Genomic DNA, 57,671 nt, shown 5'->3' on the forward strand with positions numbered 1-57,671 from the left:
CTGACCCACCCGGGAGTGCCCCCTCCCGCCGGGCCGTGTCCTGTCCCCGGACACGGCCCGGCGGAGCCGGCACGTCCGCCCATCCGCGTCCCCAGTCGCACACCCGGCGCGCGCCCTCGCGCCATCCCCACGCACCCGGCAGCGGTGTCGTGGGTCCACTGACACAAGGAGTAGTCGTGAACGCCCAGCCGCGGTCGGATGCCTCGCCCGATGCCCGCGCCGGTGGCCCGGCCGCGGCCGAGGCCGGTCGTCTTCTGCCCGAGCTCATCGCGCTCCGGGCCGCCGCAACCCCCGACGCCACGGCCCTGATCGCCGGGGAGCGCCGGGTCTCCTACCGCGAGCTGGACGAGCGGGCCAACCGCGTCGCCCACCTCCTCGCCGGACGGGGCGCGGGCCCCGAGGCGCTGGTCGGCGTCTGCCTCCACCGCGGCGTCGATCTCGTGGTGGCCCTGCTGGGCGTGTGGAAGTCGGGCGCCGCCTATGTGCCGCTGGACCCCTCCCATCCCGCCGAGCGGCTCGCCTGGGTGCTCGGCGACACCGCCGGCCGCCTGGTTCTGACCGAGTCGTCGCTGACCGGCCTCTTCGCGGAGGCCGACGCCGAGGTCGTGGCCCTCGACACCGTCGAAGCCCTCCTCGAGACACTGCCCGGCACTGCCCCCGAGGTGACACTCACCCCCGACGGCGCCGCCTACGCGATCTACACCTCCGGTTCCACCGGGCGCCCCAAGGGCGTCGTCATCGGGCACGGTGGCATCGCCAACCGGGTGCTGTGGACCGTGCGGGAGCACCGCCTGTCCACCGCCGACCGGGTCCTCCAGAAGACCTCGCTGAGCTTCGACGCCGCCGGCTGGGAGATCTTCGCCCCACTGGTGAGCGGCGGCACCGTCGTCCTCGCGCCGGTGGGCGCCGAGCGCGACCCGGCGGCCCTCGTGCGGGCGGTGGCCGACCACGACGTCACCGTGCTCCAGGTGGTGCCCTCGGTGCTGCGGCTCCTGGTGGACGCGCCCGGTTGGGACCGCTGCTCGGCGCTGCGCCTGGTGTTCTCGGCGGGCGAGCCGCTGCACGCCGAGCTCTGCCACCGTCTGCTGGCCCTCACCGACGTCGAGGTGTGGAACACCTACGGTCCCACCGAGTGCTCCATCGACGTCACGGCGCTGCGCTTCGACCCGGCACAGGTGTCGGGCCCCGTTTCCATCGGTCGGCCGCTGGACAACATGCGTGTGCTGATCCTCGACGCGGAGGGCGAGCCCACCCCCTTCGGCGTCCCCGGTGAGCTGCACGTCGGCGGCGTGGGCGTGGCCCGCGGCTACCTGGGGCGGCCCGGCCTGACCGCCGGGACCTTCGTCCCCGACCCGTACGGTCCCGCCGGCTCCCGGCTGTACCGCACGGGCGACCGGGCCCGCTGGCGGTCGGACGGCACCCTCGAGTACCTGGGCCGGCTCGACCACCAGGTGAAGGTCAACGGCGTCCGCATCGAGCCCGGCGAGGTGGAGGCCGCGCTCGCGGCCCACCCGCGAGTCCGGGGCGCGGTGGCGGCGGCGTTCACGGACCGGGACGGCGCCGCCCGGCTCGCCGCGTACGTCCTCGGCCGCGACGGCGCGATCGACGCCGGGGAACTGCGCGGCTTCCTCCGCGACCGGCTGCCGGACCACCTCGTCCCGTCGGTCTTCGTCGCCGTCGACGCCTTCCCGCTGACCACGAGCGGCAAGGTGGACCGCAAGGCGCTTCCCGCTCCCGACCTGGCCGCACATGCCGGGCGCCCCCCGTACGTGGCCCCGCGCGACGAGGCGGAGCGGACCGTGGCCCGCGTCTGGAGCGAGCTGCTGGGCGAGGACGCCGTGGGCGCGCACGACGACTTCTTCCAGCTCGGTGGCCACTCCCTGCTGCTGGCCAGGCTGGCCGCCGAACTGGGCGCGGTGGCCGGTGCGGTGATCCCGCTGGCCGATCTCTTCGCGGCGTCGACCGTCGAGGCCCAGGCCCGGCTGCTGACGGCCGAGCGCGACGAGGTCCCGCCGGTGGTGCCTATCGAGCGGGCCGGCCGACTGCCGCTGTCGCACGGTCAGCACCGGCTGTGGTTCGTCGACCGGATGAACCCCGGCAGCTCCGAGTACGTGGTCCCGCTGCTGCTGCGGGTGGCACCGGACACCGACGCCGACGACGTGCGGCGGGCCCTCGACACCCTCGCCGCCCGCCACGAGATCCTGCGCACCCGCTATGTGACCGAGGACGGGGAGCCGTACCAGGTCGTCGACGCGCCCTCCTCCGTGGAACTGGCCTCGCTCGACGCCCCCTCGGAGGACCTGTCCGGCCTGGTCGGCGCGGAGATCGCCCGCGGCTTCGACCTGGAGCACGGCCCGGTCTGGCGCGCCGCCCTCGTCCGTACCCCCCCGGGCGGGCGCGCCGTGATCCTGACGATGCATCACATCGCCTGTGACGGCTGGTCGTCGGTGGTCATCGAGCGCGAGTTCCGCGAGCTGCTCGCCGCCCACGCCGCCGGCCGCACCGCCGAGCTGCCCGCGCCGGTGGTCCAGTACGCCGACTTCGCCGCGTGGCAGCGCGCGAGCCTGACCGACGAGAAGGCCGAGCGTCACCTGGCCCACTGGCGGACCGCCCTGGACGGGCTCGCCCCCCAGGAATTCCCGACCGACCGGCCGCGCGCGGCCGTCCGGGACCCGCGGGGCGCCGCGGTCACCTTCACCGTCGCGCCCGACGTGGCACGCACAGTGCTGGAGTTGGGCCGCCGCCATCGTGCCACCCCGTTCGTGACGATGCTGACCGCCCTCAGCACCCTGGCCGCGCGCCACAGCGGCCAGTGGGACGTCGCCATCGGCACCCCGGTGGCCGGACGCGACCGGCCCGAGGTCGCCGGCACGGTCGGCTTCTTCCTCAACTCCCTGGTGCTGCGCCCCCGGCTGACGGAAGACCTCTCCTTCGAGGACGCCCTCGACCGGGTACGGGAGACCTGCCGGTCCGCGTTCGCGCACCAGGACCTGCCCTTCCAGCGCGTCGTCGACGAGATGCAGCCCGAGCGGGACCTCTCGCGCACCCCGCTCTACCAGATCGCCCTGGACCTCCACGACGAGGGCCTGACCGGCGTCTCCGCCGACACCGACGAGCTCGGCACCTTCCTCGACGCCTGGTGGACCGCGCACACCGACCTGACCCTGTACATCCGCCAGGGCGCCGACGGCTCCCTGATCGGCGTCCTGGAGTACGCCACGGCGCTGTTCGACGCGGCGACCGCGGAGCGGCTGACCCAGCACCTGGTCCGGCTCCTGGAGTCCGCCGCCGGGGACCCGACGGCCCCGCTGGGCTCGCTCGACATCCTGACCCCCGCCGAACGCGCGCGGCTCCTCACCGAGTGGAACGACACGACGCCGGCGGAGTCCGCCGCCTGCGTCCACGAGCTCTTCGAGGCCCAGGTGCTCGCCACCCCCGACGCGGTGGCCGTCCACCACGCCGACGGCCGGCTGACCTACGCCGAGCTCGACGAGCGCGCCAACCGGTTCGCCCACCACCTGCGGGACCGGGGCGTCGGACCGGAGTCCGTCGTCGGTGTCCTCCTGGACCGCGGCCCGGACCTGCTGGCCTGCCTCCTGGGCGTGTGGAAGGCCGGCGGCGCCTACGTGCCGCTGGACCCGGCCCACCCCGCCGAGCGGCTCGGCTACATGCTCGAGAACGCCGGTGCCCGCCTGGTGGTCACCGAACGGCGCCACACCGCGGCCCTCGCCGACGCCGGCCAGGCCGCGCACCCGCTCGTCCTGGAGGACGAGGCCGAGGCCCTGGCCGCGCGGCCGCACACCGCGCCCGGCGTGATGGCCGATCCCGACCGGATCGCCTACGTCATCTACACCTCCGGTTCCACCGGCCGCCCCAAGGGCGTCGCGGTGCCGCACCGCGGTCTCGCCAACCACCTGGTCTGGGCCGCCGGCGAGTGCGCCCGGGGCGGCACGGGAGGCGCGCCCGTCTTCTCGTCCATCGCCTTCGACCTGCCGGTGCCCAACCTCTACGCGCCCCTGCTCATCGGGCAGCCGGTGCACCTGCTGCCGCGGGATTTCGCGCCCGAGGAGCTCGGCCGGCTGCTCGTCGCGTCCGGCCCCTACGGCCTGATCAAGCTGACGCCCGGCCACCTGGAGATGCTCCACCACCAGCTCGGTCACGAGCGCGCGCTCGGCCTCGCCGGGACGGTCATCGTGGCGGGCGAGGCGCTGACCGGCCGCACGGCCAACCACGGCCTGGAGCTGTTCGGCGACACACGTCTGATCAACGAGTACGGTCCGACGGAGGGCTCCGTCGGTAGTTCCGTCCACCTGGTCGACGGCCCCCAGCACCGGGAGATCGTGCCCATCGGCACCCCGCTGCCGGGCGTCACCCTCTATGTGCTCGACGAGCGGATGGAGCCGCTCCCGGTGGGCGTCGCCGGCGAGCTGTACGTCGGCGGCACCGGCGTGGCGCGCGGCTACGTCAACGCGCCCGACCGCACCGCCGAGCGCTTCCTGCCCGACCCCTTCGGCCCGCCCGGCTCCCGGCTGTACCGGACGGGAGACCTGGTGCGGCTGCTGCCCACCGGTGACATCGACTTCCTCGGCCGGATCGACACCCAGATCAAGGTGCGCGGCTACCGGATCGAGCCCGGCGAGATCCAGGCCGTGGTCACCGAGCACCCCGGCGTCCGGGAAGCGGTCGTGGTGGCCCACGAGGCGCGACCGGGCGAGAAGGAGCTCGTCGCCTACTGCGTGCCGTCCGGCGCGACCCTGCCCGGTGCGGAGGAGCTGGCCGACCACGCGAGGACGCGGCTGCCCGAGTACATGGTCCCGGTCGTCTGGGTCGAGCTGGAGAACATCCCGCTCAACCGCAACGGAAAGGTGGACCGGGCGGCGCTGCCCGCCCCCGACCGCTCCGAGCTGGTCTCGGCGGGAGGCTTCGTCGCCCCCCGCACCACGGCCGAGGAGATGGTCGCCGAGATCTGGACCGAACTGCTGGGAGTCGAGGTCGGTGTGCACAACGACTTCTTCCAGCTGGGCGGCCACTCGATCCTCGCCATCAAGCTGATCGCCCGCATCCAGCAGGAGTTCGACATCACCCTGCCCGCCAGGGCCGTCTTCGAAGGACCCACGGTCGCCCAGCTCGCGGCCGCCGTGGAAGCACAGATCCGGGCGGAACTCGCCCAACCGGACGACACCGCCCAGGCGGCGGAGCCGGCAACGCAGAACGGGCAGGGGGCCTGAGCATGGGACCGCACGACAACGCACGACCGGCCGCGGACGACCTGCGGGCCGAACTCCTGCGGCGCCGCGCCGCGGCCCGCCTGGCGCGCGGCGGCGACGGCATTCCCACGGCCGACCGCCACGAGCCGCTGCCCCTGTCCTCCGGGCAGCAGCAGATGTGGTTCCTCAGCCAGCTGGAACCGGACAGCCCCGAATATCTCGTGCCGCTGGTCCTGCGCATGCGCGGGACACTCGACGCCGACGCGCTCGGCCTGGCCTGGCAGCGACTCACCGACCGGCACGAGATCCTCCGTACCCGCTACGGGCTGCGGGACAACGAGCCGGTCCAGCTCGTCGACGCCGGACAACGGGCCGAGCTCGCCCGCACCGACCTCACCGGACTGCCCGCGGCCGAACGCGAGGGCAAGGCGTTCGAGCTGGCGGAGCAGGACGCGGTCACCCCCTTCGACCTGCTGCGCGAGAACCCGGTGCGGGCCCGGCTGGTGCGACTCGCCGACGACGACCACCTGCTGGTCGTGGTCCTGCACCACATCGCCTGCGACGCCTGGTCCCAGGACGTCATCGCCCGGGACCTGGGCGCTCTGTACCGCCGGGCCCTCGACCCGGCGGCGGCCGCGCCCGAGCCGCTGCCCGTCCAGTACGCCGACTACGCCGCCTGGGAGCGGGGCCGCCTCTCGGGCCCGGCTCCCGACGCCCACATCGAGTACTGGCGCGACCGCCTCGACGGCATCGCCCCCCTCGACCTGCCCACCGACCGGCCGCGGCCGGCCGTGCGCACCGGCGAGGGAGCGGCCGTCGGCTTCGCCCTGCCCGCCGGGGTGGCGCGGCGACTGCGCGCCATCGGGCGCGAGCACGGCGCCACGCCGTTCATGGTGCTGCTGGCGGGCTACCAGGCCCTGCTGTCACGCCACACGGGGAAGAACGACATCGCCGTGGGCACGGTGGTCTCCGGCCGCAACCGGCCCGAGCTCCAGCAGCTCATCGGCTACGCGATCAACAGCCTGGTCATGCGATCGCGGTGGAGCGGCGACCCCGCCTTCACGGAGCTGTTGGCGCAGGTGCGCGACACGGTCCTGGAGTCCTTCGACCACCAGGAACTCCCCTTCGCCCGCCTGGTGGACGAGCTTCAGCCCGAGCGCGACCTGTCGAGCACGCCGCTCTACCAGACGGCGTTCACCATGCACGACACGACGTCCACGTCCTACGAACTGCCCGGCGTGACCGTCGAGCGTGTCCAGCTGACCTGGCGGATCGCCAAGTTCGACCTCACGCTCCAGGCGTCCGAGCTCGCGGACGGCTCGCTGGGCTGCCAGCTCGAGTACGCGACCGCGCTCTTCGACCGTTCGACCGTGGAACGGTTCGCCGAGCAGTACGTCCGATTCCTGACCGCCGTCGCCGACGCGCCCGGCACCCCCGTCTCCCGTGTCGAGATCCTCTCGCCGGCCGAGCGAGAACTGCTGATCACCGGATGGCCGGACGGTGCGGCCGACGGCGAGCCTCCCGTCGTGCCCACCCGTTGTGTGCATGAGGTGTTCGAGGAGCGGGTCGCCGCTGATCCGGATGCGGTGGCGGTGGTTTTCGAGGGCGTTGAGCTTACGTATGGCGAGCTGAATGCCCGGGCGAACCGTATCGCGAATTATCTGCGGGGTATGGGGGTCGGTCCCGAGGATCTGGTGGGTGTGTGCCTGGAGCGTGGCATCGAGCTGATGCCGGCGCTGTTGGGTGTGCTGAAGTCGGGTGCTGGTTATCTGCCGCTGGATCCGTCGAATCCCGCTGACCGTCTTGGTTTTATGCTGGCGGACGCGGGTGCGGATGTCGTTCTGACGGAGTCGGGTCAGGTGGAGATGCTGGAAGGCATCTTCACGGGCACGGTGGTGGTTCTGGATCGTGATCGGGGTGTGCTGGCGGGTCAGCTGGCGGAGAATCCCGAGGTGCTGGCGGGCCCGGAGTCGCTGATCTATGTGATCTACACGTCGGGCTCGACTGGTCGGCCCAAGGGTGTGTGTTTGTCGCATGGGAATGTGCTGCGGCTGTTGACGTCGGCTGAGCGGCATTATGCGTTCGGTGCGGACGATGTGTGGCCGTTGTTCCACTCGTATGCGTTCGATGTCTCGGTGTGGGAGATGTGGGGGGCGCTGCTTTACGGCGGGCGTCTCGTGGTGGTGCCGTTCGGGGTGTCGCGTTCTCCCGAGGAGTTCCTTGACCTGCTGGTTCAGCACCGGGTGACGGTGCTGAACCAGACGCCGACCGCGTTCCGTCAGCTGGTCGCGGCCGCCGCCGATGGCGACGCTCGTGTCGACGAACTCGCGCTGCGTGCTGTGGTGTTCGCTGGTGAGCGCCTCGACGTTCCGGAGCTTGGGCCGTGGGTGGAGCGGCTTGGTTTGGACCGTCCGGTGCTGGTGAACATGTACGGGATCACCGAGACGACCGTGCACACCACCTTCTACCGGGTGACCGAGGCGGATCTTGAGGCCGGTGCCGGTAATCCGGTCGGTTATCCGCTGGCCGACCTGCGCGTCTACCTGCTCGACCAGGACGGGAACCTGGCTCCGGTGGGCGTTCCGGGCGAGATCCACGTGGGCGGCCCGGGTGTGGCCCGGGGATATCTCAACCGTCCCGATCTGACGGCCGAGCGTTTTGTGCCGGACCCGTTCGGTCCCGCCGGTTCGCGGATGTACCGCAGTGGTGACCTCGCGCGTCGGCTTCCGGACGGCAGCCTGGAGTTCCTGGGCCGTATCGACCACCAGGTCAAGATCCGTGGTTTCCGTGTCGAGTTGGGCGAGATCGAGGCCGCTCTGGCCGCGCACCCGCTGGTGCGCGACGCCGTGGTGATCGTCCGCGAGGACACCCCGGGTGACAAGCAGCTCGTCGCCTATGTGGTGCCGGTCGAGGGCGAGGGACCCGAGCCCGGCGAGCTGCGGGCGCTGCTGTCCGCGTCGCTTCCGGCGTACATGGTGCCGTCGGCGTTCGTGGGTCTGGAGCGGCTGCCGCTGACGACCAACGGCAAGCTCGACCGCCGCGCCCTGCCCGCACCCGACCGGGCCGCCCTCGGTTCGCAGGCGGCCTTCGTCGCCCCCCGCACCGAGGACGAGGAACGCGTCGCCGCCGTATGGCGCGACGTGCTCGGGCTGGACGAGGTCGGTGTCGAGGAGGGTTTCTTCACCGTCGGCGGCGACTCCATCCGTGCCGTCGCCGTCGTGGGTGCCCTGCGCGAAGCCGGCTACGACGTCGCCGTCCGCGACGTCTTCGAGCACCAGACGATCGCCCGCCTCTGCGAGGTGATCACCGGCAAGCCGGCCCCGGCCGTCGCCACCACCACGGTGGAGGCGTTCTCGATGCTCCCGTCCGAGGACGCGGGCCGTCTGCCCGAGGGCCTCGTCGACGCCTACCCGCTGTCGCAGATCCAGCTCGGCATGGTCGTCGAGATGCTCGCCGGGACGGGCGAGAACATCTACCACAACGTGACGTCCTTCAGCGTCCGTGACGACAAGCCCTTCGACGCGGCGGCCCTGGAGGCCGCGACGCGCGTCATCGTGGAGCGCCACGACGTCCTGCGGACCTCCATCCACCTGACCGCGTACTCGCGGCCCCTCCAGTTGGTCCACGCCACCGCCACCATGCCGGTCGGCGTCCGCGACCTCCGTCACCTGGGCGCGCGGGAGCAGCAGGAGGCCATGCACGCGTTCACGGCGCGGGAGCGCTCCGAGCTCTTCGATCTCGAACGCGCGCCGCTGCTCCGTGCCTTCGCGCATGTCACCGGTGAGACCACGTGGTGGCTGTCGCTCACCGAGTGCCACGCGATCCTGGAGGGCTGGAGCTATCACTCCCTGCTGATGGAGCTGCTCGCGGTCTACCGTCGGCTGCGCGACGGCGACGCCCCCGAGCCGGTGGAGCCCGCCGCCGTGCGCTACGCCGACTTCATCGCCGCCGAGCAGGCGTCGCTGGCGTCGGAGGAGGACCCCGCCTACTGGGCGGGCATCGTGGCGGGGCACTCCCGGTTCGAACTGCCGGCGGGCTGGGGCGACAAGCGCGCGGAGCGCGAGAACTTCCGGAGCCGGGTGCCGTTCCTGGACCTCGAGGAGCCGCTGCGCGCGCTGGCGCTCCGGGCGAACGCGCCGCTGAAGAGCGTGCTGCACGCCGCGCACCTGAAGGTGATGAGCATGCTGACCGGTGAGGAGGCGTTCTTCACCGGCCTGGTCTGCGACGCGCGACCGGAGGCGCTGGGCGCGGACCGGGTGTACGGCATGTTCCTGAACACCGTGCCGTTCGCGTTCGACCGGGATGCCCGCACCTGGCGTGAGCTGGTCGGAAAGGTCTTCGCGCGCGAGGTCGAGCTGTGGCCGCACCGGCGCCACCCGCTCCCGGCCATCCAGCGCGCCGCCGGTGGCGAGCGCCTGATCGACGTGTTCTTCAACTACCAGGACTTCCACGTCGTCGACACCGACCTCATCGACTTCCACGCGAGCATCGACGACAGCCCCAACGAGTTCGGCCTGCACATCGCCACGCTCGGCGGGCACATCACGCTCATCACCAACACCCATGTCCTGAGTCGCGAGAACGCCGATCGCATGGCGAGCCTCTACCGCTCCGTCCTTGAGGCGATGGCCGCCGACCCCGAAGGCGACGCCACCACCCACCCTCTGCCGGAGGAGGAGCTCCGCGTCCTGCTGGCCGACGTGGACAACGCCGCCGGTGACCCGGTCACGCGTTGTGTGCATGAGGTGTTCGAGGAGCGGGTTGCCGCTGATCCGGACGCGGTGGCGGTGGTTTTCGAGGGTGTCGAGCTTACGTACGGTGAGCTGAATGCCCGGGCGAACCGTATCGCGCACTATCTGCGGGGTATGGGGGTCGGTCCCGAGGACCTGGTGGGTGTGTGCCTGGAGCGTGGCATCGAGCTGATGCCGGCGTTGCTGGGTGTGCTGAAGTCGGGTGCGGGTTATCTGCCGCTGGATCCGTCGAATCCCGCTGACCGTCTTGGTTTCATGCTGGCGGACGCGGGTGCGGATGTCGTTCTGACGGAGTCGGGTCAGGTGGAGATGCTGGAAGGCATCTTCGATGGCACGGTGGTGGTTCTGGACCGCGACCGGGACGTTCTGGCCGGGCAGCCGGCGGAGAACCCGGAGGTTTTGGCGGGTCCCGAGTCGCTGATCTATGTGATCTACACGTCGGGTTCGACGGGCCGGCCGAAGGGCGTATGCCTGTCGCACGGGAACGTGCTGCGGCTTTTGACCTCTGCTGAGCGTCATTACGCGTTCGGTGCGTCGGATGTGTGGCCGTTGTTCCACTCGTACGCGTTCGATGTGTCGGTGTGGGAGATGTGGGGGGCGCTGCTTTACGGCGGGCGTCTCGTGGTGGTGCCGTTCGGGGTGTCGCGTTCTCCTGAGGAGTTCCTGGATCTGCTGGTCGAGCACCGGGTGACGGTGCTGAACCAGACGCCGACCGCTTTCCGTCAGCTGGTCGCGGCCGCCGCCGATGGCGACGCCCGTGTCGACGAACTGGCCCTTCGTGCTGTGGTGTTCGCTGGTGAGCGGCTGGACGTTCCGGAGCTTGGGCCGTGGGTGGAGCGGCTTGGTTTGGACCGTCCGGTGCTGGTGAACATGTACGGGATCACCGAGACGACCGTGCACACCACCTTCTACCGGGTGACCGAGGCGGACCTTGAGGTCGGTGCCGGTAACCCGGTCGGCTACCCGCTCGCCGACCTGCGGGTCTACCTGCTGGACCGGCGCGGCAACCTCGCGCCCGTCGGCGTGCCCGGCGAGATCCACGTCGGTGGTCCGGGCGTGGCCCGTGGCTACCTCAACCGTCCGGACCTCACCGCCGAGCGGTTCGTGCCCGATCCCTTCGGTCCCGCCGGTTCGCGGATGTACCGCAGTGGTGACCTCGCGCGTCGGCTTCCGGACGGGAGCCTGGAGTTCCTGGGCCGTATCGACCATCAGGTGAAGATCCGTGGTTTCCGTGTCGAGTTGGGTGAGATCGAGGCCGCTCTGGCCGCGCACCCGCTGGTGCGCGACGCCGTGGTGATCGTCCGCGAGGACACCCCGGGTGACAAGCAGCTCGTCGCCTACCTCGTGCCCATGGAGGACGAGGCCCCCGAGCCGGCGGAGCTGCGGGCACTGCTGTCCGCCTCCCTGCCGGCCTACATGGTCCCCTCCGCCTTCGTCGTCCTCGAGCGTCTTCCGCTGACGACCAACGGCAAGCTCGACCGCCGCGCCCTGCCCGCACCCGACCGGGCCGCCCTCGGCGCGGAGGCGGCCTACGTCGCCCCCCGCACGGACGACGAGGAGCGCATCGCCGCCGTGTGGTGCGACATCCTCGGGCTCGACCGCATCGGTGTGGAGGAGGCGTTCTTCACCGTCGGCGGAGACTCCATCCGCGCGGTCGCCCTCGTCGGCGCACTGCGCAACGCGGGGTACGACGTCACCGTCCGGGACGTCTTCGAGCACCACACCGTCGCCGGGCTCGCGGCCGCGGTCGCGGGATCCGGTGCGCCGGCCGCCCCCACACGCGCCGTGGCCCCGTTCGAGCTGCTCGACGCGGAGACGCGGGCCGCTCTGCCCGAGGGGCTCGCGGACGCCTACCCCCTGTCCCAGATCCAGCTCGGCATGCTGCTGGAGATGTTCGCCGACAGCGACGAGAACCGCTATCACAACGTCTCGCTGTTCCGGGTCCGTGACGACCGGCCCTTCTCGCCCCGTGCGCTTCAGGACGCCGTCCGGACCGTCGTCGAGCGGCACGAGGTGCTCCGTACCTCCATCGACCTCCAGAGCTTCGCCGTACCGGTCCAGCTGGTGCACGACGCCGCCAGGCTGCCCGTCCAGGTGCGCGATCTGCGCCACCTGGAGCCGGACGAGCAGGACGAGGACCTCCGCGACTTCCTGACGAAGGAGCGCGCCTCCCTGTTCGACCTGCGCAAGGCGCCGCTGCTGCGCGTCGGCGCCCAGGTCCTGGGCGACGAGGACTGGGCCCTGTCCTTCACCGTCTGCCACGCCATCATCGAGGGCTGGAGCTACCACTCCCTGCTGATGGAGCTCCTCGCGTGCTACCGGTCCCTGCGCGACGGCGCGGAGCCGGCGGCGGCGGAGCCGTCGGAGGTGCGATACGCGGACTTCGTCGCCGCCGAGCAGGCGGCCCTGGAGTCGGAGGAGGACCGGGCCTACTGGCAGGGCGTCGTGGACCGGCACGCCCGCTTCGAGCTCCCCGCCGGCTGGGGCGACCCGGCGGCTCCCCGGGAGACCGTGCGCGTCCGCGTGGCCTACCCCGACCTGGAGCAGCCGCTCCGCGACGTGGCGTCCCGCGCCAGGGTGTCGGTCAAGAGCGTCCTGCACGCCGCTCACCTGAAGGTGATGAGCATGCTGACCCGCGAGGAGGCGTTCTTCACCGGTCTGGTCTGCGACACCCGTCCCGAGGCGGCCGGTGCCGACCGTGTCTACGGAATGTTCCTGAACACGGTGCCCTTCGGCTACGACCGCACCGCGCGGACCTGGCGCGAGCTCGTCCAGGCGGTCTTCGCGCAGGAGACGGAGCTGTGGTCGCACCGGCGCTTCCCGCTGCCGGCCATCCAGCGGCTCGCCGGTTCCGGTGACCGGCTGATCGACGTCTACTTCAACTACCAGGACTTCCACGTCGTCGACACCGACCTGATCGACGTCGACGCGAGCATGGGGGACGGCACCAACGAGTTCGGTCTCACCGTGGCGGCCTCGCCCGGTGGGCTGACCCTGAACACCAACACCCGTTCGCTGGGCCGCGCCGCTGCCGAGCGTCTCGGGGCCCTCTACCGCTCCGTCCTGGAGGCCATGGCCGCAGGCCTCGACGGCGACGCCGTCGCCAACCCGCTGCCCGCGGCCGAGCTCGATCCGCTGCTGACCGCGTGGAACGACACCGCGACCGGCTGGCCGACGGACGCCACCCCGCTGGAGGCGTTCGAGGAGCTGGCGCGCACCGTGCCGGACGCCCCCGCCGTCATCGGCTCGTCCGGCGCCGACGCCGGAGCGTGGCTGAGCTACGCGGAGCTGGACGCCAGGGCCGAACGGCTCGCACGGCGCGTCCGCGCCCTGGGAGCCGACAACGGGTCGGTCGTGGGCGTGCTGCTCACCCGTGGGCCCGACGCGCTCGCCGCGCTGCTGGGCGTGTGGAAGGCCGGCGCGGCCTACCTGCCGCTGGACCCGTCGTTGCCCGACGAGCGCATCGGGTTCATGCTCGCCGACGCGGGCGTGGCGGCCGTGATCAGTGAGCCGGTCTTCGAGGCCCGGCTGGCGGGGCTGTACGGGCGGGCTGTCGTCCCGGTGGGCGACCACCCGGCGGACGACGCCGCTGCCGAGGCGTCCGGTGCCCCTGTCGGCGCCGGCCGGCGGACGGCCGATCCCATGGACCTGGCCTACGTGATCTACACCTCGGGTTCCACGGGGCGTCCCAAGGGCGTCCAGATCCCGCACCACGCGCTGGCCAACCTGCTGCACGCGATGCGCACGCGGCTGGAGAGCACGTCCGACCACGTGTGGCTTGCCCTGACCGCGCTCAGCTTCGACATCTCCGGCCTCGAGCTGTTCCTGCCGCTCACCACGGGCGGGCGGGTCGTCGTCGCCGCGGACGAGGAGGCGCGTGACGGCCGGGCGCTGCTGGACCTGGTCGACCGGCACGGTGTGACCCATGTCCAGGCGACGCCTTCCGGGTGGCGTCTGATGCTGGAATCCGGTTTCGCGGACCGGCCGGTCACGGCACTGGTCGGCGGCGAGGCCCTGCCCGTGGGCCTGGCCCGCGAACTGCGCGGCCGGGTACGGCGCCTGGTCAACGTGTACGGCCCGACGGAGACGACGATCTGGTCGCTGACCTGGGAGGTCCCGGAAGACACCGACGACGTCTCCATCGGTGGGCCCATCGCCAACACCCGGCTGTACGTGCTCGACGCGGCTTTCGAACCCGTGCCGGTCGGCGCGGTCGGCGAGCTCTGCGTCGGCGGCGACGGCGTCGCCCGCGGGTACCTGGGCCGTCCCGGCCTGACGGCCGAGCGGTTCGTCCCGGACGCGTTCGGGACGACGCCCGGGGCCAGGCTGTACCGCACGGGCGACCTCGTGCGGTACCGGGCGGACGGCCTGCTGGAGTTCCTGGGCCGCACCGATCACCAGGTGAAGGTCCGGGGCTACCGGATCGAGCTGGGGGAGATCGAGGCGGCGCTGGTGCGTCACCCGGACATCGCGGCGGCCGTCGTGACCGTTCGCGAGGAGGGACCGGCGGGCGCGTGGCTGGCCGGCTACCTGGTGCCCGCCGAGGGCCGCCGTCCCCACCACGCCGATGTACGCGCCTTCCTGGCGGGCCTTCTGCCGCCCTACATGGTGCCGTCGGTCTTCGTGATCCTGGACGAACTGCCGCTCTCCGTCGCGGGCAAGGTGGACCGCCGGGCGCTGCCCGAACCGCCCCGGACGGAGCTCCGGCCGGACACCGGGTTCCAGGAGCCCATCGGTCCGGCCGAGCGGCTGCTGGCCGAAATCTGGTGCCGGGTGCTCGGTGTCGAGAAGGTCGGCGGCGACGCGAACTTCTTCGACCTCGGCGGGAATTCGCTCCTGATCACCGATGTCATCTCGAGCGCCCGCGAGGCGGGCCTGCCGCTGACGCTGTGGATGCTCTACCAGCACCACACGCTGTCGGCGCTGGCAGCGGCGGCGGCCGAGGGCATGGACGAGGCCGCGCTGCGGCGGCTGGCCTCCGGGGCGCCCGCCACGGCCCGGGACGTCCGCCCCGCCGCGTCGGCGGCCGTGCTGCCCTCGCCGGAGCGGACGATGGCCGAGCACCATGTGCCCGGTGCCGCCGTCGCGGTCGTCGCCGACGGCGAGGTGCGGGCGCTGGAGGGCCACGGTGTGCTGGAGGCGGGCTCCGCCGAGCCCGTCACGCCGGACACCCTGTTCCAGGTCGCCTCGATCAGCAAGCACGTGACCGCGCTGGGCGTCCTGGCCCTCGTCGGCCAGGGCCGACTGGACCTGGACGAGGACATCCGCCACTACCTCACCGGCTGGCGGATGCCGGACGCGAGCCCGGCGCCCCGGCGCACCGTGCGCCAGTTGCTCGGCCACCTGGCGGGTCTCTCGGAGGGCCGGTACGAGGGCTACGAGCGCGGCGGCCCGGTGCCCACGTTCCGGGAGGTCCTGGACGGCGTCGCCCCAGCGGTCACGGCGCCGGTGCGCGGCGAGCTGCTGCCGGGGACCGTCTTCCGCAAGTCGGGCAGCCACTACGCGGTCCTGGAGCAGGTCCTCACCGACGTCACCGGAGAGTCGTTCCCGGAGCTGATCCGGGACCTGGTGCTGGAGCCGCTCGGCATGACGGGCAGCAGCTTCGACCAGGCGTTCCCGGAACGCTCGGGACGGCCCGTGGCCCGGGGCCACGACGAGCGGGGCGTGCCGGTCCCCGGTGGCTGGCGGGTCCACCCGGCGACGGCCGCGACGGGCCTGTGGACGACCGCGGCCGACCTGGCCAAGGTGCTCCTCGAGGTCCAGCGCGCCCACCGGGGCGAGCCCGCCGCGCTGCTGGACCGCACGCTGGCCGGCGAGCTGCTGGCGGCTCATCCCGGGAGCTTCTACGGGCTCGGCACCGTGGTCGACGACAGCACTCCCGACGTCATGGTGGGCCACGGCGGCGAGACCGTCGGCTACCGGGCCATGGCCTTCAGCCGCCTGCGGTCGGGAGCCGGGCTGGTCGTCCTCACCAACGGCGAGCAAGGCAAGGAGGTCGTGAAGTACCTCGGCCGGACCCTGGCCCGGGGCGACGACTCCCCCGGGGGCGGAACGCTGGCCGACGACTGGATGCGGGGCGAGCTCCCGGCCCACCTCGGCCTCCACCACGGCTGACCGCCGTCCGCCGCCCTCCCGGCCACCACGTACCAGAGAAGGAAGAACGAGCCATGCCCACCCGACACCTCATCACCCTCAACGACCTCACCGACGAGGACCTGCGACACATCGTCGCCAGAGGCGCCCACTTCGCCTCCGGCGCCGGCCGGGACGAGCGCCCGCTGGCCGGCCAGGTCGTGGGGATCTACTTCCGGAAGACCTCGACCCGCACCCGAACCGCCTTCTCCAGCGGCGCGCTGCGGCTGGGGGCGCAGATCGTCAGCTACGGCCCGGACGACCTCCAGACCAACACCGGCGAGACCATCGAGGACACGGGCCGTGTGATGTCCCGGATGCTCGACATGCTCGTCGCCCGTACGGCGGGGGACCCCGCCGAGATGCGCGCGCTGGCCGGTGACGGCCGGATGTCGGTGGTCAACGCCATGAGCGCCGACGAACACCCCACCCAGGCCCTGACGGACCTGACGACCCTCCAGCGGCACTTCGGCCGGATCGACGGCCTGCGCCTGCTCTACATAGGCGAGGGCAACAACACCGCTGTCGCGCTGGCGCTGGCCCTCAGCCGGTTCTCCGGGGTGGAGCTGGAGCTGCGTACGCCGCCGGGCTACGGGCTGGCCCCGGAGGTACTGGAGCGTGCCCGGGTCCAGGCGGCGCGCACGGGTTCGTCCGTCGTCGAGCACCACCACATGGACGGGCTGCCGCAGGGCGTGGACGTCGTCTACACCACGCGCTGGCAGACCACCGGCACGTCCAAGCCCGACGCGAACTGGCGGGAGATCTTCGCGCCTTTCCAGGTCACCGAGGCGCTGTGGGAGAACAGCCCGCAGGCGGTGTTCCTCCACGACCTGCCCGCGCACCGCGGTGAGGAGGTCACGGCCGAGGTGCTCGACGGCCATCGGAGCATCGCCTTCGACCAGGCCGAGAACAAGATGCACAGCGCCATGGCCGTCCTGGAGTGGTGCCGCGCCGCCGGGAACGGCTCCGGTCGGTGATGACCGACGTCGCAGCGGCACCCGTGGACGAGCGGGTGCCGCCCCTGCGGGGCAATCGTGACTTCCGGCTGCTCTGGGTGGGCGCCGGGCTCGCCTTCCTCGGCTCCCGGGTCGGCACCCTGGCCTACCCCTTGCTGGTGCTCTGGCAGACGGGCTCGGCACGGGCCGCCGGGCTGGTCGGCTTCGCCGCCACCCTTCCGTTCACCTTGGTGCAGCTGCCGGCCGGGGTGCTCGTCGACCGCTGGGACCGCCGGCGGCTGATGATCGCCTGTGACGCCGGCCGCTGCCTCGCCGTGGGCAGCGTGGCCGTGGCACTGGCGATGGGCAAGGTATGGCTGCCGCACCTGGCCGGCGTCGCCTTCGTGGAGACCAGCCTGACCATCCTCTACCGGCTGGCGGAACGAGCCGCCGTCCCCAATCTCGTGCGGTCCGGGGAGCTGGCCAAGGCGCTGTCCCGGAACGAGGCCCGCGAGCAGGCGGCGGGCCTGCTCGGGAGACCGGCCGGCACGCTGCTGTTCGCGGTCGGACGAAGCGCGCCCTTCGTCTTCACCGCGGTGGCGCATCTGCTGGCACTCGTCACCCTGCTGCTGATCAGGACCCCGTTCCAGAGCGCCGACCGGGACGAACGGGCGGCTCGGGCCCGGGAGCCACGGCAGTTGAGGCTGCTGTGGACCGAGCTGGTCGAGGGTGTCGTCTGGGTCTGGCGGCACCGGTTCATCAGGGTGGCGGCGGGCCTGATCGCCGTCAGCAACATGCTGTTCCAGGCCCTGAACCTCGCCCTCATCGACATTGTGCGCCAGGGGGGCGGATCGCCGACCCAGCTGGGGCTGGTCGTGGGGGTCACGGGGGTGGGCGGTGCCATCGGCGCGCTGACCGCGAACCGCTGGATGGAGTGGTTCCGGCTCCCCCACCTGGTCATCGGGGCCAATGTGCTGTGGGCACTGCTGATGCCCCTCGCCGCCTTCACCACCAACCCCTTCGCGCTCGGCGCGCTCTTCGCCTGCATGGCGCTGGCCGGGGCGGTGTGGAACGTGGCCGCCGGGGTCTACCAGCTCCGGGTGACCCCGGACGCGCTCCTGGGCAGGGTCGCCGCCGTGGTGTCCCTCGCCGCCTTCGGCACCCTGTCGCTGGGCAACCTGGCCGGCGGCTTCCTCCTGGAGTCGCTCGGCGCCCGCGACTCCGTCCTGGCGATCAGCGCGGTGATGGGGCTGCTGGCGCTCGTCGCCTGGGCCAGTCCGGCGGTGCGACGCTGCGCCACTCCCGACGAAGCGTCATGAGGCCGGACGGCGGCGGAGGACAGCCAGCACCTCCGCCTGCCGTTCGACGAGATAGAAGTGGTCGCCCGGCAGTTCGTGGGCCTGGAACCCGCCGGACGTGTACCTGCCCCAGCGCCGGGCGAGTCCGGGCGACACCAGCGGGTCCTCGGTGCCGACCAGGGAGACGATGTCGCAGGACAGCTCCGGGCCGGGCTGGAAGTCGTACGACCGCAGCAGCGCGAAGTCGCCGCGGAGCGGCGGGAGCAGCATCTCCATGAGCGCGGGGTCGTCCAGCAGCCGGGGGTCCATGCCGCCCAGTCGCCGGACCTCGGTACGGAGGCTCTCGTCGTCCGTGTCGATCAGGTCCGCCGGATCCCGGTCCCCGGGGGCGCGGCTGCAGGAGACGAAGAGCGCCTCGGGCTGTCGGCCGACGGCCGCGAGCCGGCGGGCCACCTCGAAGGCGACCAGCCCTCCCATGCTGTGGCCGAAGAACACCGTGGGGCGGTCGAGTTCCGGCAGCAGGGCGGCGGTGGCGCGCCGCACCATCTCGTCCATGGTGGTGGCGCATGGCTCGCCGATACGGTCCTGCCGCCCCGGGTACTGCACGGCGAGGAGGTCGTACTCGCCCTTCAGCGCCATGGCCCACGGGCGGTAGAAGCCCGCCGCTCCTCCGGCGTGCGGGAAGCACACCACCTGCTTGGCGCCGGAGGGGGCGGTGTACCTCCTGACCCAGGTCCCGTCCTCGTCCACGATCCGCTCCATGCCGTCCGTCCATTTCCACAGGGCCGGCGCCCCGAGCGCCCGGCCGTCAACGGGACATCCTGAGCGAACGGGCCATGAAAACGCATGAAACGGCTCTCAGGGGCGATGGCGGCCCCGGGCCGCCGGGCCCCGGCTCAGCGGCTCAGTGCCGTCTCCCGCCCCATGTGCGACAGCTTCTCGGGGTTGCGCACGGCGTAGAGCCCGGTGATCAGGCCGTTCTCGACGCGGACCGTCAGGACGCTGTCGAGCTCGCCGTCGAGCCGGAGGACCAGCGCCGGGTGGCCGTTGACGCGGGCCGGCCGCAGCGACACCGCGGCCGCGACCTTGCCCAGCCCGCCGACGAGCAGGCGGCCCACCTTGTCGGCGCCCACGATCGGCCGCAGGACGGCCTGTTTGACCCCGCCGCCGTCACCCAGGAGGACGACGTCGGGCGCGAGGATGTCGAGCAGGCCCTGGATGTCGCCCGTCTCGGCGGCCCGCTGGAACGCGTGGAGCGCGTCCCGGGTCTCGGCCGGGGAGACGGTCCCGCGCGGCCGCCGCGCCGCGACGTGCGCCCGTGCCCGGTGCGCGATCTGCCGGACCGCCGCCGGGGACTTGCCGACGGCCTCGGCGATCTCGTCGTACCCGAGGTCGAACACCTCGCGCAGCACGAACACCGCACGCTCGGTCGGCGCGAGCGTCTCCAGTACCAGCAGCATCGCCGTGGAGACGCTGTCGGCCAGCTCGACGTCCTCGGCCACGTCCGGGGTGGTGAGCAGGGGCTCAGGCAGCCAGGTGCCGACGTAGGACTCCTTGCGGCGGCCGAGCGCGCGCAGCCGGCCCAGCGCCTGGCGGGTGGTGATCCGGACCAGGTAGGCGCGCCGGTCCCGTACCGCGCCGAGGTCGACGCCCGACCAGCGCAGCCAGGTCTCCTGGAGGACGTCCTCCGCGTCGGCGGCCGAGCCGAGCATCTCGTAGGCGACGGTGAACAGCAGGTTGCGATGGGCGACGAACGCCTCGGTGGCGGGGTCGGTGGCGGAGTTCTCTATGTTCACGCGCACAAGACGCCGCTTCCCGCCGCTTTGTGACATCCACGAGCGGTGGCAGGCGTCACACGGCCGTCCCGTCACAGGGCGCGGCCCGCCGGCATCTCGTGTTCGTCAAAGCCACCGCACGAGTGAGGACGAAGCCATGGACGCCCGGTTCAACATGTTCGAGAACGAGATCGGCTCGAAGTTCGCCAAGCGGTTCGCCAACGCCGGCATGGCGCTTCACCAGTCGTCGCTGTCGCAGACCGTGCAGGAGCTGGTGGCGCTGCGCGTCAGCCAGATCAACGGCTGCGGCTGGTGCGTCGACATGCACGTCAAGGAGGCGGCGGCCGCCGGTGAGAGCGCGGTGCGGCTCGCCCTGGTCGCCGTCTGGCGCGAGTCCACCGTGTTCACCGAGGCCGAGCGGGCGGCGCTGGCGCTCGCCGAGGAGGCCACCCGGCTCGCCGACGCGCACGAGGGCGTGTCGGATGAGACCTGGGAGCGCGTGCGCGAGCACTTCGACGACGATCAGACGGCAGCGCTGGTCTGCCTGGTCGCCCTCGTCAACGCGGCCAACCGGCTCGCCGTGACCCTGCACCAGCGGGGCGGCTCCTACGAGCCCGGCATGTTCGCCGCCGCGCTCGGCTGAACTCGGCTGAACCCGTGACGGAACCCGGGCCCGTACGTACGGGCCCGGGCGTCCGACGTCAGCCTCCGGACGTCAGCCGCAGCAGGGACGCGACCAGCCGGTCGACGTCCTCCCGCGTGTTGTAGAGCGCCAGCGAGGCCCGCGCCGCGCTCTCCACGCCGTAGTGGCGCAGCGAGGGCTGGGCGCAGTGGTGTCCCGCGCGGACGGCGATGCCGTCCTGGTCGAGCGAGCGGGCGATGTCGACCGGGTCGTGCCCGGCCAGGGTGAACGTCAGCGTCGCGATCTTCTCCGGCGCCGACCCGAGGACGGCGATCCCCGGCACCTGGGTCATGGCCTGCTCGGCGTAGGCGAGCAGCCCCGTCTCGTAGGCGGCGACGGCCTCACGGTCGAAGCCGGTCAGCCAGTTGATCGCCGCGAGCAGTCCGGCGACCCCCGAGATGTGCCCGGTGCCGGCCTCGAAGCGGTGCGGCACCGGCGCGTAGGTGCTGGCCGGGAAGTCGACCTGGTCGATCATGTTGCCGCCGCCCTGCCAGGGCGGCATGGCGGCGAGCAGCTCCGGCTTGCCGTAGAGCGCGCCGATGCCCGTCGGGGCGAACAGCTTGTGCCCGGAGAAGACGTAGAAGTCCGCGTCCAGGTCCTGGACGTCGACGGGGAAGTGGGCCACCGCCTGGGCCCCGTCGACCAGCACCTTCGCGCCGTAGCGGTGCGCCAGCGCGGTCATCTCCTTCACGGGCGGCACGGTGCCCAGCACGTTCGACGCCTGGCTGACGGCGACGAGCTGGGTGCGGAAGGAGAGCAGGTCCGCGAAGGCGGCCTGGTCGATGCTGCCGTCGGGCAGGAGCGGGATGGGCGTGAGCCGGGCCCGCTTCTCCTTGGCGAGCATCTGCCAGGGCACGATGTTGGAGTGGTGCTCCAGCGTGGCGACGAGGATCTCGTCGCCGGGGCCGATGTTCGCCCGTCCCCACGTCTGGGCCACGAGGTTGATGGCCTCGGTGGTGCCCCGGGTGAAGACGATCTCGTCCGGGGACGCGGCGCCCAGCAGGTCCGCGACGGCCGTCCGGCCCGCCTCGTACGTCTCCGTGGCCTCACGGGCCATGGTGTGGGCGCCACGGTGGATGTTGGAGTTGGCGGCGCTGTAGTAGGCGGTGAGCGCCTCGATGACCTGACGCGGCTTCTGGGTCGTCGCGCCGTTGTCCAGCCAGACGAGCGGGTGGCCGTTGACGGTGCGGTGCAGCACGGGGACGTCCGCCCGGGCCGCCATCGGGTCGAAACCGCGGCCGCGCGGCGGGGTGGACTGCGGGGTGGACTGCGGCACGGACTGCGGTGCCGCGGAGGGCACTTGGGCCCACGACCGGTCGGTCGGCATCCCCCCGTACGTCCCGACGTCAGGAATAGTCATGGTACTTCGACACCTCGACGTTCTGGAGGACCGCGAGCGCGTCCTCCACCAGCACCGCGGCGTTGAAGTACGCCGTCAGCAGGTACGAGGTGATGGCCTTCTGGTCCGTGCCCATGTTCCGCATCGACAGGCCCGGCTCGACCTCGTCCGGCACCCCGGCCGGGCGCAGCCCGATGACGCCCTGCTCGGCCTCGCCCACCCGCATGAGCAGGATCTCGGTGGTCGCGGCGCCGCCGGCGCCCTGGAAGCGCACCTTGTCGGAGGGGAGCATCGGCACGCCGCGCCAGGTGATCAGCGGGCTGCCGAAGCGGGTGTCGATCACCGGGGGGACGCCCCGGCGGGTGCACTCGCGGCCGAAGGCGGCGATGGCCTTGGGGTGGGCGACGAAGTAGCCGGGCTGCTTCCACACCCGGGAGAGCAGCTCGTCGAGGTCGTCGGGGGTCGGCGCGCCGGTGCGCGGCTGGACGCGCATGCCCGGGGCGACGTTGTTGAACAGGCCGAACTCGGGGTGGTGGAGGATCATTGCCTCCTGGCGCTCGCGCAGCGCCTGGATGGTGAGGTCGGCCTGGACGCGGGTCTGGTCCATGGGCGCGTTGTAGAGGTCGGAGACCCGGGTGTGGACGCGCAGCACGGTCTGGGCGAGGCTCATGTGGTACTCGCGGGGCGTGTCCTCGTACTCCACGTACGTGCCCGGCAGTTCGGGCTCGCCGGTGTGGCCGGAGGCGAGGTCGATGGGCGCCTCGGCACCGGGCCGGGGGCCCTCGCCCGCGATGTGGGCGTCGAGCGCGGCCCGCAGGGACGCGTCGCGGTCGGCCAGCGCGTTGAGCGCGTCGAGCCCGACGGTCAGGGCGACACCGGAGGTGACCGCCTTGACCCGGAACGGCAAGGGCTGACATCGGGTCCAGGAGTCCACGCAGAAGAACTGGCCGTCGCCTATGACCTCCAGCAGCGCGTCCTCGCCGTAGCGGCCGGTGACCCGCTTCTCGGCGCGGCCGCTGACGATCACGGTCAGTTTGTCGCACGTCTCGCCCTCGGCGCCGATGATCTGGCCGGGCTCGAAGGCCGTCTGCTCGAAGGAGCCCGCGAGTTCGGCGAGCAGCGCCGCGTTGGCCTCGCGCAGGAAGGGCAGTTCGCGCAGGTCCTCGGGGACGACGCGGTGGGCGCCGCCCTCGGAGTAGCAGCTGATGCGGTCGTCGCCGAGGATGAACGTCCGGCGGCGGTTGACGCGGTAGACGCCGGACTCGACGTCGACCCAGGGCAGCGCGCGCAGCAGGTAGCGCGGCGTGATGCCGCGCATCTGCGGGGTGGTCTTGGTGGTCGTGGCCAACTGCCGTGCGGTATCGGGCGCGAGACTGAGTCGATCGTTCATGCGGTCCTCCTCGAAGAGCCCGCGCGAATGTTCGCGCGGGAGCGCAGACCGATCGTCCGGTCGAGGGGTTCGCGCTACAAGACGGGGGATTCCGACACGGTCCGGAAATATGCGCCTGACGGAGCGTGACGTCGTGACCATCGAACCGGGGCATGGCATCCACCGCCGGGCCCCCGCTTGGTCCGTACTGCGAGATGACCGGATTCCATCTACTGAGACCCTCCCCCCGGGCGTGTCGCGCCGACGGCGCAGCGCAAAACCGCCGTCGCGGCGGCCTCAGGCGCTCGGGGCGCCGGGCCGCCGGCCGGGGCGGGAACAAAGAGAACCGCCCCGGTCCGGTGATCCGGATCGGGGCGGTTCATCAAGCGGTAGCGGTGGGATTTGAACCCACGGTGGAGTTGCCCCCACACACGCTTTCGAGGCGTGCTCCTTAGGCCGCTCGGACACGCTACCGAGAGAGAGCTTAGCGGACGGTGGGCCGTGCTCTGAAATCCGTTCCGGGCCGTGGCGGTGTGGTCCTGGTCACCGGCCGCGTCACCGGTCGCGGAAGAAGCGGGTGAGCAGCTCGGCGCACTCGTCGCCGAGGACCCCGGAAATCACCTCGGGGCGGTGGTTGAGGCGGCGGTCGCGGACGACGTCCCAGAGGGACCCGGCCGCGCCGGCCTTCTCGTCGGCGGCGCCGTAGACGACGCGGTCCACCCGGGAGAGGACGATCGCGCCCGCGCACATCGTGCAGGGCTCGAGGGTGACGACGAGCGTGCAGCCCGACAGCCGCCATTCGCCGACGGCCCGCGCGGCCTCGCGGATCGCGAGGACCTCCGCGTGCCCGGTGGGGTCGCCGGTGGCCTCGCGCTCGTTGCGGCCGCGGCCGATGACGGAGCCGTCCCGGTCCAGCACGACGGCGCCCACCGGCACGTCGCCCGTGGCGGGGGCCGCCGCGGCCTCCGCCAGGGCGGCCCGCATGGCGGCGAGCCAGGGCTCGCGCACCGGGTCGTGGACGGGGACGGCGCAGGCGTGGACGGCTTCGTTCATGGCACCAGTGTGAGCGCACCCGTCCGGGCGGACGTCAGCGGACGGCCTCCAGGATGTCGGTGCAGCCGAGGGCCTCGGCGATCGTGCCGAGGGCGTCCCCGTCCAGGGCCAGGAGCTCCTTCTCGCTCACCCCGAGGTCCTCCAGCAGCCTGCCGTCGCCCAGCGGGCCGCTGGGCGCGACGGAGGCGGCCGCCCCGTCGTCGCTCTCGTCGTCCTCCTCGGTCTCGGGTTCGCCGTCCTCGGTGCCGTCGAGGTCGAGGGTGTCCAGCTCGACGTCCTCGTCGTCCTCACGGCCGACGAGCTCGTCGACGAGCATCGCCCCGTACGAGCTGCGGTTGGCGACCGCGGCGTTCGAGAGGTAGACCCGGGGGTCGTCCTCGCCGTCCACCCGGACGACGCCGAACCAGGCGTCCTCCTGCTCGATGAGCACCAGGACCGTGTCGTCGTCGACCGCGTTCTCCCGTGCGAGGTCGGCGATGTCGGACAGGGTCTCCACGTTGTCGAGTTCTGTGTCGCTCGCTACCCACCCGTCTTCGGTGCGCGCGAGCATTGCGGCGAAGTACACCGTGACTCTCCCACTGGTCATAGGCGGTGCCGGGTCGGACGGGGACCACCCCGCCCACTCGGAATCGTGGCAGAAACCTGGGCGTTGCGAGAGGTCTTCCGCGCTGCGTCGTGCAGCAGTCCGAGAGATGTCGCTCACGTGGGGCCCGTGAGGGCGCCGTACGGACGTGACGGGGGCGGGTCCGCCGGTCACCGGCGGCACCGGAGTCGCCGGCGTCATCGGCGTCACCAGCGGAAGGTGCGCATGCGCATCTGCTGGCGCATCCGGGCCGCCCGGGCCCGGCGCGGCTGGACGCGGTCGCGCAGCTCCTTGGCCTCGTTCAGCTCACGGAGGAACTGGGCCCGGCGTCGTCTGCGGTCGTCGGCGCTCTCCGGCCCGTCGTCGGGGCCCGCCGGATCTATGGAGGAGCCCGGTTTCCGGGGGTCCGCTTCCGTCGTCTCCCGGGGCGTCCGGGCAGCCGACCCGGATCCCCGCCTGTCACGGCCAGCCATGGGCAGCACCACCTCGTGCCGAGGTCCTCGCCCGGCGACAGACCGGGCGTACGTGCCCACTTTCCCCCTAAGTGGTGGTTTGATGCCAGGGCTGCGACAGACCGTCGAAGCGTCCTCGGGGCCCCGCCGTGGCGCCCGGGCGGGAGCTGGGGCGTTAAAGCTCGGTTAATGTCGATGTCATGCGGATCCACGTCGTCGACCACCCCCTGGTGGCTCACAAGCTCACCACCCTGCGCGACAAGCGCACCGATTCCCCCACCTTCCGGCGCCTCTGCGACGAGCTGGTCACCCTGCTCGCGTACGAGGCCACGCGCGACGTGCGCACCGAGCAGGTCAGCATCGAGTCCCCCGTGACGGCCACCACCGGCGTCCGGCTCTCCCACCCGCGCCCGCTGGTGGTGCCGATCCTCCGGGCCGGCCTGGGCATGCTCGACGGCATGGTCCGGCTGCTGCCGACGGCCGAGGTCGGCTTCCTCGGCATGATCCGCAATGAGGAGACCCTCAAGGCGGAGACGTACGCGACGCGCATGCCGGAGGACCTCTCCGGCCGCCAGGTCTACGTCCTGGACCCGATGCTGGCCACCGGCGGCACCCTCGTCGCCGCGATCAACGAGCTGATCGCCCGTGGCGCGGACGACGTCACCGCGATCTGCCTGCTGGCCGCGCCGGAGGGCGTCGAGGTCATGGAGCGCGAGCTCGAGGGCGCCCCGGTGACGGTCGTCACCGCCTCCGTGGACGAGCGCCTCAACGAGAACGGCTACATCGTCCCGGGCCTCGGCGACGCGGGCGACCGCATGTACGGCACGGCAGGCTAAACGCGGTTTGTGGGCAGTCGTTCCGCAGGGCGGAACGGGTGGGCACAAACCGACCACGGGCCCGCACGGGCCGGTGAACCGGGGCCCGCGCGGCGCGACGTGCGTCAGCACTTGCCGGGCGGGCTCCCCTTGGGCGCCGCCGAGGACGGCGCCTGGGAAGGCGCCGGAGACGGCGCCTGAGAGGGCGAAGGCGGCACCTCACCCCGCTCCAGCGCCCCGAGCGCCTTCTCGGACTCCTCCTGCGGCGTCAGCCCCTGATAGGCCGCGCCCAGCACGAGGTCGACGTCCTGCCCCTCGCGCTGATCGCTCCGGGCCTCCGCCCCGGCGAGCTGGGTGCCCAGTACCCGCAGCGCGGCCTCCATGGATTCCTGGGAGCCGATCAGCACTCCGGTGCCGTTCACCTTTTTGTCGTAGTCGGCCTGGGCGTTGCCCACCTTGCCGATCCTGAAGCCGCGCCGTTCCAGCTCGTCCGCCGTGATCTTGGCGAGCCCGCCGCGCGGCGTGGCGTTGTAGACGTTGACGGTGATGTCGCCGGGCCGGGGCAGGTCCCGGGGCAGCCCACGTCCGGGCGCGCCGGCCGCTTCGGAGCCGCTCTTGCAGTCGCCGTTGCGCTTCGCGGCCGGGGCCGCCGCCCGCGCGGTGGCGGGCGTGCCCGAGAAGACGTCGACGAGCTGGACCGTTCCCCACCCGGCCAGCCCCAGCACGACGGCCGTGGCAGCGCCGACGAGCACGATCCTGCGGCGGTTGCGGGCGCGGCGCATATGCGGGAAACGATGGCCCGTGATGCGGTACTTACCACCCATGCCAGGAGGGGTGAGCATGCTCATGAGCGCAGCGTAGTGCCGGGCGGAGCCGCTGCCTACTAGATGATCAATGGGTTGCGCGGACCCCTACCCAAAAGGGTCAATAACCGGCCATGTGACCGTTTCCGGGATGGTGCGCCAGGGTGACGCTCCGGGCCGGTGGCGGGTCAGTCGAGCTCGAGCACGCGTGCGTGCAGCACCTGGCGCTGCTGCAGCGCGGCCCGTACGGCCCGGTGCAGCCCGTCCTCCAGGTAGAGGTCGCCACGCCACTTCACGACGTGCGCGAAGAGGTCGCCGTAGAACGTCGAGTCCTCCGCGAGCAGCGTCTCGAGGTCGAGCTGCTGCTTGGTGGTCACCAACTGGTCCAGGCGTACCGGGCGAGGGGCGACATCCGCCCACTGGCGGGTGCTTTCCCGGCCGTGGTCGGGGTACGGCCGCCCGTTGCCGATGCGCTTGAAGATCACACGGAAAGCCTACCGGGCGAGCGGCTCCCGGCGCAGCCATGGCGCGGCAGTGCGATGGCGACAATCAGCCGCATACCGGGAGTGATGCATGGAACTCCTGAGCGAGAATTCTTTCGCCGGGGGTCCGCATTCCGGACACCGGGCCCCGGAGTCCGCTCGCCCGCCCGTTCCGGGCCACCGGAATCACCGGAGGTCACCGGGAGATCACCGGCTCACTCGGCGATCTCGGTCCGCTCCCACCACTCGAAGACGCGCAGCCGTCCCTCGGCGGTGTCCTGGTGTCGCGGGGTGGCCTTGAAGTGCTCGTAACCGCCCTTGAACTGGACCTTCAGCTCGACCCCGGGAGGGGTGATCGGGACGACCCGCTCCGGCAGATCGGCCGGGCCGCCTTCGAGGAATGCTTTGGCGCTGCTCATGGGGGACAGTCTTCCGGCGTCCCCGCCCGGCGCGCGGCGCGACGCGCCGCAGGCCCGAGGGGGCGGCCTCACGCCTTCTTGACCGCTGCCTTCTTGGCGGCTCGTTTCATTTCCTGCTTGTAGGCCCGGACCTTCTCCAGGGTCTCCGGCCCGGTGATGTCGGCCACCGAGCGGTACGAGCCCGCCTCCCCGTAGCTCCCGGCCGCCTCCCGCCAGCCCTCCGGCGTCACCCCCAGCCGCTTGCCCAGCAGCGCCAGGAAGATCTGTGCCTTCTGCTTCCCGAACCCCGGCAGCTCCTGCAGCCGCTCCAGCAGCTCCCGCCCCGACCCCGCCCCGGACCACACGGCGCTCGCGTCCCCGTCGTAGTGCTCGACCAGATACCGGCACAGCTGCTGCACCCGTCCCGCCATCGACCCCGGGTACCGGTGGACGGCCGGTTTCTCGGCGCACAATGCCGCGAACGCCTCGGGGTCGTACGCCGCGATCTCGCGCGCGTCCAGATCGTCGTGCCCGAGCCGCCGGGCGATGGTGTACGGGCCGGCGAAGGCCCACTCCATGGGGATCTGCTGGTCCAGCAGCATCCCGACGAGGGCGGCGAGCGGGCTGCGCGAGAGCAGCGCGTCGGCGTCCTCCTGCTGCGCGAGCCGCAGGGGCCGGCCGGGGTTGCGGTCCGTGGAGCGACGGTCCATGGGGCGATGGTCCCTCCGTCCGGCGCGACGCGCACGCTGTAAAGGGGTGCGCACGCCGTAAAGGCACGCCGTAAAGGGGTGCGCACGCCGCAAGGACGGGGCGGGGCGGGGCGGGCGCGTCAGCCGACTCGTACCGCGAGGGCGGCGATGTCGTCGTTGAGCCCTCCGTCGCTGTAGCCGAGGAGGTCGTGGTGGAGGCTGTCGAGGAGCTCGCGGGGGTGGGCGGTGTTCTGCCGCCGCATCCAGTCCTCCAGCGGGAAGAAGGCGCCGTCGAGGTCGCGGGCCTCGGTGACGCCGTCGGTGTAGAGGAGCAGTTGGTCGCCGGGGGTGAGGGCGAAGGCGTCGACGGTGTACTGGTCGCCGATGAGTTCCGCGAGGTTGAGCAGCGGTGAGGGGGCGCTCGGGTGGAGGGTGCGAAGGTTCCCGCGGCTGAGGAGGAGCGGCGGGGGATGGCCGCAATTGAGGACCCTGACGCTGTCCCTCTCGCGTGGGATCTCGACGAGCAGGGCGGTGGTGAACCGTTCCACCAGGTCCTCGGGGGGAAACGCGGCGCTGTAGCGGTTGCTGCTGGCCTCCAGACGGCGGGCGACGCCGCCCAGGTCCGGCTCGTCGTGGGCGGCCTCCCGGAAGGAGTTGACCACCGCCGCGGCCGCCCCCACCGCCGGCAGGCCCTTGCCCCGTACGTCGCCGATGAGCAGCCGGACCCCGTACGGAGTATCGGCCGCCTCGTAGAAGTCGCCGCCGATGCGGGCCTCCGCCGCGGCCGCGACGTACAGCGAGTCGATCTCGATGCCCCCGAAGCGGCGCGGCATGGCCCCCAGGACCACCGTCTGCGCCGCGTCGGCGACGAGCCGCACTTGGAAAAGGGTCCGTTCCCGTTGGAGCCGGACGTGGCTGCCGTACGCGGCCGCCACGGTGACCGCGACGATTCCGCCCGCCGTCCACCACGTCCCCAGCCCGGGGAACACGATGCTGAGGCCGATCATGAGGAACAGGCAGACCGTGCCCAGCAGGACGGTGGGGAGTACGGGCCACATGGCGGCGGCGAGCGCGGGCGCGGCGGGCAGGAGACGGCTGAACGCCATGCGCCTGGGGGTGTTGTACGCCAGGGCGGCGATGACCACGGTGAGGATCACCGGGGAGAGCTGGACAGGGGACCATCCGCCGTGAGGGGAACGACGGAACAGCGGCCGACCTGGCTGGGTCATAGTCCATAGAATATCCGCATAATACGGACATAGGGCTGGGTGAGGCCGGGCTCGCCCGTTCGGCCCTCCGCCAGTCGGGCGACGGCCACGCAAGAGCCGGGCGCTCCCGTGTGAGGGGGAGCGCCCGGACTGGTCTCGCCTGAAGCGGACTCGCGGGCGCGCCGGTGTTCAACCGCGCCTGCGCTGACGCGCAGTCGAACACCCGCGCATGCGCACTTACTTGCTGATGTGGCAGCCCTGGGTGCAGACGCTCGTGGTGCAGCCGGCGGCCGAGGGGCAGCCGGGGGTGCACAGCGAGATGCTGGTGATCATCGGGCTGTTGGCGGCCTGCTCGTCGTTCAGAACCTTGGCGTCGAGGTCGAAGTCAGACATGGTTTCGTCCTTCCGTGAGGTACCCGTGCCGGGTCGGCGGGAACGGCCGGTCCGTTCACCGGGACACAACCTGCCAGGGGGAATTCACGCCTCGATCACACGGCTTTCACGGGGGTCCGGTTGGCCGAAAACAGACCCTTAATGCACCGCAAATGGGGTGCAGGCGTCCGGTTCGCGATAAAGATGCTGGCTACACACGGTTGAGGGCTCATGTCTCGGTGTGACGTGGGCGATACCCCGTTGACCCAAGAAGCGCCATGTGAATAGCGTGTAACGTGAATGTGACCGCCCCATTTGATCAGGTCTGGTCGATTTTGGTGCACCGGCCGCTCTTCGGGGTGTTCTGTCGCAACATAAACGGGGTTTGGGGGACGAGTGCCAAATTTGGCATCCGATTGCAAAGCGCCATGGAGAGAATCTGAGAACTCCGCATCCGCGGCATTGCCGCATTTCGATCTGGATGCGCAATTAACGGTGGACATTCCGGCCCGGCTGCGGGTCAGCGTCCTGGGCCGCTACGAAGTGGACGGCCGGCCGGTCACCAGTGGCAAGACGATGGAATTCATCACGGCGCTGGCCGTGGCCGGCGGCTCGATGAGCCGCGACGGACTGCATCACCGCATCTACGAACGCGACGTCTCCGCCTCGACGCTGCCCACCCTGGCGTACCGCGCCCGGAAGCTCGGGGTCGACGTGCGCTACGAGGCGCCGGTGCGCCGGTACGTCCTGGCCGGGCCCGTCGTCGTCGACGCGCTGCTGGTGCTCGGCCTGCTCAAGGCGGGCCGGGTGCGCGGCGCGCTGACGCTCTATCACGGCCCGTGTCTGCCGGAGTGCGACAGTCCGTTCGCGGTCTCGTTGCGGCAGACGCTGGAGGACCGGCTGGTCCGGTGTGTCCTCGACTCCGGCGACCAGGAGTTGATCAAGGCCGCGAGCCGGCTGATCGACCGGTGGGAGCTGGCGGAGCCGACCGCCGCCGGCGACGACCCGTTCTCCGCCGTGCTGTCCGGCTCCTACCTCCGCAGCATCGGCCTGGCCTCGGTGAACCAGTGATGAAACTGTCACTGCTGATCCCCACCGTGCCCGCCACCGTCGAACAGGCGGTGCCGTTCGCCCGCTACGTGGCCCACGACTCGCAGCTCTCCCGCCTCTGGCAGGGTCAGAGCTACGGGCTGGAGCCCGCCGCGACCTTCGCCTACCTGGCCGGCGCCGGTTACCCGGTCCCGGCCGGGACGTGCGTCCTGGTCACCCCGCTGCGCCATCCGGCCCAGGCCGCGCTGGAGGCGCGGACCGTGGCGGCGGTCACCGGGCAGCCGGCCGTCATGGGATACGGGCCGGGCAGCCGCGCGGCGCAGACGGCGCGGCTCGGCGCCGCCTACGACCGGCCCGTCGACGCGGCCGCCGAGTTCATCCGCGCCACCCGGAGCTGCCTCGCGCAGCGCTGGGACCCTCCGGATTCCGGGAGCGGAGGGAGCGGTGGGCCGGGGTACTTCCACCCGGGCGGGGCGCTGCCGCCGGTGGCCCATCCACGGGTGCGGCTGGGGCTGGGCGTGCTGCGGCCCGCGATGGCCCGGGCGGCGGGCGAGGTCGCCGACGCCGCGATCACCTGGCTGGCGCCGGCCGGCTACATCCGCGACACCGTCCTGCCGGAGGTGGCCAGGGGAGCGGAAGCCGCGGGCCGGCCCCGCCCCTCCGTCATCGCGGCCGTACCGGTGGCCGTATCGCGGCCCGGACGCAACCCGGTCGAGCTGGCCCATCTGTCCGCGGGCGGGCATCTGGTCCTGCCGCACTACGCCGACATGCTGGCGCGGGCCGGGGTGGACGTGCCGGCGAACGATCCGGCCGCCGCCGCGCGGGCCCTGATCTCCGGTGGCGGATTCCTCTACGGAAGCCCGTCCGCCATCGCCGCCGGGCTGGCCGGCTATGCGGCGGCCGGGGTGGACGAAGTGATCATCAACCTGACCGGCGTGCATTCCTGGTACGGCACGGACGAAACACTGCTGGACCTCAACGACATTCTGGCCGCGACGGTCTCTGCACATGGGTGACGGGGTACTCATCATGGCAAGTTCCGCATACCGGGTGACGGATCGTGTGCTGATCCGCACTCCCATTCATTCCACCGCTTTCTATCCGGACCGGCCCGCCGACGAAAGCCCGCTGACGGGAATTCGCGCGCTCTGGGCCGACGATGTGTTCCGGGAATCCGTCCGGGTGGCCAGTTCGGTGCTGGCCGATCAGGTGGACGCACTGCTTTCCGACGCCGGTCATTCCGTGGATCACGGCCGGAAAGAGGCGGCGCCCGCCCGCGACGGAAAAGGCCGGAAAGAGGCTGACAAAAAAGTCCGGTCGATCCACCGGGCCCTGCTGAAGTACGCGATCCGCATCGCCACGCGCACCACGCCGTTCGGCGTCTTCGGCGGCAGCGCGCTCGCCGGGTTCGGGGACGAGCCGCTGGTCCTGGGCCGGCCCGGCGAGCACCGCAAGCACGCGCGCGTCGGGTTCCCCTGGCTCAAGCAGCTCACCGACCGCGCCGTCGCCGAACTCGGCGGCCGCATACGGGTGGTGGCCAACCCGACGGTGTACCTGGCCGGGGACCGGATCGCGGTCATGGTGAACCCTCAGGCGGCGGACGGGAAGGTCCACGAGACGTCCAACGTCCGCTACACGCCCCCGGTGCGGCACGTCATGGCGCTGGCCGGCCGGCCCGTCACGCTGACGGAGATCCGGGAGAGCCTCGGCGAGGCGTTCCCGGACGCGCCCGGCGAGGTCCTGGTCCGCTTCGTCGACGAACTCGTCGAACGCGGCATCCTCATCCGCGAGTTGACCCCCTCGGCGTTCGACACCGACCCGGCGGCCCGCTGGGCCCGCGCGGGCCTGGACCCCGACGGCGAGGTGGGCGGGCGGCTGCGCGCCGCGCGGGAGGCCATCGCGCGCTACCGGGCCACCCGCGTCGGCGAGGGAATCGACGAACTGAACGCCGTGTACGCGGCGTTACGCACCGACGCCAACGCCACGCAGGAGCAGCTCCAGGTCGATCTGACCCTCGCGCTGTCCGGACAGGTACCCGCCGGGGTGGCGCCCAAGGTGGAGGCCGCCGTGGGCGCGATGATCCGCATGTCGCTCCTGTCGGCGCGCTTCCCGGAGCTCCAGCGCCACACCGAACGGTTCGCCGAGGCGTTCGGCCAGTCCCTCGTCCCGCTGCACCGCGTGTTCGACCCCGTGCGGGGCATCGGCGCCCCGGCCGGGTACCCGGGCTCGCCGCACCGGGTGAGCGAGAGCTCGTACGGGGAGGACGAGGTGTTCCTCTTCGGCCGCCGGCTGCGGGCCGAGCTGATCGACCGGGCCCGCCGCACGGGGGAGACCACGGTACGGATCACCGAGGACGACCTCGCCGCGTTCCCGCCCGCTCCGGGGACGCCGCCGACGACGTACGACGTGTTCTTCCAGCTCGACGAGGGCGGGGAGAACGCGGAGGGCGACGAGAACGACGTCCACATCACCCTTTCCCCGATCGGCGTGGCGATTCCGGCGGGCAAGGCGAGCGGCAGGTTCGCGTACGGCGACCCCGCCGTCGGCGCGCACGTCCGCGACCTGACCGCCGCCGAGAAGGCGGCCCATCCCGATGTGATCCTTTGCGAGCTGGACTACGTCAGCAACCGCTCGCGGGTGAACAACGTGGTCGTCGCGCCCAGCGTGTACGACTACCGGCTCAAGGTCACGACGGGCGCGTTCGACGAGGACACAGCGGATCCTTGTTCGATCGCTTTCTCCGATCTGCTGGTCGGGGCCGACGGGGGCCGGTTCCATCTGGTCCACGCACCCACCGGGAAGCCGGTGGCCGTCCGCACGGCCAACCTCGTCAACCCGGAGATCGCCACCGGGGTCGTCCGGTTCCTCCAGGAGCTCGCCCTCGACGGTTCCGTCCGGCCGGCCTGGACCTGGGGCGAGATGGAACCCCTGGTGGACTTCCTGCCCGGGGTGGAGTTCGGCGGGGTGACCCTGTCGCTGCCGACGTGGCGCGTCCCGCCGCTGTCCGGGACGCCCGACGAGCAGGACGAGCGGCTGCGGCGCTGGGCCGCGGAGGCGAAGCTGCCGCCGTACGTGTACATCGGCATGCTGGACAACCGCCTCCTGCTGAACCTCTCCGACCGGATCCACCGCGACCTGCTGCGGCGGGAGGTCGCCGACGGGCACGAGAGCGTCACGCAGGCGCCCGCCCCCGGCCGGATGGGCATCGTCCGCGACCGCGACGGCCACCGGTACGCCAGCGAAGGCGTCTTCTCGGCCGTCGCGCGGCGCCCCGTGCCCGTACCGCCGCCCCCGCCCGCCCCGCGCTTCGACGTCACCGCCGACGCCGTGCGCACGCTGCCGCCGGGGACCGAGTGGTGGTATCTGCGGGTTTACGGGGACCGCGAGAAGCAACAGGAGATCCTCACCCGGCTGGCGGCGGCCCTCGCGGACGTCCCGGACCAGTGGTTCCACATCCGCTACGCCGATCCGGACGACCATCTGCGGATCCGGGTGCGCTCCGCGACGGTGTCGCTCGACCGGGTGCGCGAGGTGATCGGCGCCTGTGTCCGCGACGGCCTGGCGCACCGCTTCTCCGTCGACACCTACGTCCGGGAGCTGGAGCGGTACGGCGGCGTCGACGCGATGCCGGTCGCCGAGCGGATCTTCTGTGCCGAGTCCCGTTTCCTCGCCGCCCGTCCGGGGCTGTGCATGGCGCCGGAGGCGATGCCGGCGGCGTACCGGCTGGAGGAGGACGAGAAGCTCGACGGCACGCTCGGCCGGATCGTGCGGGACGCGGCCCACCTGATGGACCACTACCTCGCGGCCCTGGAGCTCACCGACGAGGAGACCACCGACCTGCTGGACATCGTCGCCACCGGCTACCGGTCCGAGTTCGCGTCGGCCGACCCGGGACTCCGCAAGGCGGTACGACCCCTGGTACGACAGCGGCCGTCCGACGCGGCGCTCGAGGCGGGCCCGCTGCTGCGCGACGCGCTCGCGCCCGACATACGGGCCCTGAACCGGCTGCTCGCCAAGGACGACAGGCCGTGGCGGCTGCGGGCGATGACCCTGCAGAGCCTTCTGCACATGTTCGCCAACCGGATGGGCCTGCCCCGGAACCGCGAATACCAGGCGCTGTTCCTGACCGGCGCCATCCGACGATCCCAGGCCCACAGGGAAGGAGCCCGGCCGTGAACGACCAAGCAACGGTGACCCTCTCACCGCCCCTCGCACCGCCCCCCTCACCGCTCACCCCGCAGCCCCCGTCGCAGGCACTCAAGGACGCCGCGGCGGACACCGGCTGGGAGATCCTCCACCGGATGCGCGACCACACCGGCGACTGGGCCGAGGTGACCGTCCCCGACCCGTTCACGGCGGAGCCCCTCAAGGCGTGGCACCCGCTCGGCACGGACCCCGGCGACCTCGGCATGGCCCTGGCGTACTCGGCCGCCGACGAGCTGCGCCCGGACGACGGCTGGGACAGGCTGGCCTTCGACCACGCCAAGCGCCTGATCGAGGCGTACACCCACGCGGTGGACCTCGGAGTGGGGCTGTTCAACGGCACGGCGGGCGTGGCGTACGCGCTGCGCGCCCTCTCGCGCGGCGGTGAGCGCTACCGGCGCGCCCTCCACGACGTGGAGGCCACGCTGATCACCCGCGTCGACGAGCAGCTGGCCGCGCTGCCGCCCTCCGGTGGGCTGGCCAGCAGTGCCTACGACGTGATCTCGGGGCTGGCCGGGGCCGCGATGTACCTGCTGGCCGCCGGGGACGCCGACGAGCGGCGCCGGGACGCGGCCGACCGCATCGTGGAGCAGTTCTGCCGTCTCGTCGTCGTGCCCCCGCCGCTGGGGCTGTGGACGCCCCCGGCCAGGATCACGGAGATCGAGCGCGACCGGTCCCCGCACCTGCACGACGGCTACCTCAACCTGGGGTTCGCCCACGGTGTCCCGGGCGTCGCCTCCGTCCTGGGTGTGGCGGCGGCGCGCGGCTCGGCCGTACCCGGGCTGCCCGAGGCGGTGAGTGCCCTGGCCGGGCTGATCACGGACTGTCTGGTGGAGACCGACTACGGTCCCGACCTGCCCTACTTCAAGCTGCCGCCGGAGCGGCAGCAGGGCGAACAGCGCGGGCTGGCGCGGGCGGCGTGGTGCTACGGGAACCTCGGCGGGGCGGTCGCGCTGGCCAACTGCGCGAGCGTGGACCCGCGTTTCGTCGACACCGCGATCCGGCTGCTCGAGTCCGTCGAGCGGCGGCCGGTGGAGCTGCGGCACATCGACAACCCCTCCCTGTGCCACGGCATCGCCGGGCAGCTCACGGTCCAGCGCTACATCGCCGCGGTGGCCGCCAAGCACGGCCGGCAGTGGGCGGGCCCGGGCGAGGAGACGCTGGAGCGGCTGCTGGCCATGGCCGACCCGACCGCCGCCTTCGGGATGCGGAACGACAACGTTCCGGGCGCGCAGACGGACTCGCCCGGCTTCCTGACCGGTTCCGGCGGTACGGCGGTGGCCCTGGTGTCCCTGGGCGCCGAGCGGATCACCGGCGCGGAGTACATGCTGTGCGGAGGTGTCCCGTGTTGACCGTCACCAGTATGTCGATGTCCTACCGCAAAACCACCACTCCGGTGTTCAGCGAGGTGGACTTCACCGTTCCCGCCGGGCGGCTCGTCCCCGTGCTCGGGTCGAACGGGGCGGGCAAGACCACGCTCCTGAAGATCCTGTGCGGGCTGATCACGCCCAGCGCGGGCTCGGTGACCGTCCAGGGCGAGGACGTCGTACGCCGGCCGGTGGCCGCGCGGGCGCATCTGGGCGTCTCCCTCTACCCGGAGCGCAGCTTCTACTTCCGGCTGACCTGTACGCAGAACCTGCGGTACTACGCCTCGCTGCGCGACCTCTACGGGGCGCGCGCCAAGCGGGAGATCGCCGGCCTGCTGGACCGGGTGGGGCTCGAGGAGTTCGCCGACACGCAGTTCATGCGGCTGTCGCTGGGGCAGCGCAAACGCCTCGGCCTGGCGCGGGCGTTGCTGGGGAGCCCGTCGCTGCTGCTGCTCGACGAGCCGACGGCGAATCTCGACACGGAGAACGTCGCCCGGTTCCACGAGATCATCGCCGAACACGCCGACGGCGGTGGTTCGGTGCTGTTCTCCACGCATACGGAGGGCGATCTGGAAAAGACCACCGACCGGTTCCTGCGGATCGCGGAGAGCCGCGTTCTGTCCCTGCCGAAACCGGAGCCGGAGCCCACGGCCGCGTCCGAGTCCACGGCTGAGCCGATGACCCTTCAGGAGGCGCAGTGAGTACGGCGCGCGCAGTGAACACCGTGCGGCAGTTCGGCGTTCACGTACTGCAGATCTATTGGGAGCGCCGCTCCTACCGGACCGCCATCGCCCTGGGCACGGTCACGTCCCTGATCTCGTTCGTGCAGTTCCTTCTCATGGGAAAGTTCCTGCAGGACGGCAACACGTTCGCGGGAATTCAGGGATACGGCGGGAACATCATCAGTTTTCTGATGTCCGGGTCGGTGTTCACCGGCTTCGTCGCCGTCAGCCTCGGCGCGTTCAGCAACCATCTCCAGATGGAGCAGCGGACGGGCACGCTGGAATCGGTGGTGATGATGCCGGTGCCGCTGCCGAGGGTGATGCTCTACTCCGGTGTCGTGGGGCTGCTGGGCACCTCGCTCGGGTCCGTGGTCATGTTCGGTGTGTTCGGCGCGATCTTCGACATCCCGATCTCGGTGAACCTGCTCGCCACGATCGCCGTTCTCGCGCTGCTGGTGGTCACGTTGGGGAGTTTCGGGCTGGCCGGTTGCGGGGTCCTGCTCATCACCAAGCGCGGCGATCCGGTGCGCTGGGGCATCACCACGCTGACGACGCTGCTGTCGGGCGTCATGTACCCGATCTCGATCCTGCCCGGGTGGCTGCAGTCCGTGGCGTGGGCGCTGCCCACGACGCAGGCGCTGGACGGGATCCGCAAGTCGCTGCTGGTGGACGCGGATCTGGCGCAGGTGGCGCCGTCGTTGCTGCACATGGCGATCTGGTCGGCGGTGATGCTGCCCGTCGGGCTGATCACGTTCTCGACGGGCATGTCCCGCGCCAGAAAGGCGGGTTCGATCGGCGAATACTGATCGCCTACGCGTGCCATGAACTGCTATGGTGCGTAGCATGTCGTCGTGGAGAGGTAGTCGGGGCCAGGGCCTGGCAGGGCACTTCGGGCCGCTTGAGCTGGCGATCCTGGATGTCATGTGGTCGTCGGCCGAGCTGGACGTGAGCACCTGTGCCCGGCGCCTCGACGGCGGCCAGGCGTACACCACCGTCAAGACGGTGATGGAGCGCCTGGTGATCAAGGAGCTGCTGGCCCGCCGCAAGGAGGGGCGCCAGTACGTGTACTGGGCGCGCTCCTCCCGGCGCGAGGTCGAGCAGCGCGTGGCGGCCGAGCAGGTGCGCCAAGTGGTCGACGGCTTCGGTGACCTCGCCGTGGCGAACTTCGTCCGGACGGTGAGCGGCGATGCCGATCAGCTCGCGCAGGTACGCGCGCTGCTGGCCGGCATCGCCGATCCGTCGGGCGAGGCCGGTATGGCCGGTAAGGATGAATCCGACGGCGCTGCGGGGGTATCCGCGTGAGCATGAGCTGGCTGGGCTATCCACAGGTGCTGCTCGCCTGGTGGTGCCCCCTGGTCGCCGTCGGCCTGTGGCACGCGCTGCGCCGGCTGTCGGTGCGGTTACCGGCCCGGGAACGGTTCGTCCTCGCGGTGGGCCTCGCGGTGACGCCCCTGCTGGCGACGGCCGTTCCCTATATGCCGCACAGCCCGCTGCGCGACGCGCTGCCGTGGCGGGCGCCGATGGCCTGGGGCATCAGCAACGGCGTCACGGACATCGATGGACAGCATGTGCTGCAGGCCCTGGGGGCGCAGCTGATGCTCGCGGCGTCGGTCGTGCCGCTGGCCTCGATCGCCGTGTCGTTCGTCGCCGGGGCGATCCAGGTGGCGCGCACGGGGCGTACGGTCGCGCTGCTCGCGCCGCGCCAGTGCGGCGACGTGTGGATCGTGGAGGGCGAGGGGCAGGCGGAGCAGAGCCTGGCGAGCACGGTCGGCCTGGTACGGCCCCGCATCATCCTCGGCTCGGCGGTGGCGGAGTCCTCGGACGCCTCCGCGATCATCGAGCACGAGCGCGCCCACGCGCGGGCGCACCACCCCCTGTGGATCTTCCTGGCCACCTGCGCGTTGCGGTCGTGGTGGTGGATTCCCGGCCGGAAGGCGGTCCTCGCCGAAGTGCGGCTCACCGCCGAGCTGTGGGCCGACCAGAACGCCCGTGAGGCCGATGGCGCGGCGGCGGTGGCGAAGGCGCTGTGCGCGCAGATAGACGCCAAGGCCCAGTCGGCCCGTTCGGGCCTCTCGGCGGCGGGTGCCGCCGGCGGCGTCGGCACCGTCAGCGCCGGATTCCTCGACCCCGGCATAGAACTGGCCCACCGTGCGCGGGCGCTGGCGGCGCCGCCCCGGGTGATGCCGTCGTGGCAGGCGTGGACGGTGCGGATCGCGACGGGTGCGCTGGTGAGCGCCGTGAGCATTCTGCTGTGACGCCGTGAAGCCGTGACCCTGTGAAGTAAAGAAACCGCGTGTGTGGCGGGGCATCCCCACACCCACAAGTGCTACGCGATGTAGCAGAAGGGAGAGATCATGTACTCGGCGGCGAATCCGGAGATGCCCACCGGGGGCGGGGCCACCCCGGTGATCGAGACCCGGGGCCTGTCGAAGGCATTCCGGCGCTCGACAGCGGTCGACTCCGTCGACCTCACCGTGCGGCCGGGCCGCATCTACGGCCTGCTCGGCCCCAACGGCGCGGGCAAGTCCACCACCTTGAAGATGGTCCTCGGCCTGTTACCCCCCAGCGCCGGGGAAGTGCGGCTGTTCGGTCAGCCGTGGAACCGGCCGGCGCTCTCCCGCGTCGGCGCGAGCATCAACGGCCCCAGCTTCTACGGCCACTTGTCCGCCCGGCAGAACCTCATGGTCCACGGACACCTCCTCGGCGTCCCGGAGGCCGAGGTCGACAGGGTGCTGGCCTCGGTCGAGCTGAACGCCTCGGACCGGAAGAAGGCCAAGAGCTTCTCCACCGGCATGAAGGGCCGCCTCGCCCTGGCCATCGCCATGCTGGGCAACCCGGACGTCCTCATCCTGGACGAACCCCAGAACGGCCTCGACCCGGAAGGCATCGCCGCGCTGCGCACCACGCTGCGCCGCTTCACCGACACCGGCCGCACCATCGTCCTCTCCAGCCATCTGCTGGGCGAAGTCGCCTCCGTGGCCGACGACATCGGGCTGATCGCCCAGGGCCGCCTCCGCTACCAGGGCCCGCTCGCCGACCTCGCGCCCGACGGCGACCTGGAGCGCGCCTACTTCACCCTGACCGGCGCCGGGCACGGGGCTGGAGCGATGACGTCATGACGATCGCCCTGGCACCCACACTGCGCGCGGAGTTCGCCATCTGGCGGCGCAGCTCGGTGACGTACCTGCCCCTGGGCGGCCTGGCGTTCGGCCTGGTGAACACGGCCCTGTACGTCTCCACGGGGTCCGCCCAGGCCGGCTCCGGAAAGACCTGGCACGACCTCCTGGGCTACCAGAACCTGTGGGCGATGTTCGTCGGCCCTATGCTCACCGCGCTGCTGGTGGCCACCGCCACCCGCGTCGACGACGTCTCCCGGGGCGGCTCCACCTGGTACCGGCCCGTGAACCCGCTCTACCGGCACGTCAGCCGGTTCGGTGTCCTGGCCCTCCGGTCGCTCATGCTCAACGTGCTGGGCGGCGTCACGCCGCTGCTGATCGTCGGGCTGACGAACTCCGCGCAGCGCGTCCCCCTGGACCGCGCGGTCGAGGCCGTCGTGGTGCCCTGGCTCTCGCAGCTCGGCATGCTGGCGCTGCTCCTGTGGGTGGCCCGGCAGACGCCGTGGTCGGTCGTCCTCGGCGTGGGATTCGCCTGGACGATGCTGGCCGTGGTGAACGCCGAGTCGGCGTCGTGGGTGGCCCTGCCGTTCACCTGGCTGGACCGCGGCGCGCTGCCGCTGATCGGCACCCACGCCAACGGCGTGGCGCTGGAGGCCCATTCGGCGCTCGCCGAGGCCTCCCCGTGGCCGCCCACGGTCATGGGCGCGCTGCTGGCGGTGCCGTTCCTGCTGCTGCCGCGACTGCACCTGCGGGGGACGCGGAGCACCGCGAAGCACCGCACGGCACAGGCGCGGACGACGACTCCGAACGCGGCGGCGACACTGACCGAGGCGGCACGCCCCGGCACCCCCAGAGTGGTACCGGCCGTCATGGGCATGCTGCGCGGCACGTCGCTGACGTGGCTGTGCCCGGCGACGGTGGGCCTGATCGCCCTGTGGCTGTCCTGGCACGACGCGAACGTGAGCATCCAGCTGTTCACGCTGCTGGTCCTGCCCATAGGGACGCTGGTGCTGGGCCTGGTGGCGTGGAGCGCCGTGGGCCAGGGCTGGCGGGCGGTCGCCGCCCGCTCCACGGGCGCGGCCAGGCCGGCCCTGGCGCTCGCGGGCGTCACGGTCGGCATCGCGGTCGCGATGTCCCTGGCCATCGCCCTCGTCTATCTGGTGGCGGGCATCCCGGCCGGCCACGCCTGGCCCCTCGCGGTCACCGGGGCGGCGGTCGGCGGCATGCTCACCGCGTTCAGCCTGTGGCTGGCCATTCGTACGTCGCAGGCGGTGGCGGTGGTGGTCGGGATCATCGGGATCCTCATCGGCGTGCTGGTCGGCGGCACCACCATGCAGCAGACGCTGTGGCCGGTGATCCCCTACTCGTGGGCGAACTACCTGGACCTGCACCGCATGTCGGTCACCGTCCCCGTCAGCGTCGCGGCCATCGCCCTCCTCACCTTCGGCATCACTCACGCGGCACGAAAGGCGGCGGGAAACTCATGACCACTCGTACTCGCGGGACGAGGGCCCGCGCGCTGGCCCTGGCGGCCGGGGTGCTGGCCGGCGCCGTCCTCGTCACGGGCTGCTCCGAGGAGCGCGACGCCGTCCTGAAGTGGCCGGGCGCCGAGAGCAACCCCCAGGCGGTCACGGCCGACCAGTTCGGCGCCGCGTGGCCGCTCAAGCCCGACAAGGGCAAGGTGGCCTGCAACACGACGCCGTACAGCGGCTTCGCCATCACCTTCCAGGCGCCCGACGGCAAGGTCTACGCCCTGAACAACGTCGCCCACGACGAGAAGGGCTACCCGAGCGTCGACGAGATCAAGGGCACGTCGGGAAAGATGTGGCGGCTCCGTTCCTTCGGCATGCAGATCTGTTCCCTGGAACACGCCCGCAACATGCGCTCGACCCCACCGGCGACCCCGCCGCGGACCCCGACCCCGCCCCCCACGACGACCCCCTGAGCCACCACCCCAGGCGGCACCCCCGGAGAGAGCCCACCGATGACAGGGCACCCCCGTCTCTCCGCCCGCCGCCCCGAAAGCCCCCTCACCCGCGTCACCGCGGGGAGGGGGCTTTCCGGCTCGATGGCCGGCAGTTCGGCGGATCAGGCGACCGTCTCGTTCGGCCTCAGCGGAAGCGGCGGAGGCGGAGGCTGTTGGTGACGACGAAGACGGAGGAGAAGGCCATCGCCGCGCCCGCGATCATCGGGTTGAGCATGCCGGCCGCCGCGAGGGGGAGTGCGGCGATGTTGTAGCCGAAGGCCCAGAAGAGGTTGCCCTTGATGGTGCCGAGGGTGCGGCGGGAGAGGCGGATGGCGTCGGCGGCCACGAGGAGGTCGCCCCGGACGAGGGTGAGGTCGCCGGCCTCGATGGCGGCGTCGGTGCCGGTGCCCATGGCCAGGCCCAGGTCGGCGGTGGCCAGGGCGGCGGCGTCGTTGACGCCGTCGCCGACCATGGCGACGGAACGGCCCTCGCCCTGCAGCCGCTTGACGACGTCGACCTTGTCCTGCGGGAGGACCTCGGCGATGACCTCGTCGATGCCCACCTCGCGGGCCACGGCCTCGGCGACGGCCTTGTTGTCACCGGTCAGCAGGACGGGGGTGAGGCCGAGCCGGCGCAGTTCGGCGATCGCCTGGGCGCTGGTGTCCTTGACGGCGTCGGCGACGGTGAGGACGCCTCGCGCCTCGCCGTCCCAGGCGACGGCCACGGCGGTGCGGCCCTCCGCCTCGGCGGACGCCTTGGCGGCGGCGAGCTCGGCGGGCAGCTCGATCACCCACTCGGCGAGGAGCGTCTCGCGCCCCACGAGGACGGCGTGGCCCTCCACGACGCCCTGCACGCCCAGCCCGGCGACGTTCTCGAAGCTCTCGGGGACGGGCAGCGTGCCGGTGCGGGCGGCGGCGCCGTCGGCGATGGCGCGGGCTATGGGGTGCTCGGAGGCGTGCTCCAGCGCGCCGGCCAGTCGCAGCAGGTCGTGCTCGGTGACGCCGGGGGCAGTGACGACGTCCTGGAGGGTCATGCGGCCGGTGGTGACGGTGCCGGTCTTGTCCAGGACGACGGTGTCGACGCGGCGGGTCGACTCCAGGACCTCGGGGCCCTTGATGAGGATGCCGAGCTGGGCGCCGCGGCCGGTGCCGACCATCAGGGCGGTGGGCGTGGCCAGGCCCAGGGCGCAGGGGCAGGCGATGATGAGGACGGCGACGGCGGCGGTGAACGCGGCGGTGGCGTCGCCGGTCACGAACAGCCACGTCAGCAGCGTGCCGAGGGCGATCAGCAGGACGACGGGGACGAAGACGCCGGAGATGCGGTCGGCCAGGCGCTGGACGGCGGCCTTGCCGTTCTGCGCGTCCTCGACCAGCCTGGCCATGCGGGAGAGCTGGGTGTCGGCGCCGACGCGGGTGGCCTCGACGACGAGCCGGCCGGAGACGTTGACGGTCGCGCCGGTGACGGTGTCGCCGGCGGTCACGTCGACGGGCACGGACTCACCGGTGAGCATGGAGGCGTCGACGGCGGAGCCGCCCTCGACGACGGTGCCGTCGGTGGCGATCTTCTCGCCGGGCCGTACGACGAAGCGGTCGCCGACGGCCAGTTCCGCGGTCGGTACGCGGACTTCGCGCCCGTCGCGCAGGACGGTCACGTCCTTGGCGCCCAGCTCCAGCAGCGCCCGCAGGGCGGCACCGGCCTTGCGCTTGGACTTCGCCTCCAGATAGCGGCCGGCGAGGATGAAGGCGGTCACTCCGGCGGCGGCCTCCAGATAGATGGAGGAGGAGCCGTCGGCCCGCGAGACCGAGAAGTCGAAACCGTGCCGCATGCCCGGCATCCCCGCGTGGCCGAAGAACAGCGCCCACAGCGACCAGCCGAGCGCGGCGAGGGTGCCGATCGACACCAGCGTGTCCATCGTCGCGGCGCCGTGCCGGGCGTTGGTCCACGCTGCCTTGTGGAAGGGCAGCGCGCCCCACACGACGACGGGGGCGGCCAGGGTGAGCGAGAGCCACTGCCAGTTGTCGAACTGCAGCGTCGGCACCATCGCCATCAGCACCACCGGCACCGACAGGACCAGCGACACCAGCAGCCGCTGACGCAGCGCGCCCACGTCGCCGCCGTTCGCGTCCTCCTGGGCCTCGGCCGGAGCCGCCTCCGCGCGGGCCGCCGGTTTCGGGGGCTCCTGGGCGGTGTAGCCGGTCTTCTCCACCGTCGCGATCAGGTCGGCGACCTCGACGCCCGGGCCGTAGGAGACCTTGGCCTTCTCCGTGGCGAAGTTGACCGTCGCCGTGACGCCGTCCATCCGGTTGAGCTTCTTCTCGATGCGCGCGGCACACGAGGCGCAGGTCATCCCGCCGATGGACAGTTCGACGTCGGCGGCCGGCACGGCCGCTGTCTGCTCGGGAGCGATGCTGGTCATTGCTGCGGATCTCCTGGAGGAGGGCCGGACCGTACGGCGTCCGTATGAGCGGAGCGGTACGGGCCGGCGAGGGATACCGAAGGGATGCCGAGGAATACCGGGGAATACCGGGGAATACCGGTGAGGGGTACCGAGGCGTCAGGCGCGGCCGGCGAGCTCGTAGCCCGCCTCGTCCACGGCGGTACGCACGGCCTCGTCGTCCAGCGGGCCGGCGGAGACGACGGTGACCAGGCCGGTGGCGGCCACGGCCTCGACGGACGTCACGCCCGCCATCGCGGAGACCTCCTGCGAGACCGAGCCCTCGCAGTGGCCGCACGTCATGCCGGTCACCTTGTAGACCGTGGTGATGCCGGTGCCGGAGTTCGTCGGGGAGGTCATGGCTGCTCCTTCGGGAGAGGGGTGCGGTGCCTTGCGTAGTGAACGATATACCCCCCAGGGGTATTCCGGAAGGGTGGCGGGCCCGCGGCTGCGGCGCGGCTCGCGCGGAGGCGGGTCGCCCGTGGCGTACAGGTTGGAGCGATGCTCCGTGTCCAGGAGGTGCCGCATCGTGAGCCGGTCTTCGCTTTCCCGCCGCGTCGCTTCAGCGATCGTCATCACGCTCACGCTGTCGCTCGTAGCCGCTTGCGCTGGCGGCGGGGGCAAGGGAGGCGGCGCGTCGAGCGGGGCGGCCACCGCGACGGTTTCGGCCTCGGGCTCGGCCCCGTCCGGGCAGCACAACCAGGCGGACGTCCGCTTCGCGCAGGAGATGATCCCTCACCGCCGTCAGGCCATCGACATGGCGGACCTGGCGGCGAGGCAGGCGGCCTCGGATGACGTGAAGGCGCTCGCCGAGAAGATCAAGAAGGCTCAGGGGCCGGAGATCGAGACGATGACCGCTTGGCTGAAATCCTGGGGCAAGCCGGTGCCCCAGGGAGAGGCCGGCACGCAGCGCGGAGGCCCCACGGCCCAGCCGGGCATGGCCGGCGGCCAGGAGATGGCCAACCTCAGGAACGCCTCGGGCGCGGGCTTCGACAAGATGTTCCTGGCCATGATGATCGCCCACCATCAAGGCGCGGTCGCGATGGCCAACAGCGAGAAGAAGGACGGCCTTTACGGACCGGCCAAGCAGCTGGCCGACAGCATCATCAGCTCCCAGAACGCCGAGATCGCCCAGATGCGCGGGATGCTCGGCGGCGGCACCGGCACCGGCTCACCGTCCGCGACGGCGCATTGACGACGACAGTAAGTGAACGACGTCACACGAAACCTTCCGGGCGTGTGCGCCGAACGAGCGCGCGGCGGATCAGGACGCGGCGCACCGGGAACGCCGAAGGCCCCGGCCGGTTTCCCGGTCGGGGCCTTCGGTTAGTGCCCGGTGAGGCACTGGCGGAGGATACGAGATTCGAACTCGTGAGGGGTTGCCCCCAACACGCTTTCCAAGCGTGCGCCCTAGGCCTCTAGGCGAATCCTCCGCCGCAAACAATACAAGACTCTGAGGGGTGCTCGCGAACACGTGCTCCCGGGAGAGGGTCCGGGCGTGTGGAGGGGGTCGCGGGGTGGCCGAGCACCCCCGGCGATCCGCTACGCTGGGGGCAAGCCCCTCACGTGGCGCTATCTCACCCAACTCCCCCAGGGCCGGAAGGCAGCAAGGGTAAGTGGGCTCTGGCGGGTGCGTGAGGGGCCCTTGTGTTTTCCGGGCTCCGACGGGTCGGCGCGCTCCGGGGCGGGGGCCGGGGAATCTGTGACGGAGGCCACTTGTCAGTGGGGCCCGATATCGTCGTAGGTGTGTCGTCCCTCGCGCTCTACCGCCGCTACCGCCCCGAGTCCTTCGCAGAGGTCATCGGGCAAGAGCATGTCACCGCCCCGTTGCAGCAGGCCCTGCGGAACAACAGGGTCAACCACGCGTACCTGTTCAGCGGCCCGCGCGGCTGCGGCAAGACGACCAGCGCGCGCATCCTCGCCCGCTGCCTGAACTGCGAGCAGGGCCCGACGCCCACCCCCTGCGGGGAGTGCCAGTCCTGCCAGGACCTGGCGCGTAACGGGCGTGGCTCGATCGACGTCATCGAGATCGACGCCGCCTCGCACGGTGGCGTGGACGACGCCCGTGAGCTGCGCGAAAAGGCCTTCTTCGGCCCCGCGAGCAGCCGCTACAAGATCTACATCATCGACGAGGCCCACATGGTCACCTCGGCGGGCTTCAACGCCCTGCTGAAGGTCGTCGAGGAGCCCCCGGAGCATCTGAAGTTCATCTTCGCGACGACCGAGCCCGAGAAGGTCATCGGCACGATCCGTTCGCGTACCCACCACTACCCCTTCCGGCTCGTCCCGCCCGGCACCCTCCGTGAGTACCTGGGCGAGGTCTGCGAGCAGGAGAAGATCCCCGTCGAGGACGGCGTCCTCCCGCTGGTCGTCCGCGCTGGCGCCGGCTCCGTGCGTGACTCGATGTCCGTCATGGACCAGCTCCTCGCCGGTGCCGCCGAGGACGGTGTGACGTACGCCATGGCCACGTCCCTCCTCGGCTACACCGACGGCTCCCTGCTCGACGCCGTCGTGGACGCCTTCGCCGCCGGTGACGGCGCCGCGGCCTTCGAGGTCGTCGACCGCGTCATCGAGGGCGGCAACGACCCCCGCCGCTTCGTCGCCGACCTGCTGGAGCGGCTGCGCGACCTGGTGATCCTCGCCGCCGTCCCGGACGCCGCCGAGAAGGGCCTCATCGACGCCCCGGTGGACGTGGTCGAGCGGATGCAGGCCCAGGCGTCCGTCTTCGGCGGCGGCGAGCTCAGCCGCGCCGCCGACCTGGTCAACGAGGGCCTGACCGAGATGCGCGGCGCCACCTCCCCGCGCCTCCAGCTCGAGCTCATCTGCGCCCGCGTCCTGCTGCCCGCCGCCTTCGACGACGAACGATCCGTACGGGCCCGTCTGGAGCGCCTGGAGCGCGGCGCGGCGACGGCTGCCGCGGCCTTCACCCCCGCGCCGCCCGGCACGGCTGTCGGGTACGTCCCGGGGCCGGACGCCCACGTCCCCGCCCCCGCCCATGCCCCCGCTCCGGCCGCCGGCCTGTCCGGCCCGGCGGCGGCGCGCGCGGCGGTGACGGGCGGCGGCGCCCCTGCCTCTGCCCCTGCCCCGGCGGCCGACGCTCCGGCCGCGCAGGGGCCCGGCCAGGGCCAGAGCCAGGGCCCGGCTGCCGCTGGGTCTCCTGCGGCCGCCTCCGGCGGCCAGGCCGGCGCGTGGCCGACGAGCGCCGCGCCCGGCGCGCCCGCCGCTTCCGCGCCCCAGCCCCAGGCCCCGGCCGCCCCCGGCGCGCAGCCAGGCGCCTGGCCGACGGCTGCCCAGGCCCAAGCCCCGGCCCCGGCCGCGAGCGCCCCCCAGGCCGGCGCTTGGCCGACGGCCGCCCAGACCCCCGCCTCCACCTCCGCCCCGCAGGCCGGCGCCTGGCCCAGCAGCGCCGCGCCCGCCGCCCCGGCGGCGGCAGCAGCCCCCGCCGCGCCCACGGGCGGGCCCGTGGGCGCCCCGCAGGGCGACGCCGGCCAGGCGCGTCAGCTCTGGCCCAACATCCTGGAGGCGGTCAAGAACCGCCGCCGCTTCACCTGGATCCTGCTCAGCCAGAACGCCCAGGTCGCCGGCTGCGACGGCATCACGCTCCAGGTCGGCTTCTCCAACGCCGGCGCGCGCGACAGCTTCGCCAACAGCGGCAGCGAGGACGTCCTCCGCCAGGCCCTCGGCGATCTCGGTCTCCAGTGGAAGACCGAGCTCATCGTCGACCCCTCCGGCGGCGCCAACCCGCCCGGTGGCGGCTACAGCGGTGGCGGCGGCTACGGCGGCGCCCCCGCCGCCCCCCAGGCCCCCGCCTACGCCCGCCCCCAGGCGGCCGCCGCGGCCCAGGCCCCCGCCCCGGCCGCGCCCCCGCAGCCGGCCGCACCCGCCGCCCAGGCCACCCCGGCACCCTCGGCCCCCGCCCCGGCATCCCCTTCCGGCCCCGCGCAGCGGTACGGCGGCGCCGCCGAGCCCGAGGCCCCGCCCGTCGCCCCCGAGGACGACATCCCCGCCGAGGACGACCCGGATCTCGACGACACCGCCCTGACCGGCCACGACCTGATCGTGCGCGAGCTCGGAGCGACCGTCATCGAGGAAATCGCCAACGAATAGCCGGGGAACAGCCAACGAACCAGCCACTGAGCAGCCAACGACCAGCCACCGCGCCGCCGACGAAATAGCCGCCCGGCGGCCATAAAGCCGCAGGTCAGGAGCGCGCGTAGCGCAAAGCACGCCCACGCGCCCGTTCTCCTTCCTGCGGCGTAGGGCGTACCGCCCGGTGAGCACGTAGGCTCGGGCTACCGAAGCATGAAGCGTTCGGAACGCTTCGGAATGCCTCGGTACGCATTGAGTCGTCGAGAGCCAGGAGCGAAACCGTGTTCCCCGGTGGTCAGCCCAACATGCAGCAGCTGCTCCAGCAGGCCCAGAAGATGCAGCAGGACCTCGCCAAGGCTCAGGAGGAGCTGGCGCGCACCCTCGTCGACGGCACGGCCGGCGGCGGCCTGGTGAAGGCCACCGTCACCGGTGCCGGCGAGCTCCAGAACCTGGTCATCGACCCCAAGGCCGTCGACCCGGAGGACACCGAGACCCTCGCGGACCTCGTCGTGGCCGCCGTGCGCGACGCCAACGAGACCGCCCAGAAGATGCAGCAGCAGAAGCTCGGCCCCCTCGCCCAGGGCCTGGGCGGCGGCGGCATCCCGGGTCTCCCGTTCTGACCCTCACGACCGACCCGAACTGAAGACGACGAAACCGAAGGAGAACCCGATCCGTGTATGAAGGCGTGGTCCAGGACCTCATCGACGAGCTGGGCAGGCTGCCCGGCGTCGGTCCCAAGAGCGCGCAGCGGATCGCCTTCCACATCCTTCAGGCCGAGCCCGCCGACGTCCGCCGGCTCGCCCACGCCCTGACCGAGGTGAAGGCCAAGGTCCGCTTCTGCGCGGTCTGCGGCAACGTCGCGCAGGAGGAGCGCTGCCGGGTCTGTCAGGACCCGCGCCGCGACCTCGCGGTCATCTGCGTCGTGGAGGAGCCCAAGGACGTCGTCGCCATCGAGCGGACGCGAGAGTTCCGCGGCCGCTACCACGTGCTCGGCGGGGCGATCAGCCCCATCGAGGGCGTCGGCCCGGACGACCTGCGGATCCGCGAGCTGCTGGCGCGGCTCGCGGACGGCACGGTCACCGAGCTGATCCTGGCCACCGACCCCAACCTCGAGGGCGAGGCCACCGCCACGTACCTCGCGCGCATGGTGAAGCCCATGGGGCTGAAGGTCACCCGGCTGGCCAGCGGTCTGCCCGTGGGTGGGGATCTTGAATATGCCGACGAGGTCACGCTCGGCCGTGCCTTCGAAGGGAGAAGACTTCTCGATGTCTGACGCAACGCTGCACGACGCCAAGCGCGATCCCGGCGACTTCGCCGTCTCGATCTCGGACTCGATCGAGAGTTTCATCGTGGCCGTCACCGAGGTCTCCCGAGGCGACGAGCCCGACAGCGCCGTGCCCTTCCTCCTCCTGGAGATCTCCCAGCTCCTCCTCACCGGCGGCCGCCTCGGCGCCCACGAGGACTTCGTCCCCGACGAGCGCTACGAGCCCGACGTCGGCCCCGAGCCGGACGTCGACGAGCTCCGCGAGCGGTTCGCCACCATGCTCGACCCGGTCGACGTCTACTCCGAGGTCTTCGACCCCTACGTCCCGCGCAGCGCGCCCGTCGCCTCCCGGATCTCCGACGATCTCGCCGACATCATCACCGACCTCCGCCACGGCATGGCCCACTACCGTGACGGCCGCGTCAGCGAGGCCCTGTGGTGGTGGCAGTTCTCCTACCTCTCCAACTGGGGCCCCACCGCCTCCGCCTGTCTGCGCGCCCTCCAGTCGCTCGTCGCGCACGTCCGCCTCGACCAGCCGCTGGCCGAGCTCGACGGCCTCGACACGGACGCCATCGACCCCGAGGAGCAGCTCGCCGAGGAAGCCGGCCGCGTCATGGCCGCCGAGATCGGCGGCCCGATGACCATGCGGGCCCGGAGCGTCCCCGGGGACGTCTGAGGCGACGTCCCGGGCGTCCCGGGCAGGCGCTCGAGGGCGTTACGCCGCCCGGCAGTTGAGCACGGCCCCGCCGAAGCGGTTGTCGGTGCTGCAGGTGTTCAGGCCCGCGCCGCCGTCGACGGTGCCGTGCGGGCCGACGACCAGGGCCGTGCCGCCCGGTCCTCGGATGATGTCGTCGCCGTCACCGCCCACGACGGAGGCGGGGTTGACCTGCCCGATCTCCGGCACCTCGATGACATCGGCGCCCGGACCCCCGTCGATGCTTCCGGCGTTCGTCTCGGTTCCACCGAAGGCGCCGGTGCGAATGGTGTCGTCGCCCTCGCCGCCCCAGATCTGGAGCTGGTGGCCGTACCCGCGGCCCTCCACCCTGTCGACGGTGATCGAGTCGTTGCCCTTGCCGCCGTCCACGGTGCCGTCCGCGCTTTCGATGACGATGGTGTCGTTGCCGTCACCTCCCTTGACGGCGGAGCGGTCGAACCGCCCGCTCTTGTCGAGTTCCGTGACACGTATCGTGTCGTGGCCCGCGTCGCCGCTGATCGTGCTGTTGACGGCGACAGAGCCGGTCTCGATGACGTCGTTGCCGTCACCGCCGCTGACCGTTCCCAGGACGACGCCGCCGGTGGCAATCGTGTCGTCGCCCGCCCCTCCGTCGACCGTGCCCCTGACGTTCTCGTCGCCGTACTGGTCGCCCTTGCCGGTGACGGTGATCTCGTCCTCGCCGTCACCGCCGTTCACGCTGCCGGACAGGACCTGGTGGACGGTGATGATGTCGTCGCCGCCCAGGCCGTTGACCGTGCCGCGGACGATGCCGGTCCCGGCGCCGCTGAGGGGGATCTCGATGATGTCCGCCTTGTCGGTGCCGTTGAGAGTCGTGCCGGCGGGGATCCCCTGCGCGCAGACGATGCGCTCGCCGCCGCCGGACAGCGGGTAGCGGACGCAGCCGGGCGGATCGGCGGGGGCCGCGTGCGCCGCGTGCGCGGGTGACGCCGACAGGGCGGCGGTCACGGCGAGGGCGAGGGTGGCTGAGAGCCTTCTGAGGTTCACAGTCCTCACACCGCCCCGCAGTTGGTGACGGTGCCGCCCGCGCGGTTGTCGGTGCGGCAGAGGTTGTCGCCGCGCCCGCCGTCGACGGTCCCGTATGGGCCGACGACGACCGAGGTGCCACCCGGCCCCTGGATGACGTCATCGTCGTCGTCCCCGGAGACCATGGCGTTCCTGCCCAGCCCGACGGACGGCACCTCGATGAGGTCGGCCCCCGCACCCCCACGGACGAGACCGGGGAGTTCCCCGTCGTCGACGCCGATCGCCCCGAGGCGGATGACGTCGGCGCCCTCGTCGCCGTCGACGGTGACGGTTCTGATGAGGCGGCCCGTCAGACGGCCGATCCCGTTCACGGTGATCTCGTCCGCACCCGGGCCGCCGTGGAGCGGGCCGCTGAGCGACCCGACCGTGATGGTGTCGTTGCCCGGCCCGCCGTCGAGGCGGCTCGACTTGTCGTACGCGGGTACGACGTAGGCGGCGAGCTGGAGGGTGTCGTTTCCTTCGCCGCCGTCGATCACGGCGCTGTGCACGCCGCCGGTGGTGATCCTGTCGTCCCCGGCCCCACCGTCGATGAGCCCCCGGAACGACACGCCTCCAGTGGTGATGGTGTCGTCGCCCGCGCCGCCGTGGATGGGGCCCTCGACGCTGAACCTGTCCTGGTCGGTCACGGTGATCCGGTCGTCGCCGTCACCGCCGTCGATGGAGCCACGGATCTCGAAGCTGCCGCCGCTCGCGCGGATCCTGTCGACGGTGATGACGTCGTCCCCACCGAGGCCGTTGACAGCGCCGTTCAGATGCGCGTCGCCGCCGCTGACCTCGATGATGTCCGCCTTGTCGGTGCCGTTGAGGGACGTACCGGCGGGGACGCCCTGGGAGCACACGATGTGGACCCCGCCGGTCGGTAAGGCGCTCCGGGTGCAGCCGGGCGGGTCGGCGGGGGCTTCGGCGACCGCGGCCGGGGCCGCCCAAGCCACGAACGCGAGGCTCACGGCGAGCGAACCGACGGCTCTGCGTACATGACGTACATGTCTGGAAGGCATTGCGCCAGGCTTGCCGTGCTTCACGGACCTCACAAGCGGGGAATCGGACCTGCCGGATCCATCACGTTGTGCAGCGTCTTCGGATCCACGAACGGCGCCGCCCGCGTCGGACGCGAGTACCAGAGCAACGGCCACGTGTTCCCCGTCAACGCGGGTACCCCGATGTACGCGATCGTGCGCGTTCCGCTGAACCACTGGACGCCCACGGGCCACGGGTAGTTCTTCGCCGTGCCCGGCGGCAGCAGGAAGTACGTCCAGCGGAACCCCTTCGCCTCGCACACCACCGGCCCGGGGTCGGGCGCGGCGCGTTCGATGAGCTGCAGGGCGAACTCTTCACCCTGCACGCCCTGGGCGCGCACGGCGTCGAAGTGCACGCCGCAGCGCCACAGGTGGTGTCCTGCCAGCGGAACCCACTCTGGACGGAAGGCAATTGTTGAGGTTGGTGGGTGAGTTTCGTCTTTCACGGCGAACACGATGGGTGATCGTGCCTAGCCTGACCAGTGACTGGAGGTGGACCCCCGGTTCGGTACGCGACTGCGGGGGAATGCCGGGAGGGAGAAGCATGTCGGACGGCAGGCAAGCCCGGTCCAAGTCGGCGACGATGCGGATGTTCGGAGCGGTGCTGCAAGCGGTGCGCAGGCGCGCGGGCGTGAGCAGGGAGCGGCTCGCCGAGGCGGCGAAGTACTCGGTGGACATGATCTGTTCGGTCGAACAGGGACGGCGAAAGCCGTCGATCCAGCTCATCGAAGCGGCGGAGGAGCTGTGCGATGGGGGAGGGCTGCTACGGGAGGCGGCGAAGCACATCGTGCAGAGCAAGTTCCCGGACTGGTTCGAGGAGTACGCGAAGTACGAGGAGGAGTGCGCCCAGCTCGGGGTCTACGAGAACCACGTCATCCCCGGTCTGTTCCAGACCGAGGACTACGCGCGGGCGGTGTTCCGGAGCAGCAGGCCGATCCTCGACGAGGAACAGATCGAGGAGATGGTGACGGCCCGACTGGAGCGCCAGCGGCTGCTGGACCGGAGCCCGATTCCGGTGATCAGCGCGGTGATCGAGCAGGTCGCGCTGGAACGGCCGCTCGGCGGCAAGGAAGTCATGCGGGGGCAGCTGCGGCACCTGTTGCAGATTGCCGAACGGCGCAACGTCGACCTGCAGATCATGCCGACGAAGCGCGAGACCCATGCCGGGCTCGATGGGGCCATGTGGCTGGTCGAGACGCAGGACGAGCAGAGGCTGGTCTATTTCGAGGGGCAGAAGGGCAGCGTGCTGCACACGGGCCCCAAGGAGGTCTCTGCCCTGAACATGCGCTATGCGATCCTGCGATCGCAGGCGCTCACCCCTGAAGACTCGGTGAGCGTGATCGAGGAGATGCTGGGAGAGCTGTGAACAACGAATCCCGAATATCGGGCCATGAAGGTCTGGACTGGTTCAAGTCCAGCTACAGCGGCAGTGATGGCGGCGCGTGCGTCGAAGTCGCCTACGCCTGGCGGAAGGCCAGCTACAGCGGTGGCGATGGCGGCGACTGCGTCGAGGTGGCGACCTGCCCCGACACCGTCCACGTCCGGGACTCGAAGCTTGAGCTCCGAGCTCCGAGACTCGACGTCACCCCCGCCGCGTGGGCGGAATTCACGGGTTTCGTAGCCCGGGTTTGAGACCCGAGCTCCGAGGGCCGAGACCCGAGCGCTGCTTTAGAGGAATGGGTGGTGGGGGATATCTCCCACCCACCCTCCCAAGTCGCCCATACCACAAGTGTGGTGACTTGACGTGATCCGGTTGCGACGCGGAGTGCGGACGCCCTAACGTCCTTAACAACAGACGACCCCGGCCGGTGCTCGAACACCGATCCGGGGCCTGACCTGCTAGATCGAATAAAACCCAAGGATTCGATCCATGGCTGTTGCCAACTCTACTGACGCCCTGCCCACTCCCGCACACCCGATGGCCAATCCGGGCTACGGAAAGCGCGTCGCGCCCGACCAGGCGCCGCGCACGGCGAACGACTTCGCACATCTGCCCAGGCGCGAGGCGTCGATCGCCGCGTTCATCGACCAGCTGCCCGAAGGGGCGGCGATGGACGCGAAGACGCTGGCGAAGGTCCTCCCGGACTACGGCCAGCAGGCGTGCCGCTCGGCGCTGCGGTACCTGCGCGAGGCGGGTCACCTGCTCGTTCGTCCCGTCGTCGAGGCCACGGAGGCGGGCAAGCGCTGGGTGACGCGTACGTTCTTCTCGCGCACCGCGCGCCCCACCTCGTGGTGGGAACGGCTGCTGCGAGGTGACGTACCGTCCGTGGAGCGCCCGGAACCGGAGCCGGATCGGGTGCCGGAAGAACCCCGCCGCTCGCGCGCGTACCGCGCCCTCGCTTCTCTCGGTCGTATCGACCCCAGACTGACGCTTTCCGCTGCCGAGTGCGCGGAACTCGAACCCCTCGCCGCGCGGTGGCTGGCGCTCGACACGACCCCCGAACAGATGACGGCGGCCCTGACGGCCGGCCTGCCGCATCCGATCAACAGACCCGCCGGACTCATGCGCGAACGACTGGAGCGAAAAATGCCCCCCGTGCCCGCGAGATTCACCCATCCCCCCACCCCCGTCCGCCCCGGCGAGGCCCTGCCCCCCGACGAAGTCGCCCGCCACGCCGACAGACTCCGCGCCGCCGCCGGCATCGCCCGTAAGAGGGGCGCATCATGACCGCGCCGCCGTTGGTGAGGGCACCATGGGAGGGAGGAGGCGACGCCATGACCCGTAGCACCGGTATGACCCCCCGGCCCCAGATGCCCGTCGAGGACTTCGAGGAGCTCGCTCGTACCGCGCCGGAGACCGTCCGGCTTGAGTTCATCAGCGGAAAGGTAAAGGTCAAGCCGGTGCCGGACGGTAACCACAGCGAGATCGTCATGTGGCTGCTGAAGCAGTGCATGCAGCAGCGTCCGGAGCTTGCGCTCTACCCTGAGCAGGGGCTGAGGGTGGAGACGTACCGTAAGGGCAGGGCTCGCCCGGACGGCTCCCTCGCGCCCCTGAAGCACTTCGCCGGCCAAGGAGAGTGGGCCGCCCCCGAGGGTGTGCTGATGACGGTCGAGGTCACTTCACACGATTCCGACACCGATCGCCGAGACCGGCGCGAGAAGCGCGACGGGTACGCGGCTGCGGACATTCCCGTGTACCTCCTCGTCGACCGTGACCGAGGTGAGGTCACCGTGCACACCGAACCGGTGAGAGGCCGGTACCGCAGCGTCGTCACGCGGTCCTTCGGTGAGAGCGTCGAGATTCCCGACCCCGTCCGCATCGTCCTCGACACCGAGGAGCTGAAGGAATTCGCGGACTGACCTCCGGGGACCGGAAATCTCACCATGTGGGACCCCCGTGGCCGATTCCGACCTCTCGTTAGACTCGGACCCGACCGCATTACGTATAGCTGCGAGGAGCGCACGTGGGCCTTGTCGTGCAGAAGTACGGAGGCTCATCCGTTGCCGATGCCGAGGGCATCAAGCGGGTCGCCAAGCGAATCGTGGAAGCCAAGAAGAACGGCCACCAGGTGGTCGTCGTGGTTTCCGCGATGGGCGACACGACGGACGAGTTGATCGATCTCGCTGAGCAGGTGTCGCCGATGCCTGCCGGGCGTGAGTTCGACATGCTGCTGACGGCCGGAGAGCGGATCTCCATGGCGCTGCTGGCGATGGCGATCAAAAACCTCGGCCATGAGGCGCAGTCCTTCACGGGCAGCCAGGCCGGTGTGATCACGGACGGGGCCCACAACAAGGCGCGCATCATCGATGTCACGCCGGGCCGCATCCAGCAGTCCGTCGACGCGGGCAACATCGCCATCGTGGCGGGCTTCCAGGGTGTGTCCGCGGACAAGAAGGACATCACGACCTTGGGTCGTGGCGGCAGTGACACGACGGCCGTCGCGCTGGCGGCCGCGCTGGACGCCGAGGTGTGCGAGATCTACACGGATGTCGACGGTGTGTTCACCGCCGACCCGCGGGTGGTGAAGAAGGCCCGCAAGATCGACTGGATCTCGTTCGAGGACATGCTGGAGCTGGCGAGCTCCGGTTCCAAGGTGCTGCTGCACCGCTGCGTCGAGTACGCACGTCGTTACAACATCCCGATCCACGTCCGGTCGTCCTTCTCGGGGCTGCCCGGCACCTGGGTCAGCAACGAACCGCAAGGGGACCAGCCGATGGAGCAGGCGATCATCTCGGGCGTCGCACACGACACCTCCGAGGCGAAGGTCACGGTCGTCGGGGTGCCGGACAAGCCGGGCGAGGCCGCGACGATCTTCCGCGCGATCGCGGACGCCGACATCAACATCGACATGGTCGTGCAGAACGTCTCCGCCGCGACGACGGGTCTGACGGACATCTCCTT

The 57,671-nt window shown here is 71.7% G+C and carries 46 protein-coding genes, 2 tRNA genes and 1 other RNA gene (2 of these 49 cut by a window edge); 29 read left to right on the forward strand and 20 right to left on the reverse strand.

All coding sequences use genetic code 11. The features are described 5' to 3' along the window. The 5 genes from EKH77_RS16770 to EKH77_RS16790 form a co-directional block, all read left to right on the forward strand. Positions 1–4: the 3' end of an MbtH family protein gene (locus EKH77_RS16770; protein ID WP_126915172.1), read on the forward strand. The gene continues 209 nt to the left of window position 1, outside the view; the window shows 4 of its 213 coding nt (coding positions 210–213); the start codon falls outside the window, past its left edge; the stop codon is at positions 2–4. Between the two features lie 172 nt (positions 5–176). Beyond that, a complete protein-coding gene (locus tag EKH77_RS16775; RefSeq protein WP_126915173.1) occupies positions 177–5,228 on the forward strand; it encodes a non-ribosomal peptide synthetase in 5,052 nt (1,683 codons plus the stop codon). A gap of 2 nt (positions 5,229–5,230) precedes the next feature. Next, the gene (locus tag EKH77_RS16780; RefSeq protein WP_126915174.1) at positions 5,231–16,072 is read left to right on the forward strand and encodes a non-ribosomal peptide synthetase; all 10,842 of its coding nucleotides are present in this window, start codon (positions 5,231–5,233) and stop codon (positions 16,070–16,072) included. Between the two features lie 53 nt (positions 16,073–16,125). Further along, a complete protein-coding gene (locus tag EKH77_RS16785; protein ID WP_126915175.1) occupies positions 16,126–17,067 on the forward strand; it encodes an ornithine carbamoyltransferase in 942 nt (313 codons plus the stop codon). Beyond that, on the forward strand, positions 17,067–18,344 hold the full coding sequence (locus EKH77_RS16790) for an MFS transporter (RefSeq protein WP_126915176.1): 1,278 nt from the start codon (positions 17,067–17,069) through the stop codon (positions 18,342–18,344). The genes EKH77_RS16785 and EKH77_RS16790 overlap by 1 nt, the downstream gene beginning before the upstream one ends. On the opposite strand, the gene EKH77_RS16795 is transcribed toward EKH77_RS16790, so the two are convergent. Both EKH77_RS16795 and EKH77_RS16800 read right to left on the reverse strand, forming a co-directional pair. After that, positions 18,339–19,085, reverse strand: coding sequence for a thioesterase II family protein (locus tag EKH77_RS16795; RefSeq protein ID WP_126915177.1), 747 nt, complete (start codon positions 19,083–19,085; stop codon positions 18,339–18,341). The genes EKH77_RS16790 and EKH77_RS16795 overlap by 6 nt on opposite strands. 134 nt (positions 19,086–19,219) lie before the next feature. Then, a complete protein-coding gene (locus tag EKH77_RS16800; RefSeq protein WP_240667380.1) occupies positions 19,220–20,125 on the reverse strand; it encodes an RNA polymerase sigma-70 factor in 906 nt (301 codons plus the stop codon). Between the two features lie 130 nt (positions 20,126–20,255). Here EKH77_RS16800 and EKH77_RS16805 point away from each other — a divergent pair, with 130 nt between their 5' ends. Then, positions 20,256–20,741, forward strand: a complete 486-nt coding sequence (locus EKH77_RS16805; protein ID WP_126915179.1) for a carboxymuconolactone decarboxylase family protein — start codon at positions 20,256–20,258, stop codon at positions 20,739–20,741. Positions 20,742–20,799: 58 nt separating this feature from the next. On the opposite strand, the gene EKH77_RS16810 is transcribed toward EKH77_RS16805, so the two are convergent. From EKH77_RS16810 to EKH77_RS16835, 6 genes are all read right to left on the reverse strand, one after another. Continuing rightward, positions 20,800–22,140 (reverse strand): cysteine desulfurase, encoded by a 1,341-nt coding sequence (locus EKH77_RS16810; protein ID WP_126915180.1) that lies wholly within the window; start codon positions 22,138–22,140, stop codon positions 20,800–20,802. Beyond that, the gene (locus EKH77_RS16815) at positions 22,127–23,509 is read right to left on the reverse strand and encodes a family 2B encapsulin nanocompartment shell protein (protein WP_126915181.1); all 1,383 of its coding nucleotides are present in this window, start codon (positions 23,507–23,509) and stop codon (positions 22,127–22,129) included. Before EKH77_RS16815 ends, EKH77_RS16810 begins: the two co-directional genes overlap by 14 nt. A 366-nt stretch (positions 23,510–23,875) precedes the next feature. Further along, positions 23,876–23,962 (reverse strand) — tRNA-Ser (locus EKH77_RS16820). 81 nt (positions 23,963–24,043) lie between these two features. Beyond that, entirely contained in the window at positions 24,044–24,541 is a 498-nt protein-coding gene (tadA, locus tag EKH77_RS16825) for a tRNA adenosine(34) deaminase TadA (RefSeq protein ID WP_126915182.1), read from the reverse strand. Positions 24,542–24,575: 34 nt separating this feature from the next. Next, on the reverse strand, positions 24,576–25,106 hold the full coding sequence (locus tag EKH77_RS16830; protein WP_126915183.1) for a hypothetical protein: 531 nt from the start codon (positions 25,104–25,106) through the stop codon (positions 24,576–24,578). A 224-nt stretch (positions 25,107–25,330) separates the two neighbouring features. Continuing rightward, the gene (locus EKH77_RS16835) at positions 25,331–25,597 is read right to left on the reverse strand and encodes a hypothetical protein (RefSeq protein WP_126915184.1); all 267 of its coding nucleotides are present in this window, start codon (positions 25,595–25,597) and stop codon (positions 25,331–25,333) included. A gap of 179 nt (positions 25,598–25,776) precedes the next feature. On the opposite strand from EKH77_RS16835, the gene upp reads away from it, so the two are divergent. Next, entirely contained in the window at positions 25,777–26,412 is a 636-nt protein-coding gene (gene upp, locus EKH77_RS16840; protein ID WP_126915185.1) for a uracil phosphoribosyltransferase, read from the forward strand. A 104-nt stretch (positions 26,413–26,516) separates the two neighbouring features. Here the strand turns inward: upp and EKH77_RS16845 are convergent, their stop codons facing one another. The 6 genes from EKH77_RS16845 to EKH77_RS16870 form a co-directional block, all read right to left on the reverse strand. Continuing rightward, positions 26,517–27,239, reverse strand: coding sequence for a LytR C-terminal domain-containing protein (locus tag EKH77_RS16845; protein WP_126915186.1), 723 nt, complete (start codon positions 27,237–27,239; stop codon positions 26,517–26,519). A 143-nt stretch (positions 27,240–27,382) separates the two neighbouring features. Further along, the gene (locus EKH77_RS16850; RefSeq protein ID WP_004929488.1) at positions 27,383–27,679 is read right to left on the reverse strand and encodes a type II toxin-antitoxin system VapB family antitoxin; all 297 of its coding nucleotides are present in this window, start codon (positions 27,677–27,679) and stop codon (positions 27,383–27,385) included. A 212-nt stretch (positions 27,680–27,891) separates the two neighbouring features. Beyond that, positions 27,892–28,095, reverse strand: a complete 204-nt coding sequence (locus tag EKH77_RS16855; RefSeq protein ID WP_126915187.1) for a DUF5988 family protein — start codon at positions 28,093–28,095, stop codon at positions 27,892–27,894. Positions 28,096–28,163: 68 nt separating this feature from the next. Further along, positions 28,164–28,784 (reverse strand): HhH-GPD-type base excision DNA repair protein, encoded by a 621-nt coding sequence (locus EKH77_RS16860; protein WP_126915188.1) that lies wholly within the window; start codon positions 28,782–28,784, stop codon positions 28,164–28,166. Between the two features lie 119 nt (positions 28,785–28,903). Further along, on the reverse strand, positions 28,904–29,992 hold the full coding sequence (locus EKH77_RS16865) for a PP2C family protein-serine/threonine phosphatase (RefSeq protein WP_126915189.1): 1,089 nt from the start codon (positions 29,990–29,992) through the stop codon (positions 28,904–28,906). Between the two features lie 216 nt (positions 29,993–30,208). Next, positions 30,209–30,364, reverse strand: coding sequence for a gallidermin/nisin family lantibiotic (locus EKH77_RS16870; RefSeq protein WP_126915190.1), 156 nt, complete (start codon positions 30,362–30,364; stop codon positions 30,209–30,211). A gap of 474 nt (positions 30,365–30,838) precedes the next feature. Between EKH77_RS16870 and EKH77_RS16875 the strand changes: the two genes are divergently transcribed. The 11 genes from EKH77_RS16875 to EKH77_RS16925 all read left to right on the forward strand — a co-directional run bounded on the left by EKH77_RS16875 (position 30,839) and on the right by EKH77_RS16925 (position 42,746). Further along, complete coding sequence (locus EKH77_RS16875) at positions 30,839–31,414, forward strand: hypothetical protein (RefSeq protein ID WP_126915191.1); 576 nt, start codon at positions 30,839–30,841, stop codon at positions 31,412–31,414. Further along, positions 31,414–32,409: an LLM class flavin-dependent oxidoreductase gene (locus tag EKH77_RS16880; RefSeq protein WP_206279861.1), complete on the forward strand. Its 996-nt coding sequence runs from the start codon at positions 31,414–31,416 to the stop codon at positions 32,407–32,409. The genes EKH77_RS16875 and EKH77_RS16880 overlap by 1 nt, the downstream gene beginning before the upstream one ends. 13 nt (positions 32,410–32,422) lie before the next feature. Continuing rightward, positions 32,423–35,569, forward strand: coding sequence for a lantibiotic dehydratase (locus tag EKH77_RS16885; RefSeq protein WP_164737806.1), 3,147 nt, complete (start codon positions 32,423–32,425; stop codon positions 35,567–35,569). Further along, positions 35,566–36,948: a lanthionine synthetase C family protein gene (locus EKH77_RS16890; RefSeq protein ID WP_126915193.1), complete on the forward strand. Its 1,383-nt coding sequence runs from the start codon at positions 35,566–35,568 to the stop codon at positions 36,946–36,948. The genes EKH77_RS16885 and EKH77_RS16890 overlap by 4 nt, the downstream gene beginning before the upstream one ends. Further along, positions 36,945–37,664, forward strand: coding sequence for a heme ABC exporter ATP-binding protein CcmA (gene ccmA / locus EKH77_RS16895; RefSeq protein WP_126915194.1), 720 nt, complete (start codon positions 36,945–36,947; stop codon positions 37,662–37,664). Before EKH77_RS16890 ends, ccmA begins: the two co-directional genes overlap by 4 nt. Beyond that, positions 37,661–38,491, forward strand: coding sequence for an ABC transporter permease (locus EKH77_RS16900; RefSeq protein WP_126915195.1), 831 nt, complete (start codon positions 37,661–37,663; stop codon positions 38,489–38,491). Before ccmA ends, EKH77_RS16900 begins: the two co-directional genes overlap by 4 nt. 37 nt (positions 38,492–38,528) lie before the next feature. Continuing rightward, a complete protein-coding gene (locus tag EKH77_RS16905) occupies positions 38,529–38,987 on the forward strand; it encodes a BlaI/MecI/CopY family transcriptional regulator (RefSeq protein WP_126915196.1) in 459 nt (152 codons plus the stop codon). Then, the gene (locus tag EKH77_RS16910) at positions 38,984–39,940 is read left to right on the forward strand and encodes a hypothetical protein (RefSeq protein ID WP_126915197.1); all 957 of its coding nucleotides are present in this window, start codon (positions 38,984–38,986) and stop codon (positions 39,938–39,940) included. Before EKH77_RS16905 ends, EKH77_RS16910 begins: the two co-directional genes overlap by 4 nt. A gap of 99 nt (positions 39,941–40,039) precedes the next feature. Continuing rightward, the gene (locus EKH77_RS16915; protein WP_206279862.1) at positions 40,040–40,804 is read left to right on the forward strand and encodes an ABC transporter ATP-binding protein; all 765 of its coding nucleotides are present in this window, start codon (positions 40,040–40,042) and stop codon (positions 40,802–40,804) included. Further along, positions 40,801–42,288: a hypothetical protein gene (locus EKH77_RS16920; RefSeq protein WP_126915198.1), complete on the forward strand. Its 1,488-nt coding sequence runs from the start codon at positions 40,801–40,803 to the stop codon at positions 42,286–42,288. Before EKH77_RS16915 ends, EKH77_RS16920 begins: the two co-directional genes overlap by 4 nt. Further along, the gene (locus EKH77_RS16925; protein WP_126915199.1) at positions 42,285–42,746 is read left to right on the forward strand and encodes a hypothetical protein; all 462 of its coding nucleotides are present in this window, start codon (positions 42,285–42,287) and stop codon (positions 42,744–42,746) included. Before EKH77_RS16920 ends, EKH77_RS16925 begins: the two co-directional genes overlap by 4 nt. Positions 42,747–42,912: 166 nt before the next feature. Here the strand turns inward: EKH77_RS16925 and EKH77_RS16930 are convergent, their stop codons facing one another. After that, positions 42,913–45,183, reverse strand: a complete 2,271-nt coding sequence (locus EKH77_RS16930; RefSeq protein ID WP_126915200.1) for a heavy metal translocating P-type ATPase — start codon at positions 45,181–45,183, stop codon at positions 42,913–42,915. A 138-nt stretch (positions 45,184–45,321) separates the two neighbouring features. Then, positions 45,322–45,561, reverse strand: a complete 240-nt coding sequence (locus EKH77_RS16935) for a heavy-metal-associated domain-containing protein (protein WP_126915201.1) — start codon at positions 45,559–45,561, stop codon at positions 45,322–45,324. 169 nt (positions 45,562–45,730) lie between these two features. Between EKH77_RS16935 and EKH77_RS16940 the strand changes: the two genes are divergently transcribed. Beyond that, complete coding sequence (locus EKH77_RS16940; protein WP_240667381.1) at positions 45,731–46,396, forward strand: DUF305 domain-containing protein; 666 nt, start codon at positions 45,731–45,733, stop codon at positions 46,394–46,396. Between the two features lie 150 nt (positions 46,397–46,546). Here EKH77_RS16940 and EKH77_RS16945 read toward each other — a convergent pair. Continuing rightward, positions 46,547–46,634, reverse strand: a tRNA-Ser gene (locus tag EKH77_RS16945). 121 nt (positions 46,635–46,755) lie between these two features. Between EKH77_RS16945 and ffs the strand changes: the two genes are divergently transcribed. From ffs to EKH77_RS16970, 5 genes are all read left to right on the forward strand, one after another. Then, an RNA gene (gene ffs, locus EKH77_RS16950) (signal recognition particle sRNA small type) lies at positions 46,756–46,850 on the forward strand. Positions 46,851–46,947: 97 nt separating this feature from the next. After that, the gene (locus tag EKH77_RS16955) at positions 46,948–49,308 is read left to right on the forward strand and encodes a DNA polymerase III subunit gamma and tau (protein WP_126915203.1); all 2,361 of its coding nucleotides are present in this window, start codon (positions 46,948–46,950) and stop codon (positions 49,306–49,308) included. 287 nt (positions 49,309–49,595) lie between these two features. Continuing rightward, the gene (locus EKH77_RS16960) at positions 49,596–49,910 is read left to right on the forward strand and encodes a YbaB/EbfC family nucleoid-associated protein (RefSeq protein ID WP_373298213.1); all 315 of its coding nucleotides are present in this window, start codon (positions 49,596–49,598) and stop codon (positions 49,908–49,910) included. 53 nt (positions 49,911–49,963) lie between these two features. Continuing rightward, positions 49,964–50,563: a recombination mediator RecR gene (recR, locus tag EKH77_RS16965; RefSeq protein ID WP_126915205.1), complete on the forward strand. Its 600-nt coding sequence runs from the start codon at positions 49,964–49,966 to the stop codon at positions 50,561–50,563. Then, positions 50,556–51,230, forward strand: a complete 675-nt coding sequence (locus EKH77_RS16970) for a DUF5063 domain-containing protein (RefSeq protein WP_126915206.1) — start codon at positions 50,556–50,558, stop codon at positions 51,228–51,230. Before recR ends, EKH77_RS16970 begins: the two co-directional genes overlap by 8 nt. 39 nt (positions 51,231–51,269) lie before the next feature. Here EKH77_RS16970 and EKH77_RS16975 read toward each other — a convergent pair whose 3' ends face one another. The 3 genes from EKH77_RS16975 to EKH77_RS16985 all read right to left on the reverse strand — a co-directional run bounded on the left by EKH77_RS16975 (position 51,270) and on the right by EKH77_RS16985 (position 53,784). Next, positions 51,270–52,274 (reverse strand): calcium-binding protein, encoded by a 1,005-nt coding sequence (locus tag EKH77_RS16975; RefSeq protein ID WP_126915207.1) that lies wholly within the window; start codon positions 52,272–52,274, stop codon positions 51,270–51,272. 5 nt (positions 52,275–52,279) lie between these two features. Then, a complete protein-coding gene (locus EKH77_RS16980) occupies positions 52,280–53,245 on the reverse strand; it encodes a calcium-binding protein (RefSeq protein ID WP_126915208.1) in 966 nt (321 codons plus the stop codon). A gap of 95 nt (positions 53,246–53,340) precedes the next feature. Beyond that, positions 53,341–53,784, reverse strand: a complete 444-nt coding sequence (locus EKH77_RS16985; protein ID WP_240667382.1) for a hypothetical protein — start codon at positions 53,782–53,784, stop codon at positions 53,341–53,343. Positions 53,785–53,873: 89 nt separating this feature from the next. Here EKH77_RS16985 and EKH77_RS16990 point away from each other — a divergent pair, with 89 nt between their 5' ends. The 5 genes from EKH77_RS16990 to EKH77_RS17010 form a co-directional block, all read left to right on the forward strand. After that, on the forward strand, positions 53,874–54,695 hold the full coding sequence (locus EKH77_RS16990) for a helix-turn-helix domain-containing protein (RefSeq protein WP_164737807.1): 822 nt from the start codon (positions 53,874–53,876) through the stop codon (positions 54,693–54,695). Then, positions 54,692–54,961, forward strand: coding sequence for a DUF397 domain-containing protein (locus tag EKH77_RS16995; protein ID WP_240667383.1), 270 nt, complete (start codon positions 54,692–54,694; stop codon positions 54,959–54,961). Before EKH77_RS16990 ends, EKH77_RS16995 begins: the two co-directional genes overlap by 4 nt. A gap of 238 nt (positions 54,962–55,199) precedes the next feature. Continuing rightward, on the forward strand, positions 55,200–55,997 hold the full coding sequence (locus EKH77_RS17000; protein WP_126915210.1) for a hypothetical protein: 798 nt from the start codon (positions 55,200–55,202) through the stop codon (positions 55,995–55,997). A gap of 65 nt (positions 55,998–56,062) precedes the next feature. Beyond that, positions 56,063–56,629 carry a Uma2 family endonuclease gene (locus EKH77_RS17005; protein WP_126918106.1) on the forward strand — a complete coding sequence of 189 codons (567 nt, stop codon included), beginning with the start codon at positions 56,063–56,065 and terminating at the stop codon, positions 56,627–56,629. A gap of 104 nt (positions 56,630–56,733) precedes the next feature. Next, positions 56,734–57,671 carry the 5' portion of an aspartate kinase gene (locus tag EKH77_RS17010; RefSeq protein ID WP_126915211.1) on the forward strand. Its footprint extends 334 nt past the window's final position, so the window shows 938 of its 1,272 coding nt (coding positions 1–938); its start codon is at positions 56,734–56,736; the stop codon falls past the right edge of the window.

Origin of the sequence: Streptomyces luteoverticillatus (assembly GCF_003970715.1) — a bacterium.
Classification (GTDB): domain Bacteria; phylum Actinomycetota; class Actinomycetes; order Streptomycetales; family Streptomycetaceae; genus Streptomyces; species Streptomyces abikoensis.

Coding starts and splice junctions, on each gene's coding strand:
- EKH77_RS16860 (WP_126915188.1), bottom strand. CDS start 28,784: ATGGACCGTCGCTCCACGGACCGCAACCCCGGCCGGCCCCTGCGGCTC.
- EKH77_RS16990 (WP_164737807.1), top strand. CDS start 53,874: ATGTCGGACGGCAGGCAAGCCCGGTCCAAGTCGGCGACGATGCGGATG.
- EKH77_RS16785 (WP_126915175.1), top strand. CDS start 16,126: ATGCCCACCCGACACCTCATCACCCTCAACGACCTCACCGACGAGGAC.
- EKH77_RS16880 (WP_206279861.1), top strand. CDS start 31,414: ATGAAACTGTCACTGCTGATCCCCACCGTGCCCGCCACCGTCGAACAG.
- EKH77_RS16815 (WP_126915181.1), bottom strand. CDS start 23,509: ATGAACGATCGACTCAGTCTCGCGCCCGATACCGCACGGCAGTTGGCC.
- EKH77_RS16930 (WP_126915200.1), bottom strand. CDS start 45,183: ATGACCAGCATCGCTCCCGAGCAGACAGCGGCCGTGCCGGCCGCCGAC.
- EKH77_RS16935 (WP_126915201.1), bottom strand. CDS start 45,561: ATGACCTCCCCGACGAACTCCGGCACCGGCATCACCACGGTCTACAAG.
- EKH77_RS16925 (WP_126915199.1), top strand. CDS start 42,285: ATGACCACTCGTACTCGCGGGACGAGGGCCCGCGCGCTGGCCCTGGCG.
- EKH77_RS16970 (WP_126915206.1), top strand. CDS start 50,556: ATGTCTGACGCAACGCTGCACGACGCCAAGCGCGATCCCGGCGACTTC.
- tadA (WP_126915182.1), bottom strand. CDS start 24,541: ATGAACGAAGCCGTCCACGCCTGCGCCGTCCCCGTCCACGACCCGGTG.
- EKH77_RS16870 (WP_126915190.1), bottom strand. CDS start 30,364: ATGTCTGACTTCGACCTCGACGCCAAGGTTCTGAACGACGAGCAGGCC.
- EKH77_RS16845 (WP_126915186.1), bottom strand. CDS start 27,239: ATGAGCATGCTCACCCCTCCTGGCATGGGTGGTAAGTACCGCATCACG.
- EKH77_RS16790 (WP_126915176.1), top strand. CDS start 17,067: ATGACCGACGTCGCAGCGGCACCCGTGGACGAGCGGGTGCCGCCCCTG.
- EKH77_RS16920 (WP_126915198.1), top strand. CDS start 40,801: ATGACGATCGCCCTGGCACCCACACTGCGCGCGGAGTTCGCCATCTGG.
- EKH77_RS16805 (WP_126915179.1), top strand. CDS start 20,256: ATGGACGCCCGGTTCAACATGTTCGAGAACGAGATCGGCTCGAAGTTC.
- EKH77_RS17005 (WP_126918106.1), top strand. CDS start 56,063: ATGACCCCCCGGCCCCAGATGCCCGTCGAGGACTTCGAGGAGCTCGCT.
- EKH77_RS16780 (WP_126915174.1), top strand. CDS start 5,231: ATGGGACCGCACGACAACGCACGACCGGCCGCGGACGACCTGCGGGCC.
- EKH77_RS16835 (WP_126915184.1), bottom strand. CDS start 25,597: ATGGCTGGCCGTGACAGGCGGGGATCCGGGTCGGCTGCCCGGACGCCC.
- upp (WP_126915185.1), top strand. CDS start 25,777: ATGCGGATCCACGTCGTCGACCACCCCCTGGTGGCTCACAAGCTCACC.
- EKH77_RS16960 (WP_373298213.1), top strand. CDS start 49,596: ATGCAGCAGCTGCTCCAGCAGGCCCAGAAGATGCAGCAGGACCTCGCC.
- EKH77_RS16905 (WP_126915196.1), top strand. CDS start 38,529: ATGTCGTCGTGGAGAGGTAGTCGGGGCCAGGGCCTGGCAGGGCACTTC.
- EKH77_RS16885 (WP_164737806.1), top strand. CDS start 32,423: ATGGCAAGTTCCGCATACCGGGTGACGGATCGTGTGCTGATCCGCACT.
- EKH77_RS16915 (WP_206279862.1), top strand. CDS start 40,040: ATGTACTCGGCGGCGAATCCGGAGATGCCCACCGGGGGCGGGGCCACC.
- EKH77_RS16855 (WP_126915187.1), bottom strand. CDS start 28,095: ATGAGCAGCGCCAAAGCATTCCTCGAAGGCGGCCCGGCCGATCTGCCG.
- EKH77_RS16810 (WP_126915180.1), bottom strand. CDS start 22,140: ATGACTATTCCTGACGTCGGGACGTACGGGGGGATGCCGACCGACCGG.
- EKH77_RS16795 (WP_126915177.1), bottom strand. CDS start 19,085: ATGGAGCGGATCGTGGACGAGGACGGGACCTGGGTCAGGAGGTACACC.
- EKH77_RS17000 (WP_126915210.1), top strand. CDS start 55,200: ATGGCTGTTGCCAACTCTACTGACGCCCTGCCCACTCCCGCACACCCG.
- EKH77_RS16865 (WP_126915189.1), bottom strand. CDS start 29,992: ATGACCCAGCCAGGTCGGCCGCTGTTCCGTCGTTCCCCTCACGGCGGA.